The organism is Mesorhizobium sp. WSM4817 (assembly GCF_055811135.1).
Map to the genome: position 1 here is coordinate 164,775 of NZ_JBVVQQ010000006.1, position 56,063 is coordinate 220,837.

Genomic DNA, 56,063 nt, shown 5'->3' on the forward strand with positions numbered 1-56,063 from the left:
CCGAGGTCGATCCGATCTGCGCATTGCAGGCGGCAATGGACGGCTTCGAAGTCGTCACCCTCGAAGATGCCGCCCCGACCGCCGACATCATCATCACCACCACCGGCAACAAGGATGTCGTCACCATCGACCATATGCGGGCGATGAAGGACATGGTGATCGTCGGCAATATCGGCCACTTCGACAACGAGATCCAGGTGGCGTCGCTGCGCAATCTGAAGTGGACCAACATCAAGCCGCAGGTCGACATGATCACCTTCCCGGACGGCAAGCGGATGATCCTTTTGTCGGAAGGCCGCCTGCTCAATCTCGGCAACGCCACCGGCCACCCGAGCTTCGTTATGTCGGCGTCCTTCACAAACCAGGTGCTGGCCCAGATCGAGCTGTACAGCAAGCCCGGCCAGTATCAGAACCAGGTCTATGTCCTGCCGAAGCATCTCGATGAAAAGGTCGCGCGCCTGCATCTCGACAAGCTCGGCGCCCGGCTTACCGAACTGTCCGGCGAACAGGCCGCCTATATCGGCGTGACCCCGCAGGGACCGTTCAAGCCGGAACACTACCGCTATTAACCACAGCGGAAATTACCACTAGATATTGAGGCCGGGCGATTGACTTTCGCCCGGCTTTATTTTTGCGCTGATTGATTCTTCACGCCGATTCGCGCAAGCGCTATGGTGCTGATTCGCGGGCCCGGGGACGAGGGCCGAGGCCCGCATCAGGGCGGTCTTGCATTCAGGCGGCGAAGAGGACCAGGACATGCCGGGGGATTACCCGCCTTGCGCGGGACAGGCCGTTTCCGGCGGCCACAACGATATGGCGACCACGGGTTCCGCTGCCAGAGGCGGAAGCCTCTTATGGCGCGCTGGCGCCCGCGTCGGAAAATTGCTTGCTTCTTCCGCGCTCGCCGGCCCGCTGCTTGGCCTTTCGGCACACGCTGGACCGGCTGCTGCATCCCACGCGGCTGCGCCCAAAGCCGGGCTGTCGGTCAGCACGGTCGAGGTCATGCAACTCGCCATGTTTGTCGGCGTCATGGGCGCGGCACTTGTCTCGGCCATTTTCCTGATCCGCGAACGGGCGCGCACCTCGGCCCAGAATGGCGAACTCAGAGCCCGCCTGGCCGACGTCAACGCTGCGCTGCAGCGCTCCGAGGCGCTGCTCAACCTGCGCGGCCAGCGTGTCGTCGTGTGGGCATCGGAAAACAAAAAGCCCGAGCTCGTCGGGACATTGCCGGTTGAAAGCGGGGCTCCGGAAGACCGTGCCGCCTTCCTCGCCTTTGGCCGTTGGCTGATGCCGCGCTCGGCGGCGGCGCTCGAGAATGCCGTGGCGGGACTGCGGGAAAAGGCGAAGCCGTTCGATCTCGTCATCGAATCGCAGGCGGGGGCGCCGCTCGAAGTGCACGGCCGCAAGAGCGCAGCACACGTGCTCGTCCGCTTCGTCTCGCTTTCTGAAACGCAGCGAAGCGAGGCCAGGCTAAGAATTGAGAACCAGCGCCTTGCCGCCGACTATGACACCATGCTCGGTCTTTTCAACGCACTCAGCATGCCAGCCTGGCTGCGCTCGGCGGACGGGCGGCTGAAATGGGTCAACCGCGCCTATGCCAGGGCGGTCGAGGCGGAAAACGCCGAAGCTGCGGTTCGCGACGCGAAGGAGTTCCTGGGCGGCCAGGCGCGCGATGCAATCGCTGCGCAGCACAAGTCGCATCCCGTCTTCGAGCAGGCGCTTTCCACCGTGATCGAAGGCGACCGCCGCATGTTCGCCGTGACCGACTTCGCCGGCGCGGACGGCTCGGCGGGTCTCGCCTACGACACCAGCGCCATCGAAACGATCCGTAGCGAATATGAGCGGACCGTGCGCAGCCATGCCGACACGCTCGACCAGCTCAACACCGCCGTGGCGATTTTCGATACCGACGAAAAACTGCGGTTTTTCAACCAGGCGTTTCAGAAACTATGGGGTCTCGACAGCGGCTTCCTGCACAGCGCTCCGGACAACGCCTTGTTGCTCGACCGGCTGCGCAGCGAAGGCAAGATCGCCGAGCAGCCCGAATGGCGGCGCTGGAAGGAAAGCCTGCTTGGCGCCTATCGCGCGGTCGAGTCGCAGGAACATTGGTGGCATTTGCCGGACGGCAAGACCATCCGCGTCGTCGCCAATCCGCAGCCCAAAGGTGGCGTCACCTGGGTGTTCGAGAACCTGACCGAGAAGATGGACCTTGAAAGCCGCTACCAGACCGCGGTGCGGGTCCAGGGCGAAACGCTCGACAATCTTGCCGAAGGCGTAGCCGTGTTCGGCCCCGACGGCAGGCTCAGATTGTCGAACCCGGCATTCGCAGCACTTTGGGGGCTCGACGCCGACGCCGCCAAGCCCAACGTTCACGTCTCCACGATCCGTGATCTGTGCGACCGGCGGGCCGCCGACAGCCCCTGGCGCGGGTTCGTTGCCGCCGTCACCGGTTTCGACGACGAGCGCCGCGACCGCCACGGCCAGACTGAGCTGAACAACGGCACCGTGCTGCGCTACGCGATGATCCCGCTGCCCAACGGTCAGGTGATGATGACCTTCGTCGACGTCACCGACAGCGTCAATGTCGAGCGGGCGCTGAAGGACAAGAATGAGGCACTGGAAAAATCCGACCAGCTCAAGAACGAGTTTGTGCAGCATGTCTCCTACGAGCTGCGCTCGCCGCTGACCAACATCATCGGCTTCACCGAGCTGCTTTCGCTGCCCTCGACCGGGCCATTGAACCAGAAGCAGAGCGAATATGTCGAGCATGTCAGCTCGTCTTCCTCGGTCCTGCTCACCATCGTCAACGACATCCTCGACCTGGCGACCGTGGATGCCGGCATCATGGAACTCGATATCTCCGAAGTTCACGTCGACCGGACCATCGCTGCCGCTGCCGAGCTTGTTGCCGACCGGCTGGAGGAGCATGCGATCAGGCTCAAGATCGATGCGGCCACTGCGCCAAAGACGTTCCACGGCGACGAAATCCGCATCCGCCAGATCCTCTACAACCTGCTGAGCAATGCCGCGAACTACGCACCGGAGGCGAGCACCATCACGCTCGCCTGCCGCTCGCTTGCCGAAGGCGTGGAATTCTCCGTTCACGACGATGGTCCCGGCATGCCGCCGGACCTGCTCGATTCCGTGTTCCGCCGTTTCGAACCGCGCACCAATGGCGGCCGCCGGCGCGGCCCCGGCCTCGGCCTGTCGATCGTCAAGAGCTTTGTCGAGCTGCATGGCGGCAGTGTCCGCATCGAAACCGGCAAGGACATGGGCACCACCGTCATTTGTGCCGTTCCCGACACGCCGTCCGGCATCCGCGCGGCGGCCGAGTAGCGCGTTCGATGGCAGGCATGGTGCTGGAGCGTTTTCTCGCCGACGAGGCTGCGACCGCAAGGCTGGGCGAGGATCTGGCCATGTCGCTGCGCCCCGGCGACGTGCTGGCTCTCAGAGGCGATCTCGGCGCCGGCAAGTCGAGTTTGGCGCGGGCGCTGATCAGGGCAATGACCGACGATGCCGGTCTCGACGTGCCGAGCCCGACCTTCACGCTCGTCCAGAGCTATGAGGCGCGTGTCCCCGTCCATCATTTCGACCTCTATCGCCTGTCCGCGGCGTCCGAACTGGACGAACTGGGTTTCGACGAGGCGCTGGCGCAAGGCGCTGCCCTGGTCGAATGGCCGGAGCGGGCAGAGGCCTATTTGCCAAAGACTTCGGTGCTGATCGAACTCGTCCATCAGGACGACGGACGCCTGGCGAGATTGTCGGGACAAGGCGTTGCCTTCGAGCGCGCGGCGCGCTCGCTGGCCATGCGCAATTTTCTTGAAAGAGCCGGCTGGGGTGAAGCGCAGAGACGCTATTTTATCGGCGACGCCTCGGCCCGCTCCTATGAGGTCGTCTCGCTGGCCGGCCTGCCGCCGCGCGTGTTGATGAACTCGCCGCGGCTGGTGCTCGGGCCGCCGGTCCGCGACGGCAAGCCCTATGCGGTGATCGCCCACACCGCACAATCCGTCGCGGCCTTCGTCGCCATCGATCGGGCATTGCGGGCCGGCGGCGTCTGCGCCCCGGAAATCCACGCGCAGGACCTGGACCAGGGCTTTCTTCTCATGGAGCATCTCGGCTCGGAGGGATTTCTCGGCCAGCACGGTCAGCCGCTGGCGGAGCGCTACGCGGCGGCGGCCGAACTGCTTGCGATGATGCACGGCAAGACGTGGCCCGATCGCATCGAGGCCGCGCCCGGCGTCTTTCACGACGTGCCGCCTTTCGACCGCGACGCCATGATGATCGAAGCCGAATTGCTGCTCGACTGGTATGTGCCGGCGATCACAGGCGGCCCGGCAAGCGATGCCTTGCGCGCCGGCTATACCAAGCAATGGAACGCGGCTCTCGACCGGCTGGAGGGGCGCGAATACACGCTCATGCTGCGCGACTTTCATTCGCCCAACATCATCTGGCGCGGCAATCGTTCCGGTCACGATCGCCTTGGCATCGTCGATGTCCAGGACGCGCTGATCGGCCCCTCGGCCTATGATCTCGCCTCGCTCGCCATGGATGCCCGGGTTACAATCTCGCCTGAGATCGAGCGACGGACGCTCGATGCCTATATCGCTGCGCGCCATAAGGCTGGCGCTTTTAACGAAGACGAATTCGTCGAGGCCTATGCGATCATGGCGGCGCAGCGCAATTCGAAGATCCTCGGCATTTTCGTCCGGCTCGAAAAGCGCGACGGCAAGCCCTATTATCTGAAACACCTGCCGCGCATCCGCGATTATCTTCGGCGGGCGCTGGCGCATCCGGCACTGGCCGGCCTGCGGGATTTCTACACCGCCCACGGGCTGCTGGAGGAGCGGCCGCTGTGACGACACGCCCCAAAACCGCAATGGTGCTTGCCGCCGGGCTGGGAAAGCGCATGCGGCCAATCACCGACACAATGCCGAAACCGCTGGTCAGAATATCAGGCAAGACGTTGCTCGACTGGAGCCTGGACAGCCTGGCCCGTGCCGGCGTCGACAAGGCCATCGTCAACGTCCATTACTTTCCCGAGCAGATCGTCGCCCACGTCGCCGCGCGCCGCGCGCCGCGCGTCGTCATTTCCGACGAAAGCCAAAGACTGCTCGATTCCGCCGGCGGTATCGTCCATGCTTTGCCGGAACTGGGAGGGGCTCCCTTTTACATCGTCAACGCCGACACCTTCTGGATCGACAGCAGCGTGCCCAACCTTGCCCGCCTCGCCCTTGCATGGGACGCGGCGAAAATGGATATTCTGCTGATGCTCGCGGATTCCCAGTCAGCAACCGGACACAGCGGCGGCACCGATTTCCTGATGGCGCCTGACGGCGCCTTGCGGCGTTCGAAAGGCGACCCGACAGGCCTGATCTATGCCGGCGCGGCGATCGTCCATCCCAGGCTTTTCAAGGATGCGCCGGCCGGCCCACACTCGCTCAACGCCTATTTCGATGCGGCCATCGCAGCCGGCCGGCTGTACGGCATGGTGATGCACGGCCATTGGATCACCGTTGGCACGCCCGACGCCATTCCGCTTGCGGAAGCGGTCGTTGCCACCGCTCTTGCTGAGTCGCCCGGCACTCTTACCGAGTTGACCAGCGCTCTCACCGAGTTGAAATGAGCGGCTCCCGCCGCGTTTTCTCGATCCCGCCCGGAGCGCCGTTTCTGCCGACGCTGGCCGAGGCCCTGCTGTCAGGGCGCCTCGTTTCCGGTTTCCGCTTCGACGGCGACCCGCTGGCGCTGGCCGACGCCACCATCTACGTGCCGACGCGCCGCGCCGCGCGGGCGCTGCGCGGCGTCTTCGTCGACTGTCTGGGTGGCCGCTCGGCGATACTGCCGGTCATCCGCCCGCTCGGCGAGTTCGACGAGGACGAGGCCGCGTTCGAGGCCGACGCATCGGCCGCCATCGACCTCGCGCCGCCGATCGCCGCGATCGAGCGCCTGCTGCTGCTGGCGCCGCTGGTGCGCGCCTGGAAACGCCGCCTGCCGGCGCATGTCGCGGCACTTTTCGACGAGGAGATCGTTGTGCCGGCGTCGGCCGCCGATGCCATCTGGCTGGCGCGCGACCTGGCCCGGCTGATGGACGAGATCGAGACGGAAGGCACGGACTGGACCAGGCTCGCCGATCTGGTGACCGGCAACCTCGCCGGCTGGTGGCAAGTGACGCTCGACTTCCTGAGCATCGTCACCGAAAACTGGCCGAATCTCCTCGAAGAACGCAATCGCTCCAACCCGGCTGCGCATCGCAATGCGCTGATAAGGCTGGAAGCAGCGCGGCTGAAGCGCAATCCGCCGACCGGGCCGGTGATCGCCGCCGGCTCCACCGGGTCCATTCCCGCCACCGCTGAATTGCTTGCGGTGATCGCCGGCCTGCCCAGCGGCGCGGTCGTGCTGCCCGGCCTCGACCTGATGCTGGATGAGCCGTCATTCCAGGCAATTGCGGTGCCCGGCGCGCGGCCGGCCTTGCTTGGCCACCCGCAATACGGCCTGGCAAAACTGATCGGCAAGATTGGCGTGCTGCGCGGCGATGTCGAGGAGATCGCCGTTGCCGAAAGGCCGCTCGCGCTGCGCGCCGCACTTGTCGGCGAGGCGCTGCGGCCGGCGGAGACCACCGAACTGTGGGTCGAGACGCGCGCCCGCTTTACGGCCGGCGATATCACCGAGGCCTTCGCCGACGTGACGCTGCTCGAAGCCGCCGGCGAGCGCGACGAAGCGGTGGCGATCGCCGTCGCGCTGAAACGCGCCGTCGAACAGCCCGGCCAGCGCGCCGCGCTCGTCACCGGCGACCGCGCCCTGGCGCGGCGCGTCTCGGTCGAGCTGTTGCGCTTTGGTGTCGTTGCCGACGATTCGGGCGGCACACCGCTCATCAACACGCCAGCCGCCGGCCTGCTCAGACTGGCGCTTCAGGCGGCGTTCCGCCCCGGCGATCCCGTGGCCCTGCTGTCGCTGCTCAAGCACCCGCTGCTTGGCCTCGGTCTGGAACGCACAAGCGTCCGTCGCGCGGTGGAGATCGTCGAACTGGTGGCGCTGCGCGGCGGCACCGGCCGCCCCGACGCCGCCTCGCTGCCGGAGCTCTTCGAGGCCCGGCTCCTCGAATTCGACGATCGCGGCAATCGCCGCCCGCCCTTCTGGCGATCGCGGCTTTCGGTCAGGCGCATCGAAGAAGCCCGAGACCTGCTGATCCGGTTAACCGCCGCGCTTGCGCCGCTTGTTGCCTATCGCGACGAGGAGAATGCCGATCTTGCCACGCTTGTGCGGGCCAGCGTCGTCGCGCTCGAAAGTCTCGGCCGCGCCGCGGATGGCAATCTGAGCGAACTCTATGCCGGCGATGCCGGTGAAAAGCTCGCTGAGCTCTTGCGCGGGCTGGTCGCTGCCTCGGCGTCGTTCTCCTTCGGAGCCGACGAATGGCCCGATGTGATGGAGGCGCTGATCGCACCCGAGACGGTCAAGCCGGCACAAGGCACCGGCAGGAACATCGCCATCTGGGGTGCGCTGGAAGCCCGGTTGCAGAACGTCGACACGCTGGTCGTCGGCGGGCTCAACGAAGGCGTGTGGCCGCGCAAGCCGGAAAGCGACCGCTTCATGTCCCGGCTGATGAAGACCGGCATCGACCTCGAGCCGCCCGAGCGGCGCATCGGCCTGGCCGCCCATGATTTCCAGATGGCGATGGGGGCGAAGAAAGTGGTGCTGGCGCGCTCCGCCCGCTCCGGCGACGCACCGGCGGTGCCGTCGCGCTGGCTGCAGCGCCTCCTGACCTTCATAGGCAAGGACCATGCGGCGGTGCTTCGCCGGCGTGGTGATGAATTCCTGTCCTGGGCCCGTGCGCTCGATGCCGGCGAACGAAGAGACTTCGCGCCGCGGCCGCAGCCGAAGCCACCGCTGGATGTGCGGCCGCAACATTTCTCGGTCACCGAGATCGAAACGCTGCGCCGCGACCCTTACGCGATCTATGCCAGGAGGATCCTCCGCCTGATGCCGCTCGACCCGGTCATCCGCGACCCGGGTGCTGCCGAACGCGGCACGCTGTTTCACGCCATCCTGCATCTCTTTTCGCGGACCGTGGCCGATCCGCTTGTGCCGGAGGCGCTGGACGGTCTCATTGCCGCCGGCCGCGAATGCTTTGCCGAGGCGGCCCTTCCTCCCGATGTCGAGGCGGTGTGGTGGCCGCGCTTCGAAAAGCTCGCCGCCGGCATCATCGAATGGGAGCGCGGCCGCGCCTTCGCCGTGACAATGCGGCATGCCGAGGAGCACGCCGAGAAAACAGGCGTCGGCCAGTCCGGCGTGACGCTGTCCGGCTATGCCGATCGTGTCGATCTCCTGGCCGGCGGCATGGCCGACATCCTGGATTACAAGACCGGCTCTTCGCCGTCGAAGGCGCAGGCCCATACGCTGCTTTCGCCGCAACTTGCGCTCGAGGGCGCGCTGCTCAGGCGCGGCGCCTTCAAGGGGCTAGGCGCGCGCGAGCCGTCGCAGTTGGCCTTCATCAGGCTGAAGCCGAATGGCGAGGTGTTCGAGGAATCCATCCTCGAATACAACCGCAAGCCGCGAACCGCCGCAGACCTCGCCGAGGAAGCCTGGGCGCGGCTCGAAAAACTGCTGATCCACTATGCCAACCCGGCGACCGGATACCTGTCGCGGGCGTTGCCGTTCCGCGAGGGCGAGACCGACGGCGACTACGACCATCTCGCCCGCGTGCTCGAATGGTCTGCCGGCGGCGACGCCGACGACGAGGGAGGGGAGGCATGAAGAAGGCCTATCCCATCCCGACCGATACCGCCGTCAGCCAGGCAAGCGCCTCAGATCCGCAAAATTCCGCCTGGGTGTCGGCCAACGCCGGATCGGGCAAGACCCATGTGCTGGCCCAGCGTGTCATCCGTCTTCTGCTGCGTGGCACCGATCCGTCGAAGATCCTGTGCCTGACCTACACCCGCGCCGCCGCCGCCAACATGTCGAACAGGGTGTTTTCGACATTGTCGGAATGGACGGCGCTTGGCGACGCAGAACTGGCGACAAGGATAGAGGCGCTGGACGGTCGCCAGCCCAATCGCGAAGCCATGCGCCGCGCCCGCCGCCTGTTCGCCGAGGCGCTGGAGACGCCCGGCGGGCTGAAGATCCAGACCATCCACGCCTTCTGCGAATCGGTGCTGCACCAGTTCCCGCTGGAAGCCAACATACCGGCCCATTTCGAAATGCTCGATCCGCAGATGGAGGCGTCGCTCTTCGCCGCCGCCCGCCGCGACATGATCTCGGGCACGGCGGCCGGCGATGCGGAGCTGGCCGAGGCTTTCGCCACCATTCTGGAACGCGGCGGCGAACACGGGCTTGACGCCTTGCTGGCCGAGATCGTGCGCAAGCGCGAAGGTCTGCGCGCCTTCATCAGCGCGGCTGGCGGCGATGGTTTTCAGGCGCTGTTCGACGAGTTCAGGTTTCCCGCCGGCCAGACCGCCGATGGCCTGGCGGCGTCCGTCTGGCCGCTGCCGGGCTTCCTGCCGGACTATTTCATCACCTTCGCCCGTGCTGCAGAAGCCGCCGATGCCCGCACCGTACTCAACAACCTTCTGCCCTATGCGCGCCTTGCCTTCGCCGAGGATGATCCGGTTCGCCGGCTGCATCTGCTGGCAAAAGCCTTCCTGCGAGGCGATGGCGAGCCTTATGAGCCGGCAATGTTCAAGAAGGCGTTGCTCGACCGGCTGCCGGATCTTGCCGAGCGCTATCTGTCAGCGGTCGATGCCATTCTCGAAATCTCCGACCGATTGGCCTTGTTCAGGATGCTGGAGGGCACACGTGCGGCGCTGACCATCGCCGACTGGCTGATCGCCCGCTACGAGCACTTGAAGCGCGCCCGCGGCTTCCTCGATTTCAACGACCTCATCACCCGAACGGTCAATCTCCTGGCGCGGCCCGACGCCGGCCCCTGGGTGCAATACAAGCTCGACCAGGGCATCGACCATATCCTGCTCGACGAGGCGCAGGACACCAGTCCCGACCAGTGGGAGGTGGTGAAGCGACTGGCCGAGGAATTCTTTGCCGGGCTCGGCGCACGCGACAATGTTCACCGCACGGTGTTCGCTGTCGGCGACGAAAAACAGTCGATCTATTCCTTTCAAGGAGCGGCGCCCGACTCCTTCGCCGACTCAAGGCTGCTGTTTTCCGCAAAAGTGCGCGACGCCAAAGCCGCCTTCGCCGATCTCAAGCTGACCTGGTCGTTCCGCTCGACCGAAGACGTGCTTGCGGCGGTGGACCGTGTCTTTGCCGACCCGCTCGTGCGGCGCGGCATCAGCCACGATCCCGACCCGCTGACCCACAAGGCGATCCGCAGCGATGCGCCGGGCTATGTCGAGGTCTGGCCGTCGATCGGCGCCGACGTCGTCGACGAACCCGACGACTGGACGCAAGCCGTCGACCACGCCCATGCGCCGGCGGTGCGTATTGCCGAAAACGTGGCGGCAACCATTGCCGGCTGGATCGGCGCCGGCGAGATCATTGAAGGCCGCGGCAAGAAGCTTCGGCCCGGCGACGTGCTGGTGCTGGTGCGCAAGCGCGATCGTTTCGTCCATGCGCTGACGCGCGCACTGAAGCGCCGCGACATCCCGGTCGCCGGTGCCGACCGCCTCAGCCTGCCCGGTCATATCGCGGTCAAGGACCTGATCGCGCTCGGCCACTTTCTTGTCCAGCCTGAGGACGATCTGTCGCTTGCCGCCGTGCTGCGCAGCCCGATTTTCGGTGTTTCGGAAGAGACGCTTTTCGCGCTCGCCGGCGAGCGGCCGTCCGGCCTCTCGTTGATCGCTTCGCTCAGGCAGCAAGCCGGCGAAAGCGCCGCCTTGGCCGCAATCGCTGCCCAGCTCGACACATGGTCCGATGAAGCCGCATTCAGGCCGGTGTTCGAATTCTATGCCGGGGCTCTCGCCCGCGACGGCTTGCGCAAGAAAATGGTCGCGCGGCTCGGGCCGGAAGCCGGCGACATCCTCGACGAATTCCTGAGCTTCTGCCTGGCCGAGGAGCGGACCGGCCTGCCGGGGCTGGAATCCTTCCTGTCGACGCTGGAGAATGCCGGCCCCGAGATCAAGCGCGAAATGGACCAGACCCGCGACGAGGTTCGCGTCATGACCGTGCATGCCGCCAAGGGCCTCGAGGCGCCCGTCGTGTTCCTGGCCGATGGTGGCTCGGCGCCGTTCAGCGATCAGCATCTGCCGCGACTGATGCCGTTCGATGGCTCGGGCCAACACTGGGACGGCAAGGGCTATCTCTGGCGTTCGGCCGGCGATGTCGCCAATGGCTTTTCGCGGGCCGCTTCGGTCCGCGCGCGCGAGCTGGCCGACGACGAATACCGCCGGCTGCTCTATGTCGGCATGACCCGCGCCGAGGACCGGCTGATCGTCTGCGGCTATCACGGCAAGCGGGTGCCGAATGCCGGCACCTGGCACTCGATCGTCAGCCGCGCGCTGGTCGGCGCGCCCGAAAGCATCGAGCGGCAGCATCCCGCCACCGGCGAGACCGTGCATCGCTTTCACGTGACAAAATTGCCGCCGGTCGCACAGGCGGCCGCCGAAGCGGCGCGGCAGGCGCAACAGTTCGAGCCGTTGCCGAAGAACCTGTTCCAGCCCTTGCCGCCCTTCGAGGATCTGCCGCGGCCGCTGTCGCCGTCCGGCGCCTCGGCGCTGATCGATGAGGCCAGGCAAGCCGTAGTCGACACCGGCTCGCCGGTGCTGGACACCGAGGCAGAACCTGGCTTTGCGGTGATGCGGGGCCTGGCGCTGCACAAATTGCTGCAGATGCTGCCCGGCATCGCCGAGACCGAACGCCGCGATGCCGCGGAGCGCTACCTCAAGCGCGCTGGCGCGCAATGGCCTGAAACCGAGCGCGACAAGGCCTTGGCTTCAGTGGCGGCGATCCTTGCCGACAGCCGCTTCGATCAGCTGTTTGCGCCGAACTCACGCGCTGAGGTCGCGGTCATGGGCAGCCTGGAGGTCAAGGGCAAGCTGCGCTCGATCTCCGGCAAGATCGACCGGCTGGCGATCACATCAGGCAAGGTGTCGATAGTCGACTACAAGACCAACCGGCCGGCGCCTGCAGCGCTGGCGGACGTTCCACCGGCCTATGTCCTGCAGCTCGCGCTCTATCGCTCGCTGCTCCAGCCGCTTTATCCCGGGCATGAGGTCTCGGCGGCGCTGCTGTTCACTGAAGCGCCGCGATTGATCGAGCTGCCGCCGGCGGCGATGGACGACGCCCTTGCCCGACTCACGGGAGCGTGACACAACAGCTGCTTGAAGAAGGGCGCGATCACCACCACATTTGGTGCGACAATAACTCTCGAAAGGATTTTCGCATGGCCACCGTCAAGGTCGACAAGAGCAATTTCCAGACCGATGTGCTTGACGCCAAGGAACCGGTCGTCGTCGATTTCTGGGCGGAATGGTGCGGCCCGTGCAAGATGATCGCGCCGGCGCTGGAAGACATCGCCATCGAACTCGGCGGCAAGGTCAAGATCGCCAAGCTCAACATCGACGAGAATCCCGAGCTGGCCGCGCAGTTCGGCGTGCGCTCGATCCCGACGCTGATGATCTTCAAGGGCGGCGAAATGGCCGACATGAAGGTCGGCGCCGCGCCGAAGACGGCGCTGTCGCACTGGATCAACGGCAATCTCGCCTGATCCGGCGGAAATCCGGAGACAAGCCCGGCCCTCGCGCCGGGCTTTTTGCTGCGTCATCTAATGTACTGCGCGTCCCCCTGGACGCGCGAAGGACGCTGCTGCACTTGATCTGACCGAAGATCGGATCGGGATTTTCTGGGTCATGCGGCTGGTCCGCCGTGGCACTCGCCACTTGCCGGCCCATGTTCTTGTCTGACTTAAAGCAGGAGAACGACATGACCGGATCCGCCAAGGCCACCGTCTTCATCGACAATGAGCGCGTCATCGTCACCGAATACCGCTTCGCGCCGGGCGACAATACCGGCTGGCACCGCCATGGCCATGATTATGTCGTCGTGCCGCTGATGGACGGCAAGCTCAAGCTCCTGACCAAGGACGGCGAATCCTTCGCCGAAATGAAGAAGGGGGCGCCCTATTTCCGCAAGGAGGGCGTGGAGCATGACGTCATCAATGCCAATGAGGGCGAGTATGCCTTCATCGAGATTGAGCTGAAGTAGTCCCCACCGAGGCCGTCTCCGCCATAGGCGTGAGGCGATCACCAATCCGCGATGCGATCGCCTCCGACGAACTGCGCACTTTTCTCTGTGTATTCAAACAGTTCTATCTTCACGTTGTTAGGATCGCGAATCCAGGCCTGGTAGGTATCATCGCATGCGTGTTTCTTTGACGTGACTTCAACGCCTTTCGCTCTTACGTCGGCGATCGCGGCGTCAAGGTTTTCCACTTCAAGGCAGAAGTGGTTGATCTGGTTCAGGTCGCTATAGCTGGCCCCGTCTTTCTGGAACACCTCGACGTGGCTGCGGCTGCCGCAATTGAGGTAGAAACCGAAAATCTTGCCGTCGCGCAGGAAGTTGAACTGGGTGTCCATGCAGAGGACGTCCCGATAGAAGCTTCGCGTCACTTCGAGATCATCTGCGAAGATGCAAACGTGAGCGAGCTGCTTTACCTTGATCATGGCTGGCTCCTCGCGGTGATCTGACGAAGTCCGGCGTCATCGTGCCCTGGTGAACACGCGCCTCAAACCGGCGGCGTGCCGTTTTCGGCCAGCACCGCGCCGGCCAGATAGAGCGAGCCGCTGATCAGGATGCGCGGCGGCGGTCCGTCCCACGTGTCGCGTAGCAGCATCAGCGCATTGGCGACGGAGCTCACCGGTTCGGCCGACAGGCCGGCCTCGACGGCGCGGATCGCCAGTTCGTCATTCGGCACACTGGCCTCGCTGAGGCTCACCGGCACCGTGTAGACATGCCGCACCAGGCCCTTAAAGGCGCGGAAATAGCCGCTCTGGTCCTTGGTGTTGATCATGCCGCAAATCAAGAACAGCGGCCGCGGGTTTTTTTCCTCCTGCTCGGCCAATGCCTCGGCGACGACCACGCCGGCGCCGGGATTGTGGCCGCCGTCGAGCCAGATGTCGGCGCCCTTTGGCGCCAGTTCCGTCAGCGTGCCTTGCGGCAATTTCTGCATCCGCCCCGGCCAGGTGACATTGGCCATCGCCTTGTCGGCGACGCGATGGCTGATCTCGAAACCTGCCGACTTGACCGCCGCAATCGCCGCCGCCGCATTGGCGAACTGGTGGCGCCCTGGCAGGCGCGGTGGCGACAGGTCCATCAGCCCGTCTTCGTCCTGATAGACCATCCGGCCGTTTTCCTCGAAGGCGAGGAAATCCTGGCCATAGACGAAGGCGGGACAGTCGAGCCGCTCGGCGGTTTCGATAAGCACCTGAAGCGCCGTTTCGCTTTCCTGCGCGCCAATGACCACCGGGCAACCGCTCTTGATGATGCCGGCCTTTTCGGCTGCGATCAGTTCGACACGGTCGCCGAGAAAGGATTCGTGGTCGAGCGAGACCGGCATGATCACCGACACCGCCGGCTCGGTGATGACATTGGTGGCATCAAAGCGGCCGCCAAGGCCGACCTCGATGATGACGGCATCTGCCGGATGTTCGGAAAACAGCAGGAAGGTGACGGCGGTGAGGATCTCGAAGACGGTGATCTTCTGGCCTTCATTGGCCTTGGCGACGCGGGCGATGGCATCGGCGAAGACCTCGTCCTCGACCAGCCTGCCGCCGCCGTCGGCGGCCAGCCGGTAGCGCTCATGCCAGTTCACCAGATGTGGCGATGTGTGGACATGGACGCGGTGGCCGGCCGCTTCGAGCAGCGCCCGCGAAAACGCGGCGCAGGAGCCCTTGCCGTTGGTGCCGGCGATGTGGATGACCGGCGGCAGATGGTCCTGCGGATTGCCAAGCCGCTCCAGCAGCCGCGAAATACGGTCGAGCGAAAGATCAAAGCCCTTCGGATGAAGCGACATCAGGCTTTCGATTTCGCGGTCGGCGGCAAGCGTGCTCATGGGAGAATCCTAGCGCATGACCCCGAAAAATCGAAATCGATTTTCGGAAAGGAATCATGCGTGAATCAAGATGCTACAGCGCCACAGATGGCGCGCAATCGCGGTTCGCGACGACGGATGTCGCGTCAGGCTTGCGGGCGTGCTTCCGCCGGGACCGCCACCGGCGGCAGGATTTCCGGTTCCAGCGGCTTTTCTTCTTCCGGCAGCTTGAGCAGCATTTTCAGGAGCCGTGCGATCGTCTGGCGCATCTCCAGCCGCGACACCACCATGTCGACCATGCCGTGCTCCATCAGATACTCGGAGCGCTGGAAGCCGTCGGGCAGCTTTTCCCTGATCGTCTGCTCGATGACGCGCGGCCCGGCAAAGCCGATCAGCGCGCCGGGCTCGGCGATGTGCACGTCGCCCAGCATGGCGTAGGAGGCAGTGACGCCGCCGGTAGTCGGATTGGTCAGAACGACGATATAGGGAAGACCGGCTTCCTTCAGCCGATCGACGCCGATCGTGGTTCTCGGCAATTGCATGAGCGACAGGATGCCCTCCTGCATGCGGGCGCCGCCGGAGGCCGCGAACAGGATCAGCGGCCGCTTGCGTTGCACTGCGACCTCGAAGCCACGAACGATGGCGTCGCCGGCGGCCATGCCAAGCGAGCCGCCCATGAAGGCGAAGTCCTGCACGGTCACCACCACCGGCAGGCCTTCGACGGTGCCCAGCGCATTGATGATCGCGTCCTCCAGCCCGGTCTTGGCCTTGGCGTCCTTCAGCCGGTCGGTGTAGCGCTTCTCGTCGCGGAATTTCAGCGGATCCTGCACCACCTTGGGGTTTTCGAGCATCTCGTACTTGCCGTCGTCCATGAAGAATCTCAGCCGCTCCCTGGCCGAGATCTTCATGTGATGGCCGGAGGACGGGATGACGAACTGGTTCTGCTCCAGATCCTTGTGGAAGACCATCTCGCCGGTCTCCGGATCCTTGATCCAGAGGTTTTCAGGCATGTCGGTGCGCCGGCCGAGCATCGAATTGATCTTCGGTCGAACGTAGTTGGTGATCCAGTTCATCGCTTCGGCTCCTGTCCTGACGAAGAGTTAGACCATGATCCCGAAAAGTGGAAACCGGTTTTCGGTGGAGATCATGGTCAACCAGAAGATCAAGACTATTCGGCGGCAGCAAGGCGGGCCGCGCGCACGCCTTGCGAAAGCCCGCTGACCAGCGTGGCGACCGCCTCGGCCGGGTCGGCGGTCTTTTCGCCCTTCGGCCCCAGAACATTGGCGACCGCATTGACGATCGCAGTGCCGACGACGACGCCGTCGGCCGACGCTCCGATGATGCGCGCCTGCTCGGCGGTCTTGACGCCGAAGCCGACGCAGACCGGCAGGTCGGTATGGCCCTTGATGCGCCCGACCGCCGCCGCCACCTTGCCGGTGTCGGCAAGTGCTGAGCCGGTGATGCCGGTCATCGACACGTAATAGACGAAGCCGGAGGTGTTCTGCAGCACCTTGGGCAGGCGCTTGTCGTCGGTGGTCGGCGTCGCCAGCCGGATGAAATTGATGCCGGCCCTCAGCGCTGGAATGCAAAGCTCCTCATCCATTTCCGGCGGCAGGTCGACGACGATCAGCCCGTCTATGCCGCTGGCCAGCGCATCCCCGAGGAAGCGGTCGACGCCGTGGATGTAGATCGGATTGTAGTAGCCCATCAAAACGATCGGCGTTTCATTGTCGGTGGCACGAAATTCCGAAGCCATCTTCAGCGTCTTGACCAGCGTCTGCCCGCCTTTCAGCGCGCGCAGGCCGGCCGCCTGGATCGCCGGGCCGTCGGCCATCGGATCGGAAAACGGCATGCCGAGCTCGATGATGTCGCTGCCGGCGCCGGGCAGCGCCTTCATGATCGACAGGGAGGTGTCGTAGTCCGGGTCGCCGCCCATGAAATAGGTGACGAGTGCCGGGCGCCCTTCGGCCTTCAGTTTGGCCATACGGCGGTCGATGCGGGTGGTCATGATCAGATCTCCATGCCCAGCATATTGGCCACCGTATGCACGTCCTTGTCGCCGCGGCCGGACAGGTTGACGATGACGATCTGGTCCTTGTCCATGGCGGGCACGATCTTCACCGCATGCGCGATGGCATGGGCGGATTCGAGCGCCGGAATGATGCCTTCGACGCGTGTCGTCAACTGAAACGCCTCCAGCGCCTCGTCGTCGAGAACAGGCACATAGTCGACGCGGCCACTGTCGCGCAGCCAGGAATGCTCCGGCCCGACGCCGGGATAGTCGAGGCCGGCCGAAATCGAATGCCCGTCCATGATCTGCCCGTCGGCGTTCTGCAGGAGATAGGTGCGGTTGCCGTGCAGCACGCCGGGCGCGCCGGCGTTCATTGAGGCGCAATGCTCGATGCCGTCGAGGCCGCGGCCACCGGCCTCGATGCCGATGATCTTTACGCTGCGGTCGTCGAGGAACGGGTGAAAAAGGCCGATGGCGTTGGAGCCGCCGCCGACGGCGGCGATGATGGTGTCCGGCAGCCGGCCTTCCTGCTCGAGGATCTGGGCGCGCGCCTCGATGCCGATCACCGACTGGAAGTCGCGCACCAGCTCCGGATAGGGGTGCGGGCCGGCGGCGGTGCCGATCAGGTAGTAGGTGTCCTCGACATTGGTCACCCAATCCCGAAGAGCTTCGTTCATGGCGTCCTTCAACGTGCCGTGGCCGGCAGTCACCGGCCGCACCTCGGCGCCGAGCAGCTTCATGCGGAAGACGTTCGGGCTTTGCCGGGCGACGTCGGTGGCGCCCATATAGACGACGCACGGAAAGCCGAAACGCGCCGCCACGGTGGCCGACGCCACGCCGTGCTGGCCGGCGCCGGTCTCGGCGATGATGCGCTTCTTGCCCATGCGCTTGGCCAGCAGGATCTGGCCGAGGCAGTTGTTGATCTTGTGCGAGCCGGTGTGGTTCAGATCCTCGCGCTTGAAATAGACCTTTGCGCCGCCCCCAACGCCTTTCGCCGCGGAAGCCTCGCGAAGATGCCTGGTCAGACCTTCGGCGAAATAAAGCTTCGACGGCCGCCCGGCATAGTGGGTCGAAAGGTCAGTCAGTTCGGCCTTGAAATCCGCATCGTCCTTGACCTCGTTCCAGTGCCGTTCAAGGTCGAGGATCAGCGGCATCAACGTTTCGGCAACGAAACGACCGCCGAAGATGCCGAACATGCCCTGCTCATCGGGTCCGGTGCGGAAGGAATTGGGTATCGCCGGCTTGTTCATCGCCGATCTCCTAGCTTGTGGTTTGAAGCACGGTCAGGCGGCGCGGTTGGCGTGTGCTGCCCTGACGGCCCGGAAAAACTGTTCGATCAGCGCCGGATCCTTGACGCCCGGCGCGCTTTCCACGCCCGAGGAAATGTCTAGTCCGGGCGGGTTGGCAAGCCGAAAGGCATCGCCGATGTTGGCGGCGTTGAGCCCACCGGAAAGCATGTAATCGACGCCTGCGTCAAGGCCGGCCAGAACGCGCCAGTCGAAGGCAACGCCGTTGCCGCCCGGCAGTTGCGAACCCTTCGGCGGCTTGGCGTCGAACAGGAAACGGTCGGCAATGCCGACGAACGGTCTTGTCCGCTCCAGGTCGGCAGCCTCGCTGACCGGCAGCGCCTTCATCACCGGCAGGCCATAGCGGGCCTTGATCTCGGCCACCCGCTCCGGCGTTTCCGAGCCATGCAGCTGCAGCATGTTGGGCTGCATTTTTTCGACGATTTCATCCAGAAACGCATCGCCGGCGTCGACTGTCACGGCAACCGCCCTGGCCTTGCCGATTGCCGCTTCGCGCAAGCGGCCGGCTTCCGCCGGCTCGACATAGCGCGGGCTTTTGGCAAAGAAAATAAAGCCGACATGACTGGCGCCGCCGGCCAATGCCGCGGCCAATGCCTTGTCGGTCTTCAGTCCGCATATCTTGATGTCGAGCGCCATGACGCGGGGATTGGCACGAAACGGCAAAAGAGTCGAGAAAAAGCGCATGTTTGCCACCGGCGCGGAACGCGCTACCTTCCTAAGACAAGAGAGCGGAACGGGCTACTTACTAAAGATAATACCGACGGGAGCAAACAAGCATGGCAGACGATACCGTCGCCCAACTCAGGCAAAAAGTCGCGCAGGCTCGCGAGGTCATCGCCCATCTGATGGACAAGGCCGCCTTCAACGGCGCCGAGGCACACCGCGCGCTCGACTATTTCGGCAGCAACGCCTTCAAGAAGGACTTCCTGCCATGGCCGCGCCATACCGACGAGGGGCTGCGCCCAGAGGAGTTGAACGCGGCGAATGATGATTGACCGGGCGATCTATTCGAACATGATCGCTTGTAGCGCGCCGCCATTGCGCTTGAGCCAGTCCTTGCAGCGCTCGGTGTCGGGGCAGAGCTGCTCGCACAGCTTCCAGAATTTCGGGCCGTGGTTCATCTCCTTGAGATGCGCCACCTCATGCGCGACGAGATAGTTTATGACCGGTCGCGGCGCCATCATGATGCGCCAGGAGAACGACAGGTTGCCGTCCGACGTGCATGACCCCCAGCGGCTCGACGTGTCCTTGAAGCGGATTGCCTTGGCGCGCTTGCCGATCGTCCCAGTGTGCCTGACCACCAACCGCTCGATCTCGCGCTTGGCCTCGCGCTTGAGGAAATCGGCGATGCGGCGCGGCAGGTGCACGCGCTCGCCATGCACGATCATCAGCGGACCGCGTTCGTCGCACGACAGCGTGACGGTACCGCGTTTCGAGGGCTCATGAACGATGCGATGCGGCACGCCGCGCACCGGAATTTTGATACCGGGCCGCACCTGCGGCCGGTTGGGCACTTTGGCCAGCCGCTGCTCCAGCCAGTCCTGATGGCGGTCAAGGAATTTTTCCACCTCGCCTCGCCGCAGGCCCGGTGGCACGGTGATGCGTAGGCCCCGGCCACCGGAATCGATGCGCAGCGTCAATCGCCGCGCCCGGTCGCTCTCGACGATCTTGAGCGGCAGCGTGCGGCCGGCAACACAATGCTCCCGCTCCACGACGGGGGCGGGCCTGGGTTTGGTCAGGTTGCGGAAGAAGCCGAATGACATGGCCAGGACGATACGTGATTCGAGGAAAACGAATAGAACAAAAAAGAAACGGCGCCGCTGACGCGACGCCGTTTTTGATTATTATTTATGTCGAGGCAAGTGCCTTACTCGTCAAGCAGGCCTGGCGTGGATTTGCCACCGCCGGTTGTGGGCCCGCCGGTTGTGGGCGACGTCGACTTGTTGCGGTTCGCCATGAAGCGGTCGAACTCTTCCTGGTCCTTGGCGCGACGCAATTCCCTGGCGTATTCGTCGAACTCGCTCAGCATCTCGTCGAGCTTGCGGCGCTCTTCATTGAGCCGCTCGAGTTCTTTTTCGCGCCAGTCGTCGAAAGCGACGTTGCCGGTGCGGGCAGAGCCGTGGCCCCAGCGCGCCGCTTTGTCGGAACCGCGGCGGCAGCCGGCGAAGATGCCGTCGGTCGCGCGGTTGACGTCGCGCTTGAAGCCGTCAAGCCGGTCGCCCCAAATGATGTAGGCGAGCATGGCGAGGCCGAGCGGCCAGAACACCATAAAACCGATCACCATCAGAGCGATGGTCGCCGGCGTCCAGGCCGGACGGATCAATGCAGATGTGTTCATTTTCTCCCAATCCTTCAGTTGGAGACAGCCAATCCCGGCTGCGTGGAATCGAAATGGGATGAGAAAAACGGCGATTCAAGACAGTGTCGGCCAAAACCGGACAAGCGTTTGAAATGATTATCGCTTTTTGAGCGTTTCAAGGAAAAGGACGACCAGGCCCGCAATCAGGCCCCAGAACGCCGCACCGACGCCGAATAGCGTCAGCCCCGAGGCGGTGACGGCAAAGGTGACGGTAGCGGCCATGCGTTCGCCGTCTTCCTTCAAGGCGATCGACAGCGCGTTGGCGAGCGGCGCCATCAGCGCCAGTCCGGCGACAAGCACGATCAGGCTCTGCGGCAGCACGGCAAAGATCGCCACCAGCGAGGCGCCGAAAATGGCGAAGACGAGGTAGGCAAGCGCGTAGAAGGGACCGGTCTTCCAGCGCTCGCCCGGATCGGGATGCACGTCGGGGCCGGTGCAGATCGCCGCCGAGATCGCCGCCAGGTTGGTGGTCGAGGCCCCGAATGGCGCCGACAGCAACGAAAGCAGGCCGGTGACGCCGATCAGCGGGCCGGGTTCCGGGTGGTAGCCCGCCGCCCTCAGCACGGCGAGGCCGGACAGGTTCTGCGAGGCCATGGTGACGAGATAAAGCGGCAGCGCCAGGCCGATGATCGCTGTGACGGTGAACTGCGGCGCAATCAGCGTCAATGTCGAAAGTTCCGGGGTCGGCAGACCACCGACCCGGCCGGTGAGGAACGCGGCAGCGCCGCCGCCGATCAGCACCGCCAGCACCGAGAGCGCCGGATTGAACAGGCGGATGACAAAGAAGGCGGCGATCAGCGGCAGGATCAGCCACGGGTCGACGGGAATCGCCTTCACCGCATTGACGGCGAAGGTGACGACGATGCCGGCGAGCATCCCCGACGCGACCGAGGCCGGTATCCTGGCGATCAGCTTGGTCAAGGGCCTGAACAGGCCGGTGGCAATCAGCAAAATCCCGGTGACGATGAAGGCGCCGACGGCCTCGTTGATCGAAAAGCCACTCGATGCCGCGATCAGCGCCACCCCCGGCGTCGACCATGCGGCGATGACCGGCATCCTGGTGCGCCACGACAGCCACAGGCTCTCGATCGCCATCGCGAGGCAGATCGCCGTCACCCAGCTCGCGGTTTCGACTTGCGTCGCGCCGACTGCCTTGGCGGCGGCGATGACGATGGCCAACGTGCCGCCGAAGCCGACAATCGCTGCAACGAAGGCGGATACCGGAATGGAAATGCGCATGTCCTAGCCTGCCTGCCGCACGATGGCATTGACCGCCCGCACCAGCATGTCGAGATCCTGAGGCCGCGACAGGCGATGGTCGCCGTCGGGGATCAGCGACAGCGTGACGTCGTCGGCCGGCAGCAGGCCGACCAGTTTCAGCGCATGGCTCGGCGGCACGTCGGCATCGGCCAGCCCTTGCAATATGTGGACGGGGCAGTGGGTGTCGATCGGCCCGGTCAGCACCCGGTTGTTGCGGCCGTCCTCGATCAGCGCTCGGGTGTAGATGTAAGGCTCGGCCGAATAGTCCGACGGCTCCTCGAAAAAACCTTTCTTGGCAAGATCGCGCTTCTGCGCTTTGGTCAGCGCCGGCTCGACCAACTCGGCGGTGAAATCCGGCGCCGGCGCTAGAAGCACCAGACCGGCGATGCGGTTCTCGCCTGGCGTGTGCAATTCCTGGCGCAATTCCTGGACCATGCGCAGCGCGATCCATGCGCCCATCGAGGAGCCGACCAGGATTTGCCTGCCTTGCGTGAAATGATTGAAGACGGCGAGACTTTGCGAAAGCCAGTTCGAGACGGTGCCGTCCGCAAAGGCGCCGCCCGATTCGCCGTGACCGGAATAGTCGTGGCGTAGGAAAGCCCGGCCTTGCCCGCTCGCCCATTCCGCCAGCTTCTCGGCCTTGGTGCCCAGCATGTCCGACTTGTAGCCGCCGAGCCAGACAATGCCTGGCTCGGCACCCGCAGCGCGCCTGACAGCGATGCTGGTTCCGTCGACGTCGAGAAAAACCGGTGCGGTCATTGCTCACTCCTCACGCAGGTCTTTTGACACAGCGGACGGTTCAACGAAAAGTGCTCGGCAACTTTCTTCGTTTGGTGCAGGCAGAAGTCAGGGAACAGGTGATTTCCTGTGAGCGCTATGCTATTGACTCCGGCCGCGCGCTCACCACATTGGCGCGTTCGCAATTCTGAATTGAAAACCCCGAACGAAACGGCTCAAGGAGACCACGACCATTCGCAGACCTTTCAAAGCAACGGCGCCCACCAAGGAGGGCCCGCGCTCCAACCGTGACATCCGGGTTCCCCGGGTCCAGCTTATCGACGCCGAAGGCCACAACCATGGCGATGTCTCCATCAACGACGCATTGCTGCTCGCCGAAGAGGCTGGGCTCGATCTGGTCGAGATATCGCCCAACGCAGTGCCGCCCGTCGTAAAAATTCTCGATCTCGGCAAGCTGAAATACGCCAACCAGAAGAAGGCGGCCGAGGCGCGCAAGAACCAGAAGGTCATCGAGATCAAAGAGATCAAGATGCGCCCGAACATCGACAGCCATGACTACGAGACCAAGATGAAAGCGGTCCGGCGGTTTTTCGAGGAAGGTGACAAGGTCAAGCTGACATTGCGCTTTCGCGGCCGCGAGATGGCGCATATGGAACTCGGCATGCAGCTTTTGAACAAGGTTCGCGAGGAAGTTGCACCGATCGCAAAAGTCGAAGCCGAACCGAAGCTCGAAGGCCGCCAGATGATGATGGTGCTGGCGCCCCGCTAAGCGATTCCGCTAAAGCGGTCCCGTCAAAGCAAAGGCCGCTTCGGCGGCCTTTTGTTTGTTTTTGTCTTCGCCATGATTTCTCCGCAAGTTGCATCGACAAGGATTCCGGTTGCCGGTCCTCGCGGCGAAAGGATTGTCCATGGCCGCTGCGGCACGTTCCCCGATTGAAAGATCGTTCGACGAAATGGGCCGCTATCAGCGGCGCCGGCGCGTCCTGCTGGCGCTGCTGATCGGTGCTTTTTGCGCTTTGCTGATCTTCGGCGGCTCCACGCACGATGAACTAGGCCACGAACGCATAGAGGGGCAGTACGGCATCGCCCTGATACTGATCGGGATCGGCGGCCGGCTCTGGTCGATCCTCTATATCGGCGGCCGCAAGTCGGCCGAACTGGTTGCTACCGGCCCATATTCGGTAATGCGCAACCCGCTGTATTTTTTCTCCACCATAGGGGCCGCCGGCATCGGCGCCCAGACCGGCAGCGTGATCGTCTCGGTGGCGTCGGCGGTTTTGTGCGCGGCCGCGTTCTACATCGTCACGCTGCGCGAGGAACGGCATTTGACGACCGTGCTCGGGGCGCCGTACAAGGACTACATCGCACGGGTGCCGCGGTTTTTTCCCAATCCCCGGCTTTATCGCGACCAGGCCGAGGTCACCTTCACACCGCGCATTTTTAATCACACGCTGCGCGACGGCTTGATGTTCGTGGCTTCCGTACCGTTTTTCGAACTCATCGAGTCCGGACAGGAAAGCGGCGTAATTCCCGTCCTCTTCTGGCTGTATTGAGCTGCGGATGCCGCGATCGCCGGCAAGTTCCTCGACGATTGGATTCCCGACATGCTCAATGAAGTTAAATCTGCGCAGGCCGAACAAGCGCAGGCCAGGCGTGCGCTGGGCAGGTATCAGCACGCGCGCAGGATGGTGCTTGCCGCCCTCGTGGTCGTCATGTTCGCAGCGCTGCTGTTTGGCCAGTCTGCTTTTCCTCCCGAAAGCGTGCCGCACGAAACGATCGAAATGGTCGGCGTCCTGCTGATCTTTCTCGGCATTGTCGGGCGCTTGTGGTCGACGCTCTATATCGGCGGACGCAAATCCTCCGAGGTGGTTACCGGCGGACCCTATTCGATCACCCGCAATCCGCTCTATGTCTTCTCCTCGATAGCTGCCGCCGGCGTCGGCGCGCAGATGGGCTCGATCACTGCGGCGATCGGCTTCGCGGTGATTTGCGCCGCCGCTTTTCATGTCGTCATCCTGCGCGAAGAGACGTTCCTGAAGGAGGCCTTCGGAACGCCATTCCAGGCCTATATGGCGCGAGTGCCGCGCTTTTTCCCGAAGCTTTCGCTGTATCAGGAAGGCAACACCGGCAGCTTCAAGCCGCGTCTGCTGCGGACGACGCTGCTGGACGGGCTGGTGTTCCTCGTCGCCATGCCGTTTTTCGAATCGATCGACGCCGCCCAGCAATCGGGCATACTGCCGGTGCTGTTCCGTTTCCCATAGGCCCATTGTGTGTCGGCGCAGGGTGTTGCACGCCGGCCCGCTTTGACGTATAGCACCGCCGTTCCCAAAAACCGCCCGGCAGGGCATGCCGTGGCGGTTTCATTTGCTTTTCGGGCTTTGGTCGGCCTGAAGCGAACAAAAAGCGCGATGATGCGCACATAAACGGAGTAGCAAAATGCCCAAGATGAAGACCAAGTCAGCCGCCAAGAAGCGGTTCAAGATCACAGGTACGGGTAAAGTCCTGTCGGCTGCGGCCGGCAAGCGTCACGGCATGATCAAGCGTTCCAACAAGTTCATTCGAAATGCCCGCGGCACGATGGTTCTGGCTGAACCGGATGGCAAGAAGGTCATCAAGAATTTTCTGCCGAACGGCCTCTAAGGCATTCGGTCCGGACAAGTTTTAAGGAGATCATGACATGGCACGCGTAAAAAGAGGCGTCACCTCGCACGCCAAGCACAAAAAGGTCCTGAAAGCCGCCAAGGGTTTCTACGGCCGCCGCAAGAACACCATTCGCATCGCCAAGCAGGCGGTGGAAAAGTCGCTGCAGTATGCCTACCGCGACCGCAAGAACCGTAAGCGTTCGTTCCGCGCTCTGTGGATCCAGCGCATCAATGCCGCGACCCACGAGCATGGCCTGACCTATGGCCGGTTCATCGACGGTCTCAACAAGGCCGGCATCGAGATCGACCGCAAGGTCCTGTCGGACATGGCCATCCACGAGCCGCAGGCATTTGCCGCCCTTGTGGCCAAGGCCAAGGTCGCGCTCGAGTACCTCAAGAACACCACGCCGAACGCTTTTGAAAGCGCTGTAGCCTAACCAGCGCCTTCCCAAGCACATCGACACTTGATTTGGGAAACCCGCGCTGGCAGGGCTGGCGCGGGTTTTTCTTTGCCTTCAATCGAGTCTGAAACATGAGTGACATGGAAACTCTCGAAAATTCTCTGATGAGCGACATTTCGTCGGCCGCCGACGAGCAGGCGATCGAAGCCGTGCGTGTTTCAGCGCTCGGCAAGAAGGGCTCGGTCTCCGAAATGCTGAAGACGCTCGGCTCGATGAGCGCAGAAGAGCGCCAGATAAAAGGCCCGGCGATCAACGGTCTCAAGAACCGCATCACCGAGGCGCTTACCGCGCGCCGCGCCGAACTCAAGGACGCAGCGATCGCGGCACGGCTCGCGGCGGAAAAGGTCGACGTCACACTGCCGGTGCGGCAATCGCCGGCCGAGCGCGGCCGCATCCATCCGATCAGCCAGGTCAGCGACGAGATTGCCGCGATCTTCGGCGACCTCGGCTTTGCCATCGCCGAAGGTCCCGATATCGAGACCGATTACTACAATTTCACCGCGCTGAACTTCCCGGAAGGCCATCCGGCGCGCGAGATGCATGACACTTTCTTTTTCCAACCGGACGAGAAGGGCGAGCGCAAGCTTTTGCGCACCCACACCTCGCCGGTGCAGATCCGCACCATGGAGGTGCAGAAGCCGCCGATCCGAATCGTCATTCCCGGAAAAACCTACCGCCAGGATTCCGATGCCACGCACTCGCCGATGTTCCATCAGGTCGAGGGGCTGGTGATCGACAGATCAGCCAACGTCGCCAACATGAAATGGGTGCTGGAGGAGTTCTGCAAGGCCTTCTTCGAGGTACGCCAAGTCAAGATGCGCTTCCGGCCGAGCTTCTTCCCGTTCACCGAACCCAGCATGGAGGTCGACATCCAGTGCGATCGTTCGCGGCCGGGCGAGGTGCGCTTCGGCGAAGGCTCCGACTGGATGGAGATCCTCGGCTGCGGCATGGTCCACCCCAATGTGCTGAGATATGGCGGGCTCGATCCCGACGAATATCAGGGCTTTGCCTGGGGCATGGGCATCGATCGCATCGCCATGCTGAAATACGGCATGCCGGACCTGCGCGCCTTCTTCGACGCCGATGTGCGCTGGCTGTCGCATTACGGCTTCCGGCCGCTCGACATGCCGACGCTGTTCGCAGGCTTGAGCACATGACAGCGGCCCACACCGGCGGCTGCCGCTGCGGCGCCGTGCGGTTCGAGGCTTCGGCCGAACCGCACCATGTCAGCTATTGCCATTGCGGCGATTGCCGGCGGGCCAGCGGCGCGCCGGTATCGGCCTTCGTCGGCTTCATCACCGAGCAGGTCGCCTTCACGGGCAAGGCGCTGAAGATGTTCGAGAACGGGCCGGTGACGCGCTCCTTTTGCGGCATCTGCGGCTCGCCGATCGCCTATGTCGATGAGCGGCTGGCCGACCACATCTATTTCATGCTCGGCGCCATGGACATGCCGGCCTATTTCAAGCCGACGCACCACGCCCATGTGCGCGAGCAGCTTCCCTTCGTGCACATGCCGGATGACTTGCCGAGACATCTGAAGACCAGCGTGCCCAGACCAGACGGAACACAGTCATGAAATTCACCCTCTCCTGGCTCAAGGACCACCTCGAGACCGACGCCTCGCTCAACGAGATCGTCGAGCGGCTGACCTCGATCGGCCTCGAAGTCGAGCATGTCGACGACAGATCGAGCCTAAAACCCTTCGTCATCGCCAAGGTGCTGGCGGCGGTGCAGCACCCCGATGCCGATCGGTTGCGCGTGCTGACGGTCGATACCGGCGACGGCAAGGCACCCGTGCAGGTTGTGTGCGGAGCGCCGAACGCCCGCGCGGGCCTGATCGGCGCCTTTGCAGCGCCCGGCACCTATGTTCCGGGCATCGACGTGACGCTGACGGTGGGCAAGATCAGGGGTGTCGAAAGCCACGGCATGATGTGCTCCGAGCGCGAGCTCGAGCTTTCCGAAGAGCATGACGGCATCATCGATCTGCCGGCCGATGCGCCGGTCGGCACCAGCTTCGCCGCCTATGCCCATCTCGACGATCCGGTCATAGAGATCAATTTGACGCCGAACCGTCCGGACGCGACCAGCGTCTACGGCATTGCCCGCGATCTGGCGGCGAGCGGGCTCGGCCGCCTCGTCGGCGGCGCGATCATGCCGCATGCCGGCAGCGGCATGTGCCCGGTGAAGGTGACGATCGAAGCCCCGGAGCTCTGCCCCGGCTTCGCCCTGAGATTGGTGAAAGGCGTGAACAACGGACCGTCGCCGAAATGGCTGCAGCAGCGGCTGATCGCCATTGGGCTTCGGCCGATCAGCGCGCTGGTCGATATCACCAATTTCGTCACCTTCGATCGCGGCCGGCCGCTGCATGTGTTCGACGCGAACAAGGTCGCCGGCAACCTTACCGTGCGCCGGGCGCGTGACGGTGAAAAGGTGCTGGCGCTTGACGGCCGCGAATACACGCTGACGCCTGACATGTGCGTGATAGCAGACCAGGACGGCGTCGAATCGATCGCCGGCATCATGGGCGGCGAACATTCCGGCTGCGACGAGAACACCACCGACGTGCTGATCGAATCGGCGCTGTGGGATCCGATCACCACGGCCCGCACCGGCCGCACGCTCGGCATCATCAGCGATGCGCGCTACCGCTTCGAGCGCGGCGTCGACCCGGAATTCATGGTGCCCGGCGTGGAGTTGGCGACCAAGCTGGTGCTGGACTTCTGCGGCGGCACGCCGACCGAAACCGAAGTCGTCGGCTATGCCGGTCACGCGCCGAAGATCGTTTCCTTCCCGCTGTCGGAAGTGAGGCGGCTGACCGGCACAGAGGTGCCCATGGAGGAGAGCCTCGCCATTCTTTCGCGCCTCGGCTTCAAGCCGGAAGGCGCGGGCGATGTCGTCGATGTGGCGGTGCCGTCCTGGCGGCCGGATGTCGACGGCAAGGCCGATCTGGTCGAGGAGGTCATGCGCATCCATGGCGTCGACAACATCGCGCCGCAGCCGCTCGGCGCGCACGATGCCGTCAACGCCAAGATCCTGACTGTCCTGCAGGTCCGCACCCGCGCCGCCAAGCGGGCGCTGGCGGTGCGCGGCATGATGGAGGCGGTCACCTGGTCGTTCATTCCGGCAAAACATGCCGAACTGTTCGGCGGCGGCCAGACCGCACTCAGGCTCGCCAATCCGATCGCTGCCGACATGTCCGACATGCGGCCGTCGCTGCTGCCGGGCCTGATCGCCGCCGCGCAGCGCAATGCCGACAAGGGCATCGGCGATGTAGCGCTGTTCGAAGTGTCCGGCACCTACGAGGGTGACGCGGCCGACCAGCAGCGGCGCGTCGCCGCCGGCGTGCGGCGCGGCACGGCCAAGCTCGAAGGCTCCAGCCGCCACTGGGCCGGCAATGCCGATCCGGTCGGCGTGTTCGACGCCAAGGCCGACGCGATCGCAGCACTTGAAGCCTGCGGTGCGCCGGTCGAGCGGCTGCAGATCGAGGCCGGCGGCCCGGCCTGGTATCATCCCGGCCGCTCCGGCACGATCAAGCTCGGGCCCAAGGTCATTTTGGGCACGTTCGGCGAGTTCCACCCGAAGACGCTGGAGGAACTCGACGTCTCCGGGCCGCTCTGCGGCTTCGAGGTTTTCATCGATGCCGTGCCCGAGCCGAAGGCCAAGCCGACGCGGACAAAACCGAGACTGGAACTGTCCGCCTTCCAGGCGGTCAAGCGCGATTTCGCCTTCGTTGTCGACAAGGCGGTCGAAGCCGGCACGCTGACCCGCGCAGCCCTTGCCGCCGACAGGAAGCTGATCACCAACGTCTCGGTCTTCGATGTTTTCGAAGGGGCGTCACTCGGCGCAGCCAAGAAATCGATCGCCATTGAAGTGTCGATCCAGCCGGTCGAAAGGACGCTGACCGACGAGGATTTCGAGGCGCTGGCCAAGCGCATCGTCGAGAATGTGCAAAAGCAGACCGGTGGCGTGCTCAGAGCCTGACGCTGCGAGCACATGGCGATCACTGTCGTGCCGTGGTGAGCCGAGTATTCTCCGCAGAAGTTGGCGGGACAGCGCCCTCTCTGTCCTGTCGGACATCTCCTCCGATAGGGGTGAGAATGGCTGTTTCGCCGTCCCGCCATCTTACGGCGTTGGCAGTTGGCGAAAGTGGGAGAGATCCAATCTCCCCACTTGAGGGGGAGATGTCCGGCAGGACAGAGGGGGGTGTCTCGCGCCCACGTCTCGCAATTGTTGCGCGGGGCTCGAAAAAGGCGCATCGAAACGCCCCGTTTCGATTACTCCGTAGATCACCGTTCATCCATTGACCAGCGCCAGCATTTCTTCGGTGTAGCGCTTGCCGACGACCTTCTCCGGCGACAGGGCGTCGCCAATGGCCGCCACCTCCGCCTGGCTCAGCGCAATCTGTGCTGCTGCCGCATTCTGCTCGAGATGGCGGATTTTTCGCGCACCGGGGATCGGCACGATGAAATCGCCCTGATGCAGCACCCAGGCGAGCGCCAGCTGCGCCGGCGTCACGCCCTTGTCCGCCGCCATTGTCTCCAGCGTGGCGACAACGGCCGCATTGGCGGCCATGGCGTCGGCCTGGAAGCGCGGTAGTCCACGCCGCCAGTCATCGGCACCGAGCACCTCTGGCTTGGCGATCGTTCCGGTCAGCAGGCCGCGGCCGAGCGGGCTGTAGGGGACAAAGCCGATGCCGAGTTCGCGGCAGACGGCGAACACCTCTTCCTCCGGATCGCGGCTCCACAGCGAATATTCGCTCTGCACGGCTGATATCGGATGCACCGCATGCGCCCGGCGAATGGTCGCGGCACTCGCCTCCGACAGGCCGAGCGCGCGCACCTTGCCCTCGCGCACCAGCTCGGCCATGGCGCCGACCGTATCCTCGATCGGCACATTGGGATCGACGCGATGCTGGTAGTACAGGTCGATCACCTCGGTGCCCAGCCGCTTCAATGACGCTTCGGCCACCGCCTTGACGTGTTCGGGGCGGCTGTCGACACCCGCCATGCGCTCGACGCCGTTGCCTTCTTCAAGGATTTTGAAACCGAATTTCGTCGCGATCGTCACCTGGTCACGCACCGGCTTCAGCGCCTTGCCGAGCAGGATCTCATTCTCGTACGGGCCATAGACCTCGGCCGTGTCGAAGAAATTGACGCCGATATCGACGGCGCGGCGCAGTGTGGCGATCGCGTCCACCTCCGGCTGGCCGCCATAGCCGAAGCTCATCCCCATGCAGCCGAGGCCGACCGGATAGACGTCAAGTTCATTTCCAAGCTTGCGGGTTTGCATCACGCGTCTCCTTGTTGTGATGCGACAGAGATAGCGCCTTGCACCGCGTTCTATAATCGGCTCTTACTCGCACGGGCTGTTCTAAAAAATAGATCAATGAACCGAACGCATCTCTCCCAACTTGCGGTGCTGGCAACCGTCGCCCAGTGCGGCAGCTTTCGCGGTGCGGCCAAGGAGCTCGGCATAGCGCCCTCCGCAGTCAGCCATGCGGTTTCCAGCCTGGAGGCGCGTCTTGGCGTGCGGCTCCTGGCGCGCAGCACGCGCAGCGTCGCCCCGACCGAGGAAGGCGCGCAGCTGCTCGAGCGGCTGAGGCCGGCGCTGTCGGAAATCGATCTGGCGCTGGAATCGGCTGTCGAGGCGCGCGACCGGCCGGCTGGCAATCTCCGGCTGACCGTGCCGCGCACCGCCGCCCACCTGGCGCTGACGCCGCGGCTCGGTGCCTTTGCATCGGCCTATCCCGACATCGTGCTGGAGATCGTCATCGAAGACCGCTTCACCGATGTGGTCGAAGGCGGCTTCGACGCCGGCGTCCGGCTCGGCGAGAGCCTGCAACGCGACATGATCGCTGTGCGCATCGGTCCAAACCTTCGCGGCGCCGTCGTCGGCGCGCCATCCTATTTCGCGACCATGCCCAGGCCGCGCCATCCACACGATCTCGTCGGTCACCGTTGCATCCGCTTCCGTTTCTCCAGCGGCATCCTCTACCGCTGGGAATTCGAGAAGGACGGCGAGGAGATCGAGCTGGCGGTGCAAGGGCCGCTGATCCTCGACGAGGACCATCTGATCGCCAATGCGGCGGCCGACGGCGCTGGGCTTGCCTTCCTGTTCGAGGACTATGTCCGCGAGGCGTTGGCCACCGGCCGGCTCATTCGCGTGCTGGAAGACTGGTGCCCGCCCTTCGACGGTTTCTTCGCCTACTACCCGAGCCGCCGCCAGATGCGGCCGGCGCTGCGAGCCTTTGTCGATTTCTTCAAGATAGAAAGCCGGCTTGTAGGAGCGTCGTCGGCTTCGACATGACACATACAGGTAGAAAGGGATAGCCTTTGCAGGACCTGGTTTCCTCGCCCGCCTTTGCGGGGACGAGGAACCCAAGCTCTGCGGAGAGCAGCGCCGGCATCCGAACAAGCCGCAGACGATCGCCTTGCTCGCTGCCATGCTTCGCATTGGCTTTTTTGCCGATTTCAGGCAAACCTCCACGCCTGCAATTTGAAGAGGGAGAAGCCTGATGTTCCGATGGGGTGTTTTGTCGACGGCCAAGATCGGCCGCGAGCATCTTTTGCCTGCAATGGTCGAGGCGGAGAATGGCGTGCTGTCGGCGATCGCCAGCCGCGACCTGTCGAAAGCCCGTGCCCTGGCCGATCGGTTCGGCGCCCCCCATGCCTTCGGCTCCTATGACGAGCTGCTCGCATCCAGGGATGTCGACGGCGTCTACATCCCGCTGCCGACCGCCCAGCATGTCGAATGGACCGCCAAGGCGATCGAGGCCGGCAAGCATGTTTTGGTCGAAAAGCCGCTGGCGCTCGACGCCAGGGACATTCCGCCGCTGATCAAGCTGCGCGACGCCAAAAACGTGCTGGTCTGCGAAGCCTTCATGGTCGTCTACCACCCGCAATGGGTCAAGGTGCGCGAGCTGATCGCCAACGGCGCCATCGGCCGGCTGCGCCATGTCCAGGGCGCGTTCTCCTACTACAATGTCGATCCCAATAACATGCGCAACCAGCTCGACCTCGGTGGCGGCGCGCTGCCCGACATCGGCGTCTACCCGACGGTGTCGACGCGCTTTTCGACGGGCAAGGAGCCGCTGCGCGTCCAGGCGACGATCGAGCGCGACAAGACATTCGGCACCGACATCTACTCCTCGATCCGCGCCGATTTCGGCGACTTTGAATTGTCGTTCTATCTGTCGACGCAGATGGCGGCGCGGCAGGTGATGGTGTTCCACGGCGAGAAGGGCTTCATCGAGGTGCTTTCGCCGTTCAACGCCGGCATCTACGACCACCATCGCATCGAGCTGCACAACCAGAACCACAGCGAGGCGCAAGTGTTCCGCTTCCCCGGCATGCAGCAATACCGGCTGGAGGTCGAGGCCTTCGCGCGGGCGGCACAGGGCGGCACCGACCGCGTCTTCACGCTGGAAGAGTCCGTGCTCAACCAGAAGGTCATCGACGCCATCTTCCGCGCCGGCGAGAAGGAAGGCTGGGAGACGGTCTGACAATCGTCAGCCGGGGGAGGAGAGCCGGGGGAGAAAGTGGCTGACGATGCGGATGTGATCATTGTCGGCGCCGGCCTTGCCGGGCTCGTCGCGGCGGCCGAGCTGGCCGAGGCCGGCAAGAAGACCATCGTTGTCGACCAGGAGCCTGAACAGTCGCTCGGCGGCCAGGCGTTCTGGTCGCTTGGCGGCATCTTCCTCGTCGATTCGCCCGAGCAGCGGCGCATGCGCATCCGCGATTCGCATGATCTGGCGCTCGAGGACTGGCTTGGCACCGCCGCCTTCGACCGTGCGGAAGATTTTTGGCCGCGCCGCTGGGCCGAGGCCTATGTCGGCTTCGCCGTCGGCGAGAAGCGCTCCTGGCTGACGCAGCGCGGCATGAAGTTCTTCCCAATCGTCGGCTGGGCCGAGCGCGGCGGCGGCAACGCCGTCGGCCACGGCAATTCGGTGCCGCGCTTTCACGTCACCTGGGGCACCGGGCCGGGCGTGCTCGACCCGTTCGTACGGCGCGTGCGCGAGGCCGAGAATAGCGGGCTGATCCGATTCAAATTCCGCCACCGGGTCAACGAACTGACGCAGACAGGCGCCGCCGTGAATGGCGTGCGCGGCGACATGCTTGAGCCGAGCGATGTCGAGCGCGGCCGCAGGAGTTCGCGCGATATCGCCGGCGATTTCGAGCTCAAGGCGCAAGCGGTCATCGTCGCCTCCGGCGGCATCGGCGGCAATCCCGAGCTTGTCCGCAAAAACTGGCCGCAGCGGCTCGGCACGCCGCCCAAGTGCATGATCTCTGGCGTTCCCGACCATGTCGACGGCCGCATGCTGGCGATCACCGAACAGGCCGGCGGCAGCATCATCAACCGCGACCGCATGTGGCACTATGTCGAAGGCATCAGGAACTGGGCGCCGCTCTGGACCGACCATGCAATCCGCATCCTGCCCGGCCCGTCGTCGCTGTGGCTCGACGCCCGCGGCAAGCGCCTGCCGGTGCCGCTCTATCCCGGCTTCGACACGCTGGGCACGCTCAGCCACATCATGAGCACCGGCTTCGATTATTCCTGGTTCATCCTGACCAAAAAGATCATCCAGAAGGAGTTCGCGCTGTCGGGCTCCGAGCAGAACCCCGACCTCACCGGAAAAAGCTGGCGCCAAGTGCTTGGCCGCGCCACATCGGGCGTTCCCGGTCCGGTAAAGGCGTTCATGGAGAAGGGCGAGGATTTCATCGTCGAGCCTGATTTGCCGGCGCTGGTCGCCCGCATGAACGCGCTTGTCGGCGGCGAGCCGCTGCTCGAACTGGCGCAGGTCAAGCACGAAATCCGCGCCCGTGACCGGCAGCTCGACAATCCGTTCTCCAAGGATATGCAGATCACCGCTTTGCGCGGCGCCCGAGCCTATCTCGGCGACCGGCTGATCCGCACGGCCAAGCCGCACAAGATGCTCGACCCTGCCAATGGGCCGCTGATCGCGGTCAGGCTCAACATCCTGACCCGCAAGACGCTGGGCGGTTTGCAGACCGATCTCGACAGCCGCGTCCTGGGTACCGATGGCCAACCGGTCGAAGGATTGTACGCGGTTGGCGAAGCCGCCGGTTTCGGCGGCGGCGGCATGCATGGCTATGCGGCGCTGGAAGGGACGTTTCTTGGCGGCTGCATTTTTTCAGGCCGCAGCGCCGGCCGGGCGGCGTCGCGGGCAGTGGGGTAGGACCCTCACCAGATCCATTCGCCGCGTCCCAGAGCCGATACCGCGTCAACGATCCGGGTAAAGCTCGAGCGCGCACGACCGACCGTGTGCCGGCCTCTGAGATAGCCATGCACCAGCCCCGGCTCTTCGAACCAGTAGGCGTGACCCTCCTCCGCGACGAGGCGGTCGCGATAGGCCTCGCCGTCTGACGACAGCGGGTCGCATTGGGCGGTGATCAGCACAGTCGGCGGCAGATTGGCAAAATCGGCATCGGCCAGCGGCGACAGCGTGAGATCGCCGGTGCGGTCTTCGCCGCCGGTCCTGATATTCGTGTAGAAATCGAGGTCGCGGACCGTCAGCATCGGCGCCTCGGCATGGGTCACGTAAGAGCTTTGCGAGCGGTCGCCGCCAAGGCCGGGATAGATCAGCACCTGGCCGATCGGCCTTCGTGCATGGCCGCGCGTCGCATGGCTGACCGCGGCGGCAAGATTGCCGCCGGCGCTGTCGCCGCAAAGCAGGATCGGGCGCTTGTAGGTCGTCGCCGCCCATTCGAAGGCGCTGATGGCATCGTCGAAGCCGGCCGGATGCAGATGTTCCGGCGCCAGCCGGTAATCGACCGAAACCAGCTCATAGCCGGTGCGGCTGCAAAGCTCGGCGCAGAGGTCGTCATGGCTGTCGAGCCCGCCGAGGATATAACCGCCGCCATGGAAATAAAGCACCATCGCCGCCGCTTCCGGCGCGGGTGTGCGGTAGATGCGGATCGGGATGGGATGCGAAGGCGTGGCAATGGCGGTGGTCTCCGCCGTAACGTTGTCTGGGTGGCCGGCAGAGAATTCACGGCACATGCGGTCGTAGATGTCGCGCTGCTGATCGATCGTGTAGTCGATCGCATCAGGCGGATAGTAGGAATTGGTCCGCTCGATGAAGGCCCAGGTCTCGGCGTCGATCAGTTTTTTGTAGTCGGTCATGGACGCTGACCGGATCGCAACGAATTCGCCTGGACACCCCCCTCTGGCCTGCCCTGTTTGACAGAATTTGGCATCTCCCCCTCAAGGGGGGAGATTGGCAGCTTCGGCCTTGCAGCCCATCTTGCAACGTTGGAGATTGGCGAAAATCGAAGCGACATCCGATCTCCCCCCTTGAGGGGGAGATGGCCGGCAGGCCAGAGGGGGGTGTGACGGAGTGCCGTCATTTCAACAATACCTTCACTTCCCCTTCCACACTGGGTCGCGCTTTTCGGCAAAGGCGCGAAAACCCTCGAGATTGTCCTCCGAGCCGTACAGTGCGTCAACCGTCGGCAATTGGCGGCGCGTCACCCGGTTCATCGCGTCCTGGAAGGTGAGTGCTTCGGCGACCCGCGCCGTCTCCTTGATCGCGGCAAAGACCAGCGGCGGACCGCCGGCGAGCAGTCGTGCGATCTCCCAGACGCGATCCTCGAGCTTCTCCTTGGGCAGAACCTCGTTGACCAGACCCCAGCGATGCGCTTCGGCGACATCCATCCAGCGGCCGGTGAACAAAAGGTCCATGGCGACATGATAGGGAATGCGCTTCGGCAGCTTGATCGTCGCTGCATCGGCCAGCGTGCCGGCGCGAATTTCCGGCAGCGCAAAGGAGGAGTGATCCGACGCGTAGATGAGGTCGCAGGACAGCGCCAGCTCGAAGCCGCCGCCGACCGCCATGCCGTTGACGCAGGCGATGACCGGCTTGTTGAAATCGCGCAGCTCCTGCAGCCCGCCGAACCCGCCGACGCCATAGTCGCCGTCGACAGCATCGCCGCCGGCCGCGGCTTTCAGGTCCCAGCCGGCGCAGAAGAACTTGTCGCCGGCGGTCTTGACGATGGCGACCCGCAGATCCGGATCGTCGCGGAACGCCTTGAAGGTCTCGCCCATCAGCCGCGAGGTGTTGAGGTCGATAGCGTTGGCCTTGGGCCGATCGAGCGTGACTTCGAGGATCGTGCCCTCGCGGCGGGTGGTGATGACGTCAGACATTCTAGTTTTCTCCAAGCACCAGCAGCGCGTCGGCGATCCAGGCGCCTTTGCCTTGCGCGCAGACGATCAGCGGGTTGATGTCGAGCTCCTCGATCTCGCCGGCATTTTTCTGCACGAAGGCGGCGATGCCTGATATCGCCTCGATGGCCGCCGCGAGATCGGCCTTGGGCCGGCCGCGATAGCCTTCGAGCAGCGGGAACAATTTGAGCCGGCGCAATGCCGCCTCGATGTCGTCGCGGGTCGCCGGCAGCATCAGCGTGACGCTGTCGCGCAGCAGCTCGACCAGCACACCGCCGGTGCCCAGCGTCATCACCGCGCCGAACATCGGGTCACGGGTGAAGCCGACGAGCAGTTCGGCGACGCCGTCGCGCACCATGCGCTCGACATAGAGGCCGGTGCCGAGCGCATCGAGATCATGGGCGGCCGTGCTGACGGATTCGGCGTCCCTGAGGTTGAGCCGAACCGCGTCAAGCTCGGATTTGTGGGTGACGCCCAAAGCCTTCAGCGCAACCGGAAAACCGAGCGCCATCGATGAGATGACCGCCTCGACCGCATTGCCGGCGCGTTCACCCCTCGGCACGGGGAGCCCGGCCTCGATCAGCCGCGCTTTCGCCTCGGCCTCATCAGGCGTGACATGCTCGCCGGCCGGCGCCCCGGAAGCGGAGGTGTCGATCGGCTGCGCCTGCGGCTCGCGCCAGGCCCAGCCGATGAAGGCGGCCGCCTGGGCGGCGTCCATGGCTTCGGAAATGCCGAACAACGGCACCATGCCGCGTCCCATCAGCCCGGCGGTGTATTCCTCGGGCAGGTTCTCCGGCAGCGAGGACACGATCGCGCCCTGCGCCTTGTTGGTCTTCAGCGCCGATTCGAAGGCGCGCAGCGTCGTCCACCAGTCGGTGTCGGAGCAGCGGTCGGGGCGCGGGAAATCGAGCACCAGCATGTTGAGGTCGAAGCCGCCCGACACCATGGCGGTGAAGGTGGCGGTCATCGCCGGCTCGTTGTTCCAGATGAAGGTGTGGTAGTCGAGCGGGTTGGCCACCGCAACCAGCGGCCCGAGCGTCGATTTGACGTGGGCGCGGTGGGTGTCGGTCAGCGCCGGGAAATTCACCCAGCGGCCTTCGGCGCTGTCGGCCATGACAGACGCCTCGCCGCCCGAACAGCTCATCGACGACAGCCGGTAGCCGGGCAGGGGACCGGTGACGTGCAGCAGCTTCAGCGCCTCGATGAAGGCCGGGATGGAATCGACGCGGGCGATGCCGAGCCGCTTCAGGAAGGCGCCCGAGGCAGCGTCCGAGCCGGCCAGCGACGCGGTATGCGACACCGTTGCTAGCCGCGCCTGCTCGGAGCGGCCAACCTTCATGGCGATGATCGGTTTCTTCAGCTCTCGCGCCCGCGCGGCCAGCCTTTCGAAGCCGGCTACCGAATCGAACGCCTCGATATGCAGGCCGAGCGAAGTGACCCGATCGTCCTCGATCAGGCCGAGCGCCATTTCCGAAAGGCCAGTCTGTGCCTGGTTGCCGGCGGTCATCAGAAAGGCGATCGGCAGGCCGCGCTTCTGCATCGTCATGTTGATGGCGATGTTCGACGACTGGGTGATGATGGCGACCCCGCGGCCACCCTCTGCCAGCCTGATGCCGCCATGCTGGTCGGGCCATAAAAGCGCGCCGTCGGCACAATTGATCAGGCCGTAGCAGTTCGGCCCGATGATCGGCATCTGGCCCGCCGCAGCGACCAGTTCCGCCTGCAATCGCTCGCCATGCTCGTCATAAGCCTCGGTCTCGAGAAAGCCGGCGGCAAAGCAGACGGCGCCGCCGGCACCGCGCTCGGCCAGCGCCTTGACCACCTCGATGGTCAAATGCCGGTTGACGCCAACAAAGGCGGCGTCCGGGGCGCCGGGTAGATCAGCCACCGAACGGTAGGACTTGCGGCCGGCGACTTCGTCCTTGGTCGGGTGCACCGGCCAGATCTCGCCGGCAAAGCCCATCTTGATCGACTGCGCGACGACGGCGGCGGCCTGTGCGCCACCGAACACGGCGATCGTTCGCGGGCGCAAGAGGCGCTCAAGTTTGTGCATTTATCAGCCCCCGAACGGGCGCAGCAGCGCCCGTGAAATGATGTGGCGCTGGATTTCCGACGTGCCTTCCCAGATGCGCTCGACGCGGGCGTCGCGCCAGATGCGTTCCAGCGGCAGATCGTCCATCAGCCCCATGCCGCCATGGATCTGGATCGCCTCGTCGGCGACGAAGGCAAGCATTTCGGTGGCCTTCAGCTTGGCCATGGCCATGTCCTGATCGGTGACGGTGCCCTGATCGTACTTCCAGCCGGCTTCGAACACCATCAGGTCGGCCGCTTTCAGTTCTGTCGCCATATCGGCAAGCTTGAATGAAACGCCTTGGAACTTGCCGATCTGCTGGCCGAACTGCTGGCGCTGCGCGGCGTATTCGATCGCATGGCCAAGCGCCCGCTCGGCCCGGCCGAGACAGGTCGCGCCGACCTGCAGGCGGGTCGCGCCAAGCCACGAATTGGCGACGTCGAAACCCTTGTGGACCTCGCCCAGAACCTGGGCTCCGGGTAGCCGGCAATCGTCGAATTCGAGGATGGCGTTGGTGTAACCGCGGTGCGAGACGTTGCGGTAGCCGTCACGCACCGTAAAACCCTTGGTGCCCTTGTCGACGAAGAAGGCGGTGATCTTCTTGCGTTTTCCACGCGGCGTCTCCTCTTCGCCCGAAGCCATAAAGACGATGGCGAAATCGGCAAGATCGGCATGGCTGATGAAGTGTTTGGTGCCGTTCAGCACCCAGTCGTCGCCGTCCTGAACCGCGGTCGCCTTCATGCCGCGCAGATCGGAGCCGGCACCCGGCTCGGTCATCGCCAGGCAATCCCATTTCTCGCCGCGAATGCAGGGATAGAGATACTTTTCGCGCTGCTCCGGCGTGCCGGCCAAGAGGATGTTGGATGGCCGCGCCACGCAGGTCCAGTGCAGTGCGTAATTGGCGCGGCCGAGTTCCTTCTCGTAAAGCAGCCAGGTCACCGTATCGAGGCCGGCGCCACCGACCTCCGCAGGCATGTTGGCGGCATAGAGCCCGGCTTCGATCGCCTTGGCCTTGATCTCCTCGATCAGCTCGCGGCGCAGCACGCCGGTGCGCTCGACCTCGCGCTCATGCGGGTAAAGCTCGTTCTCGACGAAGGCGCGCGTCGTCTCGACGATCAGTTTCTGTTCCTCGGAGAGGCCAAAATCCATGGTCTCAGCCTTTCTTCTTTTTCTTCGGCTTTTCGGCCTTGGCCTTCTCGGCCGCCTTGGAGGCGGTGGGCTTCTTCGCCGCAAGCTTGGCGAGCTGCTTGGTATAGTCCTTGTGCAAAGCGCCGGCGCCCCAGCCCCTGCCTTTGTTCTGCTTCGAGAGCGCATCCATGATGGCGACCAGATTGTCGTCGCGGATCTTTTCGAGCTCGCGGATCGACAGGCCATCCGCCTGATCGTCCGACTGCGTGGCGATCAGGTCGACCAGTTCGTCGTTGAACTCCGGCACATCCATCAGCTTGGTCCACGGCCATTTCAGGCACGGCCCGAACTGCGCCATGAAATGGCGCATGCCGGCCTCGCCGCCGGCGACGCGGTAGACCTGGAACATGCCCATCTGCGCCCAGCGCAGGCCGAAGCCATAGCGCATGATGTCGTCGAGTTCCTCGACCGTGCAGATGCCGTCCTTGATCAGCCACAGCGCCTCGCGCCATGCCGCCTCCAGCAGGCGGTCGCCGACGAACGCCTCGATCTCCTTGCGGATCACCACCGGTTTCATGCCGATCGAGGCGTACATCTCCTTGGCGACCTCGATCGCCTCGGGAAAGGTCTGCTCGCCGCCGACGATCTCGACCAGCGGAAGCAAATAGACCGGGTTGAATGGATGGCCGACGACCAGCCGTTCCGGATGCTTCTTCATCGCCACCTGCATGTCGGTCGGCTTGATGCCGGAGGTCGAGGAGCCGACGATGGCATTGGCCGGCGCATAGAGGTCGATCTCGGCCAGCACGCGGTGTTTCAGGTCGAGCCGTTCCGGCACGCTTTCCTGGATGAAATCGGCATCGGCGACGGCGTCGGCAATGGTCTTGGCAAAGGTCAATTTGCCTTCTTTTGGCAGGCCGTCGGGCAGCATCTGCTTGTAGGCGCGGCGCGCGCCTTTCATCACTTCGCCGACCTTGCGCGCGGCTTCGGGGTCGGGATCGAAAATCGACACGTCGATGCCGTTCAAGAGCAGTCGCGCCACCCAGCCGGCGCCGATGACGCCGCCGCCGATTACAGCTGCCTTGGTGATGATGCTCATGCGGAGGCTCCGGTTCTTGTCCTGGCTTTTTCCAGGTCGATGAGAGGCACGCGCTCGCCGGCGCGGATCACGGTGGGGTCATAGGCCCTGCGCGCAAACACCTCGAGCACGAAGGGCCGGAAGAAGTCGATCGGCAACGTCTCGTAGTCGGGGTCGAAGCTCGACTGGTCCCAGCGCTCACAGAACTGGTCGCAATCGTCGAAATAAAGGTGGCCGGCGAAACGGTCGCGCGCATGCGGATTGCCGCCGAGATGGTGGGCGTAATAGAGGCGCTGGAAGTCGCCGTGCTTTTCCACAACCCAGGTGCACTGCTCGCGCACGAAAGGTTTTAGGACCGAAGCTGCATATTCGTCGTGATTGTACGGTGCGTAGACGTCGCCGATGTCGTGCAGCAGGGCGCAGACGATCCAGTCGGTGTCGGCGCCGTCGCGCCATGCGCGCGTCGCCGCCTGCAGCGAATGGCCGAGCCGGGTGATCTTGTAGCCGGACAGGCCTTCGTCGAGTTGGACAAGCGCGTCAAGCAGCCGTTCGCCGGTCTTCGCCGCATAGTCGATCTCGTGCTCGGTGAGGAACGCGTAATCGTCGCGGTCGCCATCCTTCATTGCGGTGAATTTCACGGTCTTCATCGGCGGCTCCTCCCTACCGATTGCTTGTTCAAAGCGGTGCGCGCTTCGTCAAATTGAGCTTCTTGCGCACTTCATCGGGGCCGATGACCCTTGCGCCCATGTTCGACACGATGCTGACCGCCCGCTCGACCAGCTGCGCATTGGTTGCCAGCACGCCCTTGTCGAGCCAGAGATTGTCCTCGAGCCCGACGCGGACATTGCCGCCGGCCAGCACCGCGGCGGCGGCATAGGCCATCTGGTTGCGGCCGATGGAGAACGCCGACCAGGTCCAACCTGACGGCACATTGTTGACCATCGCCATAAAAGTGTTGAGATCGTCCGGCGCGCCCCATGGCACGCCCATGCACAATTGCACGAGAGCATCCGGGTCCAGCACCTTTTCCTCTACCAGTTGCTTGGCAAACCACAGATGGCCGGTGTCGAAGGCCTCGATCTCCGGCTTGACGCCAAGCGCCGTCATCATGCCGCCCATGGCGCGCAGCATGCCTGGCGTGTTGGTCATGACATAGTCGGCCTCGGCGAAATTCATGGTGCCGCAGTCGAGCGTGCATATCTCCGGCAGGCACTGGCGCACATGTTCCACGCGGTTGGTGGCGCCGCCCATATCGGTGGCTTTCTCGTTCAGCGGCAGCGGGTTTTCCGGCGAGCCGAACACCATGTCGCCGCCCATGCCGGCGGTCAGGTTCAGCACCACGTCGACGTCTGCCGCACGGATGCGCTCGGTCACTTCGCGATAAAGCTGCACGTCGCGGCGCGGCCTGCCGGTTTCGGGGTCGCGCACATGGCAGTGGACGATCGCCGCACCCGCCTTTGCCGCGTCGATGGCCGAATCCGCGATCTGCTTGGGCGAGCGCGGCACATGCGGGCTGCGGTCTTGCGAGCTGCCGGACCCGGTTATGGCACAGGTAATGAAGACCTCACGGTTCATCGCAAGCGGCATCGACTTTTCTCCCAATCAGCACAGATGGTCCCGATCAAACATGGACCCAATCGAACAGATGGCAACAATGCCTGACTTGCCGGAAACTGTTTTGCATTTTACGAAGTGCGTGTGATGAAAAACGAAAAGTCGTCGATCTTTCGCGCCGAACGGTTGCCGCTCAAGGTGACGCTGCTGGTGTTTTCCGGGTCGTCGATCATGTGCGTGGCCTCGGCCGTCGATCCGCTGCGCGCCGCCAACCGTATTGCCGGCGAGACGCTGTTCGATTTTAGGCTGGTTTCGGTGACCGGCGAAGCGCCGGTCACCACATGCGGCCTGCCGGTTGCGGTCAGCGGCCGCTTCGATGCGGCGGATACGACGGATGTGCTTGTCGTCGTCGCCGGTTTCGGCACGCAGAACTATGCCACGTCGGCCCTGCTTGCCGGCCTGCGCCGAGCGGGGCGCGCCGCACGCGCCTGCGGCGGCGTCGAAGCCGGTACCTGGCTGGTCGCCCGCGCCGGTCTGCTGGAAGGGCGCAGCGCCACCACCCATTGGGAGGACATGGAGGATTTCTCCTCGGCCTTTCCCGAGGTCGACGTTCGCCCCGACCGCTATGTCATCGACGGGCCGGTCTTCACCTCCGGTGGCGCTTCGCCGACCTTCGACCTGATGCTGCATCTAATCCGCACGCGGCTCGGCATGGCGGTCGCGCTCGATGTGGCAAGCGTCTTCATCTACGACCAGGCACGCGCCGCGACCGACGCGCAGCCTTTGGTCTCGCTCGGCCGCCTCGACGGCTACGATCCGCAGCTTGCGCAAGCCATCCGGTTGATGGAAGCCCACGTCGACCAGCCCTTGACCATCGCCGCGGTGGCAAAGCGTGCCGGGGTGACGGCACGTACGCTGGAAAGCATCTTTCGCAAGTCGATCGGCGAGACGCCGGGCGCCTATTATCTCAGGCTGCGGCTGGGTGCAGCGCGCCGGCTGGTGGTCGACACGCGCGTGGCCATGGCCGATATTGCCGGGCGAACGGGGTTCTCGTCCGCCGCGGCATTTTCCAGGGCGTTCTCAAGAGCTTTCGGCGAAGCGCCGGTCAGGCTGCGCAGGAGATAGTCGGGATCAGGCAGCGTCCTGGCGGTCGCTTTTGCCGTCGATCTGCGAGCGCATCTGTCTCGCAAGGTGGGTCTCGAAGCGGCTGGCGACCGCGCGGTCCCATTCGTTTGCACCGCGCGCGCCATCCTTCGGATGCGGCAGCGCCATCAGCCGGTCGATGATCGATCCCTCGCCAGATGAGAGCAGGGCGTCGATTTCGCGTTCGTGCTGCATATCGGTTCGCCTCCTTCTTTCTGTTCCCGCCACGAACCACATATACAAGATTCGTGACGGCTGTTTGAAGGCAAGAGCGAGGCGATTGAGGGGCGGTGCGAGGCAAAACCTTGTCGTCGGTTCCGCCCTCGCGCAAAGCTGTTCCGGGCCGGCGGATCGGTCAACAGACCCGCCGGTGCGGCACCTCAGACGTATCGGTTGACGATATTCTCGAGCAGTTCCTGGCGGCCGGATTTCGGCTGCGGCTCGATCTTCTTCTTGACGACGCGCTCGGTGATCTCCTCCAGCGTCCGCTTGCCGGCAAGCATCGCCTTGGCCTCGGCCGAGTTCCAGCCGGCATAGCGCTCGGCCAACGGTCCCGACAGCGCCTTGTCCCCGACCATGCGAGCGGCGGCCTTGAGGCCGCGTGCACAGCAATCCATGCCGCCGATATGGCCAATCAGCAGATCCTGCGGATCGAGCGACTGTCGCCGAAGCTTGGCGTCGAAATTGGTGCCGCCGGTCTTGAAGCCACCGGCCTGCAGGACCTGATAATAGGCCAATGCCATCTCCGGCACGTTGTTGGGGAACTGGTCGGTGTCCCAGCCCGACTGGTAGTCGTTGCGGTTCATGTCGATCGAGCCGAAGATGCCGAGCGCATTGGCCAGCGCCAGTTCATGCTCGAAGGAATGGCCGGCCAGGATCGCATGGCCCTGCTCGATGTTGAGTTTGACCTCCTTCTCCAGCCCGAAGCGCTTCAGGAAGCCGTAGACCGTGGCGACGTCATAGTCGTACTGGTGCTTTGTCGGCTCCTGCGGCTTCGGCTCGATCAGGATGGTGCCCTTGAAGCCGATCCGGTGCTTGTAGTCGACGACCAGGTTGAGGAAGCGGCCGGCCTGTTCCTGTTCGCGGGCAAGGTCGGTGTTGAGCAGCGTCTCATAGCCCTCGCGGCCGCCCCACAGCACATAATTCTCGCCCTTCAGCCGCTTGGTGACGTCGATGCAGTGTTTGACCGTCGCTGCCGCATAGGCAAAGACGTCCGGGTCGGGATTGGTGGCGGCTCCCGCCATGAAGCGGCGATTGGAGAACAGGTTGGCCGTGCCCCAAAGCAGCTTGACCCCGGTCTTCTTCATCTTCGCCGCAAAATAGTCTGATATCTCGTCGAGCCGCGCGGCACTTTCAGAAAAATCTTTTCCCTCCGGCCGCACATCGGCATCGTGGAAGCAGAAATAGGGAACACCCAGCAGCGAAAACATGTCGAAGGCGACATCGGCCTTGAGCTTGGCCAATTCCATCGTGTCGGTGCCACCGGCCTCGGCGAACCACGGCCGCTCGAAGGTCTGGCCGCCGAACGGATCGCCGCCTGGCCAGGCGAAGGAATGCCAGTAGGCGACGGCAAAGCGCAAATGGTCTTCCAGCCGCTTGCCGGCGACAACCTCATCGGGATTGTAGAACCGGTAGGCCAGCGGATTGGTCGAATCCGGCCCCTCGTATTTGATCTTCTGGATGTCGCCGAAAAAGCCGCTGGTCATGTCTGTCTGTCCTCTCGCAGGGTTCGGTCCTGATTACCTCAGGCGTAATTGGTTTCGCGCTGGCGCTGGATGAAAAGGGTCATGTCAAAGCCAATCAACCACGGAGAAGACCATGACCGACCTCAACACGATCGCCGAAAACTACATCGCCGCCTGGAACGAGAGCGATGCCGCGCGCCGGCAAGCCTTGCTCAAGGCGGCCTTCACCGATGACGTCAGCTACCGCGATCCGATCATGCAGGGAGACGGCCACAATGGCCTCGCCGCACTGATCGATGGTGTCCAAAAACGATTTGCCGGCTTCCGGTTCTCGCTGAAGGGCAAGCCGGACGGGTTTGGCGACACGATCCGCTTCTCGTGGAATCTCGGGCCGGAAGGCACCGATTCCGTCATCGAAGGCACCGACATCGGCGTCATCGAGAATGGCCGCCTGAAAAGCGTCACCGGCTTTCTCGACAAGGTCCCGGCACAGTGAGGTGATCTCGGGCCGCGGCGTGGGTGGGAAACCACTCACGCCGTGGCCGCCTTGATAGCCGGGTAAAGCAAGCGGTAGCGCTGATAGGCATCCGCATAGGCGTTGCTTAGCGCGGCGACCGGCTCGATTGTGGCATCGGTGGCCGGCGCCGTGCACACTCTGAGCGGATCGGCGCCCGTCGCCGCGATCAGGCCAAGCCTCGCTGCACCGAAGGCGGCGCCGAAATCGCCGTCGGCGGGAATGTCGACGGGCTGGCCGAGCGCGGTGGCGATTGCCTTTAGCCAGTAGTGCGAGCGCGAGCCGCCGCCGATCGCCGTCACCCGCGTCAGCGTCGTGCCGGCTTTGGCCAGGGCTTCGAGACTGTCGCGGAAGGCGAAAGCCACGCCCTCCAGCACGGCCTGGGTCAACACGGCGCGGCTCGATTCATGCGCAAGCCCGGTAAACGAGCCGCGAATGGCCGCATCATTGTGCGGGGTGCGCTCGCCCGAGAGATAGGGCAGGAAGGACACGCCGGTCGGCGCCTTCAGCGTATCGCCGAGCTCGGCGGTCAGCTCGCCGGCGCCTTTGCCTGAAATCTCGGACAGCCAGTTGAGCGAATCGGTTGCCGACAGGATGACGCCCATCTGGTGCCAGGTGTCGGGCAACGCGTGGCAGAATGTGTGCACCGCGCTTTCCGGGTTGGGCAGATAGGACGCATTGGCGGCAAACAGCACGCCTGACGTGCCAAGCGAGACAAAGGCCTGGCCGGCGGCGACCGTGCCCATGCCGCAAGCCGACGCCGCATTGTCGCCGGCGCCACCAGCGATCGGGATGCCCGCCTGCATCCCCCATTTCGAGGCCAGTTCGCTGCGCAACGCGCCAGCCTTCTCAGTGCCTTCGACCAGTGACGGCATCTGCTTCTCGTCGAGCGACGTGGCGGAAAGCAGGTCGGATGACCAGCCTCGCTTGCCGACATCGAGCCAGGACGTGCCGGCCGAGTCCGACATCTCCGAAATATGCTCGCCGGTGAGCCAGAGCCGCAGAAAATCCTTTGGCAGCAAGACCTTTGCCAGTTTGGCGAAAATATCCGGCTCATTGTTTCTCACCCAGACCAGCTTTGGCGCGGTGAAACCGGGAAACACGATGTTGCCGGTCAGCTCGCGAAAGCGCGGGTCGGCGTCGAGCTTGGCGGCCTCGGCATGGCTGCGCGTGTCGTTCCACAGGATGCAGGGGCGCAGCACCTGGTCGCCGGCATCGAGCAATGTAGCGCCATGCATCTGGCCGGAGAGGCCGATTCCTTTGACGGCGGCGAGCTGTTCTGGATGAGAAACCTTGAGCTCGGCGATCGCTCCCTCGCAGGCGCGGATCCACTCGGCGGGGTTCTGCTCCGACCAGCCGGGGTGCGGCCGAGACACGTCGAGTGACGCGTGGCCGGAGCCGATGATGCTCTGCCCGGCATCGATCAACAGCGCCTTGACGCCCGACGTGCCCAGATCGAGGCCGAGATACATGGTGTCCTCCCATTGTCATTAATTTTTTCGGATCTCGAAAAAATCTGACTTGGCAGTTTTTAAGACAAGATCCGCCTCCGGTCAATTCTCCGACAAATCGGCAGCCCGCCGCGAAAGCAGCGCCGACAGCGGGCTGTCGGGCCGCGCCAGCGCGCGTTCCGCGGCAAGTGCCCTTGCCAATGCACGGTCGCCCGACCGCAGCGCTGCCTCGATCAGCGTCAGGTCGACGACGTCGCGTTGTGCATGACTGCCGCCGAAGCGGTGGGCGATCGCCCGGATGGGCCGGATCAGGCGGACCGTCTCGGCATAATTGCCTTCGCCGAACGCCTTGATGGCGAGCGTCACGGGATGGCCGACATCCCGGGTAAAGGCGGCGTTGTGGTCGTTGGCGTGCATGGCCTCGTGCTGCGCCTCGAGCAAGGTGCGAGCCGGCGTCTCTTGGCCGGCGCCGACGAGGGCCATCATTGCGTGGGCATCGTTGAAGGCATAGTTGCCGGCGCTGGCCTTCGCCCAGTTGGCGGCGAGCGCCGCCCAGCGGCCGCCGACATCGACGCCGCCGAGATGCAGCCGCCACAGGATCGCCGAAGCATCGACCATGTTGAGCGCCAGCGTCGAGCGTTCGCCGTAGATTGGGCCGTCATAGAGCGCCAACGCCTCGTCGGTTTCGCCGAGATCGTAGTGGAACAGCGCCAGATGCCACCAATTATGCACTTTCAGGAAGCTTTCACGCGTCCACGCGTCGGGGTTGGCGCGCATCCAAGCGATGCCGTCCCTTTGCCGGCTCTGCATTTCCATGACATGGGCGACGGCGTGCTGCGCCCAGCCGTCGCGCGGCTCGATGTCGACTGCCATGCGGCCAAGCTTTTCGGCGCGCGCATAGTCGCCCATTTCCTCCAGCCCGAAGGCCTGCATGCCGAGTACGGCGTGGTAGCCCGGCATGCCGCTCTGCCACGACGGCAGCGCGCGGCCGATGCGGTCGCGCAGCATGCGGGCATTGCCGGTGAAGAAATCGATCTGGTGCCCGGTCTGCAGCGCCAGCGCATCGAGCGGAAACTCGATGGCGATATTCTCGAGCAGACGAGCGGCTTCATGCCAGCATCCTGCGGCAAGATGGCCAAGTGCTGCGACATGCGCCTGCTCGCGCGGCGTGGCGGCAAGCGGCAGTGCCGCCTCGTGGCATGTCCTGGCCACGGCTGCCGCCTCGCGCTCGGTGGCGAGGCCGAAGAGATAGCCCTTGAACACATGCGCCATGACGAAGCCGGGATCCTCGGCGATGGCGCGATCGACCGAGCCGACCGGATCGCCGATGAAGCATTGCAGTTCGCGCACGGCCTGGCTGTAAGACGAGAACCCGGCCTCAGTCGCGCCCGAAAACGTCAGCCCGAATGCGTCCCTGACTGCCACGTCATGTCCTCAATTGCCCGAGCGCATCGCCACTGTGGCGATACCGGCGCCGACCAGCAGCGTGCCGCCGGTGCGATTGAAGATGCGGATCGCCTTCGGGTTGCGAACGACGTTGCGTGCCCTTGCGGCGATCAGCGCGTAACCGAAGGCATTGGCGAAGGCGAGCGCCAGGAAAGTCGTCTCGAAGATCAGCATCTGCGTCCAGAAATCGGCATGCCGGTCGAGGAACTGCGGCAGGAAGGCGACGAAGAAGGTGATGCTTTTCGGATTGAGCGCGGTGACCAGCCAGGCATGCGCCGTCATCTTGGCCGAGGACACCGCATCCAGGCGCGGCTCGGCCTTGAGCGTGCCACCGGCGCGAAACAGCTTTATGCCGAGATAGATCAGATAGCCGGCGCCGACCACCTTCAGCACCGTGAACACGGTGGCCGACGCCGCCAGCAGCGCGCCGATGCCAAGCATCGACAGCGTCATCGCGGTAAAATCGCCAAACGCCACGCCAACCGCCATCGGCAGCGCGGTGCGCCAGCCCTGGCCGAGCGCATAGGACACGACCAGAAGGATGGTCGGGCCGGGAATTACAAGAAGGATCGTCGAGGCGGCGGCAAAGGCAGCCCAGTTTTCGAAGGACATGCTCGTCTCCTTGAGCTCAAAGAAAAGGATAAATCCTTGGGCTCGCGAAGATGTAAAGGGCAAAAATCGAAAATGCCCCTAGGTTAACATCGGCAACGGTTCTTCACGCTTTTTCAACCATGATTGGTGAAAATGCACTCTATCCGGCCGGACCGTGTTTCCCGCCGACAGCGTAGGGTTTGGGTAGATGCGTGAGTTGCCGCAAGGTCTGACGCCGCCGCACAATGGCGACGAAATCGAAATTTCCGAAATCCAGCTTTCCCGCCGCGCAATGTTGTCCGGCGCCGGTGCGCTGGCGCTGCTCGGCGTCGCCGGCTGCAGCCAGACGCTCGACCTGTCGGCGCTGCAACTCGACGCCGTCACCACCGGCGCGATCACCCCTGTCCGCCCGAGCATCAGCGTCGACAAGAACATCACCAGCCCTGGTGTGATGTATGCCTCCGTCACCGACGGCGGCTTCACGCTGCCGGAAGTGCCCTACCTCAAGGTCAAGCCGGAGTTCCGCCGCCAGATCGTCGTCGACCCGACCGGCGAGCAGCCCGGCACCATCGTCGTCCATTCGCAGGAGCGGCTGCTCTACCTGGTGCAGCCCGGCGGTGACGCGATTCGTTACGGCGTCGGCATCGGCAAGGATGGCTTCCGCTGGTCCGGCCGCGCCAACATCCAGTACGGCAAGGAATGGCCGACCTGGAGGCCGCCGGCCGAGATGATCGCCCGCAAGCCGGAACTGGTGAAATGGCAGGCCGGGCAGCCCGGCAGCCTCGACAACCCGCTCGGCGCGCGTGCGCTGTACATCTACCAGAGCGGCCAGGACACCGGCTACCGCATCCACGGTTCGCCCGAATGGTGGAGCATCGGCCAGGCGATGTCGTCGGGCTGCGTTCGCCTGATCAACCAGGACATCATCGACCTCTACAGCCGCGTCTCCAGGAAGAACCCGGTCGTCGTCGTCTGACCCTCCCGGTCATCGTCTGAACTCGAGGCGGCTGACGCGGCCGCTCGACTCTCCCGTTGCGCGATCTCGCAAGACAGGCGAATGTGCCCTGCAAAGTCACTGCTCGGGAGACGTGAAGCATGTCCGGAACTTTTGTCATCGCACAAGGCGGCGGCCCGACCGCCGTCATCAACCAGACGGTGGTGGGCGCCACACTCGAGATCCGCAGGCGGTATCCCGGCGCCAAGGTGTTGGGCTCCATCCATGGGGTGCGCGGCATCCGCGACGGCAACTATGTCGATCTTTCGGCTATCCCTGAGGACCGGTTGCGGTTGATTGCTGCGACGCCGAGCGCCGCGCTTGGCTCGACCCGCGACAAGCCGGACGAGGCCTATTGCGAGATCATCCTCAACGGCCTGAACAAGGCGGGCGCCGATGCCTTCATCTATATAGGCGGCAACGACACATCCGGCACGCAGCAGATCCTGACCGACGCCGCCGGCGGCAAGATGGCTTTCGTCCATGCGCCGAAAACCATCGACAATGATCTCGAGGAGAACGACCACACGCCGGGCTTCATTTCGGCAGCCGAGTTCGTCGCCGGCGCCTTTCTCTCGGTCGACCTCGATTTCCGTGCTCTGCCGGGCATCTATGTCGGTATCGTCATGGGCCGGCACGCCGGTTTCCTCACCGCCGCCGCCGCCGCATGGCAGCTTGATCCCGACAGCGGCCCGCACCTCGTTTATGTGCCGGAGCGACCGTTCTCGGCTTCAGCCTTTATCGACGACGTGCGCGCCACGCTCGATCGCCACAAGCGCTGCATCGTCGCAGTCTCCGAAGGCGTTAGCACAGCCGACGGCAAGGCGCTGGTCGAAAGTCTTGTCCCGCCAGACAAACTGGAGCGCGATGCGCATGGCAACGTCAAGCTGTCGGGCAGCGACCTGCCGGCCGCCCTCGAGCGCGCGCTGGCCGAAGGATTGCCGGGCAAGCGGGCACGCGTCGATGCGCTCGGCTACATGCCGCGCGGCTATGTCGGGGCCATCAACGCCGTCGATGCGCAGGAAGCCTTCGATGCCGGCGTCTTTGCGGTCGCTGTCGCCGAACAGGGCGGCGGCTCGGTGGCACTGCAATATGACGGCGAGAAAACCGTGCTGAACAAGGTGCCGCTGAAAAACGTTGCCGGCAAGACCCGTCACATGCCCGACGATTTCATGCTGCCGGATGCCAACCAGCTCTCCGACGCAGGAATGGCCTATCTGAAGCGGCTGGTTCCCGAAAAGTACAAGGTCGGAAAGCCGTTCGTCTGAGCCGGCTCGCTTCTGATGCCGGAATCTTCGTGATGCGGGACTGGTTCAGCAAGACCGTCATCGACGCCGATACGACGATGCTGACCGAGCCGTTCGTGCATGATTTCGTGCGCGCCAACATCTGGCATCTGCGCGGCCGCGACGTCGACCTGCTTGTCGACACCGGCATGGGGATTCGCCCGCTGGCGCCGGAGATCGACACGCCTGATGGCAAGCCGCTGCTCGTCGTCGCCACCCATATCCACCTCGACCATGTCGGCTCGCTGCACGAATTCCCGCTGCGAGCCGGGCCCAGGATGAGTGCTGCGCAATTCGACAGCATGGATGACGCCGTCACCTACGCCCACATGTTTCATGATCTCGACGGCGCCGTCTCGAAGCTGCCGGCACCGGGCTGGAGAGCGGCCGAATACAGAATCCAGCCGGCGCCGCTGACGCGGACGCTTGACGAGGGCGATCTGGTCGACCTTGGCGACCGGCAATTCCGGGTGCTGCATCTGCCCGGCCATTCGCCGGATTCGATCGCGCTGTTCGATGAGGCCGACGGCCTGTTCTTCGCCGGCGACGCCATCTACGACGCCTTGCTGATCGACGACCTGCCGGATTCCGACCGATCAGCCTATCGCCGAACCATGCAGCGGCTGCTCGATCTGCCTGTCAGCATCGGCCATGGTGGCCATGGACCAAATTTCGACGCCAAACGGATGCGCGAGATCGCCACCGGTTATCTCAGGCGAACAGACGGCGCATAAGCCAAGAATCTGGTTGCCCGCCAGAGTATCTTTGACAACATTGGTGAAGGCCGACAGGCGGCCTGATGCAAACGGATTGTCTCGATGGTCACCCGGGGCTTCTCTTCAGGACGAAAGCCCCCGACGGATGCGGATGCGCGTATCCCGCCGGGGCAGTATCTCGAGCAAGGGTTTCCGGTGCTGTCGGCCGGGCCGACGCCGCCTGTGCGCACCGAGGACTGGTCGTTCACGCTCAAGCACGGACCGCGGCCGATCAAGACGTGGAACTGGACAGAGTTCAACGCGCTGCCTTTGACCAAGATGACGCGCGACATCCATTGTGTCACCGCGTGGACCAAGTTCGACACGGCGTGGCAGGGTGTGCTGGTCGACGATATTCTGGCGGATGCCGGCATCGAGCCACCGACCGCCTTCACGCTGGCGCTGTCCTTCGACGGCTATACAACCAACGTGCCGACGCAGGATCTCACTGCCGGCAAGGCAATGGTGGCGCTGCTTTACGAAGGCAAGCCGATCACGCCGGCCCATGGCGGCCCGGCGCGGCTGCTGGTTCCGCATCTCTATTTCTGGAAGTCGGCCAAATGGCTGAACGGCCTGCAGTTCACCGAGCGCGACGAGCCCGGCTTCTGGGAGCTGCGCGGCTATCACATCTATGGCGACCCGTGGCGCGAGCAGCGCTATACGGGCGATCCATGAGCGACGCGCCGGCGGCGCAGTCGCCCTGGCAGACGGTGACCATGGCCCGCATCGAAAAGCGCACGCCCCGCGTCACCAGCTTTTTCCTCCAGCCGTCGCGGCCCTTCGCCTATCGTGCCGGGCAGCATGTCGATGTCAGGCTGACGGCGCCGGACGGCTATCAGGCGCGCCGCTCCTACTCAATCGCCTCGGCGCCGGAAGCCGGCGAGACGATCGAGCTGGCGATCGAAAGGCTCGATGATGGCGAGATCTCGCCCTTCTTCCACGATATCGCGGCGGTTGGCGACGAGGTCGAGTTGCGCGGACCGCTCGGTGGCCATTTCGTCTGGTCCGACAGCGACGGCGGCCCGCTTCTGCTGGTCGGCGGCGGGTCCGGCGTGGTACCGCTGATGGCGATGATCCGCCATCGCGCCGCGCGCAGATCGGCGGTGCCCGTGGCATTGGTATTTTCCGCACGGGCCTGGGACGAGGTGATCTTTCGCGACGAGCTGATCGACTTCCACGATCGCCGGGACGGCTTCGATCTGGTGTTGGCGCTGACCCGCGAGGCCGCCCGGCGCCCGTCAGACTATTCGCGGCGGGTCGATGCCGCGATGATGGAGCAATCGATGCTGCGGCTGCCCGCGCCGCCAAGGTTCGCCTTTGTCTGCGGCTCGAATGCGTTCGTGTCGGCCGCCGCCCAGGCGCTGATCGATGCCGGTGTGCCGGCAAGCCTCATCCGCACCGAACGCTACGGGGTTTAATGCATGTCACGCAAAAGTGTGCAGCGGTTTTGCGATGACGACATGCATAAAAACAATAACTTAAAGCGCGTCGCATGAATCCATTCAGCCGCGACGCGCTTTAAGCTCCCCGCCGGTCAGGCGTCGATCTCGATCGCCGTCAGCGGCTTCGAACAGCAGGCAAGGATGAAGCCGTCGTCGATCTCGTGATCGAGGATGCCGCCATTGTGGCTCATCTCGACCGTGCCCGAGACCTTTTTCACCTTGCAGGTTCCGCACAGGCCGAACTCGCAGGCTGCGGGGATGCGTACGCCCGAAGCGCGCGCCGTCTGCAGCACGGTCTGGCCGGCAACGCATTCGGCATCAATATCCGAAAGCGAAAAGCGGATCGGCGTTGCGGCCTCGGCAGGTACCTCGATCCCGCCCTCTGCTGGCCCACCTTTTGCCGGCCCACCCTCTGCCGGCGAACCGAACGGGGCCGGAATTTCCTCCACCGCCGGGGCCGCAAAGCTCTCCTGATGATAGTTGGCCATGTCGAAGCCGGCCGCCTCCAGCATCTGCCGCACGGCGCGCATGAACGGGTCGGGGCCGCAGCAGAAAATTTCGCGCTCGCGAAAATCGGGCGCCAGCAGCGGCAGCCGTATCGCGTCGATCCGGCCCATATGGCCGAACCAGCCCTCACGGCTGGACCGCTCCTCGATCATGAAGCCGAGCGTCAGGCCCGGCATGCGGCTGCCGAGCAGCTCGAGCTCCTTGCGGAAGATGATCTCCTCGGGCTTTCGCGCGCAGTTGACGAAGCCGACATCTGTCCATGGCGCGCAGTCGTTCAGCCAGCGCAGCATCGACATCATCGGCGTCACGCCTGAGCCGGCCGAAATGAACAGATACTTGGCCGCTGGATGGCTGTGCAGCGAAAAGTCGCCCGCCGGCCCATAGGCCTTCACGTGAACGCCGGGCTTCAAATTGTCGAACATCCAGCGGGTGCCGAGGCTGCCGGCCTGCGCTTTCACCGTCACCGCGATCGAGAACGGCCTCGACGGCGAGGACGACAGCGTATAGGTCCGCATCATCAGGCCCTCGGTGGTCGGCAGTTCCAGCGTCACGAACTGCCCCGGTCTGTAGCGGAACCAGGTCTGGTTGTCAGAGCGGAAGGTGAAGGTCTTCACGTCAGGCGCCTCGTCGCTGACGCCGATGACTTCCAGCACCTGGAGCCTGTCGTTCCAGGGCGCCATCTCGTCGAGATGGCGGTAGAGGCCAAGGTCCGTCATCGCATTCATCCCCTTGACCTCGCTCAGGCGACGCTGCGCAGCGCCGGCCGCCCGGCCTCGGCAAGGCGCGGCCCGATGAAGGAGGCGTACCATTCGACGAACTGGATGACGCCGCCCTCATGCAGTTCCGAATAGGGGCCGGGCTCATAGGCCGGCGACAGGATGCCGAAGGCGTTTTCCTCGACAATGCGACGGTCCTGGTCGTTGGTCTCGGTCCAGACATGGGTGAGTTCGGCGAGGTCGTAATCGACGCCTTCGACCGCGTCCTTGTGGACAAGCCATTTGGTGGTGACGGCCGTTTCCGTGACACTGATCGGCAGCACGCGGAAGGTGACGGCATGATCGCCGAGGATATGGTTCCAACTCGTCGGATAGTGATAGAGCAGCAGCGAGCCGATACGGTCGGTCGAAACGCTGTCGGAAAGTTTCTTCTTCACCGCGCGTCTTCCCGTCATCGTGTAGCTGACGGCGTCGCGCAGCAGCGGCGCGCGGGTGGCGCGATACTGCCCGGCCGGATCGATGCGGAACTTGCTCGGCAAGCCCGCCGCCTCGCATTTCGCCCAGTGCGCGAGCATCTCTGGATCGCTGTCGGCGCCCTGCACGCCGGTCACGGTCGGCGCTTCCGGGAATGTCTTGCAGAGTTCCGGATGGTTGCCGGCGCAATGGTAGCACTCGCGGTTGTTCTCCCAGACGAGCTTCCAGTTGCCCTTCTCGACGATGGTCGATTCGAAGGCGATTTTTGCCTCGCGCAGCCGGTGCGGCAGGAGGT

Annotated in this window: 52 protein-coding genes (2 of these 52 cut by a window edge); 27 read left to right on the top strand and 25 right to left on the bottom strand. The window is 64.2% G+C overall.

The features are described 5' to 3' along the window. The 8 genes from ahcY to AC0L2K_RS11310 form a co-directional block, all read left to right on the top strand. Positions 1 to 569, top strand: the end of a protein-coding gene (gene ahcY, locus AC0L2K_RS11275) for an adenosylhomocysteinase (protein WP_128168861.1). It extends 832 nt beyond the left edge of the window; the window shows 569 of its 1,401 coding nt (coding positions 833-1,401); its start codon lies beyond the left edge, outside the window; the stop codon is at positions 567 to 569. A 187-nt stretch (positions 570 to 756) separates the two neighbouring features. Then, the gene (locus AC0L2K_RS11280; protein ID WP_473531377.1) at positions 757 to 3,336 is read left to right on the top strand and encodes a sensor histidine kinase; all 2,580 of its coding nucleotides are present in this window, start codon (positions 757 to 759) and stop codon (positions 3,334 to 3,336) included. Between the two features lie 8 nt (positions 3,337 to 3,344). Continuing rightward, positions 3,345 to 4,856 carry a tRNA (adenosine(37)-N6)-threonylcarbamoyltransferase complex ATPase subunit type 1 TsaE gene (gene tsaE, locus AC0L2K_RS11285; RefSeq protein WP_128168862.1) on the top strand — a complete coding sequence of 504 codons (1,512 nt, stop codon included), beginning with the start codon at positions 3,345 to 3,347 and terminating at the stop codon, positions 4,854 to 4,856. After that, complete coding sequence (locus AC0L2K_RS11290) at positions 4,853 to 5,623, top strand: nucleotidyltransferase family protein (protein ID WP_023796900.1); 771 nt, start codon at positions 4,853 to 4,855, stop codon at positions 5,621 to 5,623. The genes tsaE and AC0L2K_RS11290 overlap by 4 nt, the downstream gene beginning before the upstream one ends. After that, positions 5,620 to 8,748 carry a double-strand break repair protein AddB gene (gene addB, locus AC0L2K_RS11295; RefSeq protein ID WP_287226613.1) on the top strand — a complete coding sequence of 1,043 codons (3,129 nt, stop codon included), beginning with the start codon at positions 5,620 to 5,622 and terminating at the stop codon, positions 8,746 to 8,748. The genes AC0L2K_RS11290 and addB overlap by 4 nt, the downstream gene beginning before the upstream one ends. Then, complete coding sequence (addA, locus tag AC0L2K_RS11300) at positions 8,745 to 12,254, top strand: double-strand break repair helicase AddA (RefSeq protein WP_473531378.1); 3,510 nt, start codon at positions 8,745 to 8,747, stop codon at positions 12,252 to 12,254. The genes addB and addA overlap by 4 nt, the downstream gene beginning before the upstream one ends. 74 nt (positions 12,255 to 12,328) lie before the next feature. Beyond that, entirely contained in the window at positions 12,329 to 12,652 is a 324-nt protein-coding gene (trxA, locus tag AC0L2K_RS11305) for a thioredoxin (RefSeq protein WP_091592579.1), read from the top strand. Positions 12,653 to 12,867: 215 nt separating this feature from the next. Beyond that, positions 12,868 to 13,149, top strand: a complete 282-nt coding sequence (locus AC0L2K_RS11310; protein ID WP_023796896.1) for a cupin domain-containing protein — start codon at positions 12,868 to 12,870, stop codon at positions 13,147 to 13,149. Between the two features lie 38 nt (positions 13,150 to 13,187). Here AC0L2K_RS11310 and AC0L2K_RS11315 read toward each other — a convergent pair whose 3' ends face one another. From AC0L2K_RS11315 to AC0L2K_RS11340, 6 genes are all read right to left on the bottom strand, one after another. Beyond that, positions 13,188 to 13,607, bottom strand: a complete 420-nt coding sequence (locus AC0L2K_RS11315; RefSeq protein ID WP_287258167.1) for a VOC family protein — start codon at positions 13,605 to 13,607, stop codon at positions 13,188 to 13,190. A 62-nt stretch (positions 13,608 to 13,669) separates the two neighbouring features. Further along, complete coding sequence (locus AC0L2K_RS11320) at positions 13,670 to 14,995, bottom strand: bifunctional folylpolyglutamate synthase/dihydrofolate synthase (protein ID WP_287328157.1); 1,326 nt, start codon at positions 14,993 to 14,995, stop codon at positions 13,670 to 13,672. Positions 14,996 to 15,120: 125 nt separating this feature from the next. Next, entirely contained in the window at positions 15,121 to 16,047 is a 927-nt protein-coding gene (accD, locus tag AC0L2K_RS11325; RefSeq protein ID WP_023796893.1) for an acetyl-CoA carboxylase, carboxyltransferase subunit beta, read from the bottom strand. 95 nt (positions 16,048 to 16,142) lie between these two features. Continuing rightward, the gene (gene trpA, locus AC0L2K_RS11330; protein WP_023796892.1) at positions 16,143 to 16,982 is read right to left on the bottom strand and encodes a tryptophan synthase subunit alpha; all 840 of its coding nucleotides are present in this window, start codon (positions 16,980 to 16,982) and stop codon (positions 16,143 to 16,145) included. Positions 16,983 to 16,984: 2 nt separating this feature from the next. Further along, on the bottom strand, positions 16,985 to 18,235 hold the full coding sequence (gene trpB, locus AC0L2K_RS11335; protein ID WP_128168868.1) for a tryptophan synthase subunit beta: 1,251 nt from the start codon (positions 18,233 to 18,235) through the stop codon (positions 16,985 to 16,987). Positions 18,236 to 18,268: 33 nt separating this feature from the next. Further along, positions 18,269 to 18,928, bottom strand: a complete 660-nt coding sequence (locus AC0L2K_RS11340) for a phosphoribosylanthranilate isomerase (protein WP_128168877.1) — start codon at positions 18,926 to 18,928, stop codon at positions 18,269 to 18,271. Positions 18,929 to 19,068: 140 nt separating this feature from the next. On the opposite strand from AC0L2K_RS11340, the gene AC0L2K_RS11345 reads away from it, so the two are divergent. Further along, positions 19,069 to 19,287: a hypothetical protein gene (locus AC0L2K_RS11345; protein WP_023796889.1), complete on the top strand. Its 219-nt coding sequence runs from the start codon at positions 19,069 to 19,071 to the stop codon at positions 19,285 to 19,287. Between the two features lie 9 nt (positions 19,288 to 19,296). Here the strand turns inward: AC0L2K_RS11345 and AC0L2K_RS11350 are convergent, their stop codons facing one another. From AC0L2K_RS11350 to AC0L2K_RS11365, 4 genes are all read right to left on the bottom strand, one after another. Next, on the bottom strand, positions 19,297 to 20,055 hold the full coding sequence (locus AC0L2K_RS11350; RefSeq protein WP_027152023.1) for a M48 family metallopeptidase: 759 nt from the start codon (positions 20,053 to 20,055) through the stop codon (positions 19,297 to 19,299). A gap of 104 nt (positions 20,056 to 20,159) precedes the next feature. Further along, positions 20,160 to 20,630 carry a DUF2852 domain-containing protein gene (locus AC0L2K_RS11355; RefSeq protein ID WP_023796888.1) on the bottom strand — a complete coding sequence of 157 codons (471 nt, stop codon included), beginning with the start codon at positions 20,628 to 20,630 and terminating at the stop codon, positions 20,160 to 20,162. A 117-nt stretch (positions 20,631 to 20,747) separates the two neighbouring features. Continuing rightward, positions 20,748 to 21,890: a benzoate/H(+) symporter BenE family transporter gene (locus AC0L2K_RS11360; RefSeq protein ID WP_023796887.1), complete on the bottom strand. Its 1,143-nt coding sequence runs from the start codon at positions 21,888 to 21,890 to the stop codon at positions 20,748 to 20,750. A gap of 3 nt (positions 21,891 to 21,893) precedes the next feature. Then, positions 21,894 to 22,670, bottom strand: a complete 777-nt coding sequence (locus AC0L2K_RS11365; RefSeq protein ID WP_128170369.1) for an alpha/beta hydrolase — start codon at positions 22,668 to 22,670, stop codon at positions 21,894 to 21,896. A gap of 211 nt (positions 22,671 to 22,881) precedes the next feature. Here AC0L2K_RS11365 and infC point away from each other — a divergent pair, with 211 nt between their 5' ends. The 8 genes from infC (at position 22,882) to pheT (ending at position 29,733) form a co-directional block, all read left to right on the top strand. Further along, entirely contained in the window at positions 22,882 to 23,418 is a 537-nt protein-coding gene (infC, locus tag AC0L2K_RS11370; protein WP_077374810.1) for a translation initiation factor IF-3, read from the top strand. A gap of 139 nt (positions 23,419 to 23,557) precedes the next feature. Continuing rightward, positions 23,558 to 24,202 carry a methyltransferase family protein gene (locus AC0L2K_RS11375; RefSeq protein WP_023796884.1) on the top strand — a complete coding sequence of 215 codons (645 nt, stop codon included), beginning with the start codon at positions 23,558 to 23,560 and terminating at the stop codon, positions 24,200 to 24,202. A gap of 51 nt (positions 24,203 to 24,253) precedes the next feature. Beyond that, positions 24,254 to 24,910, top strand: a complete 657-nt coding sequence (locus AC0L2K_RS11380) for a methyltransferase family protein (RefSeq protein WP_287171451.1) — start codon at positions 24,254 to 24,256, stop codon at positions 24,908 to 24,910. 175 nt (positions 24,911 to 25,085) lie between these two features. Beyond that, positions 25,086 to 25,289, top strand: a complete 204-nt coding sequence (rpmI, locus tag AC0L2K_RS11385; protein WP_006201248.1) for a 50S ribosomal protein L35 — start codon at positions 25,086 to 25,088, stop codon at positions 25,287 to 25,289. Positions 25,290 to 25,326: 37 nt separating this feature from the next. Beyond that, positions 25,327 to 25,728 carry a 50S ribosomal protein L20 gene (gene rplT, locus AC0L2K_RS11390; RefSeq protein WP_023796882.1) on the top strand — a complete coding sequence of 134 codons (402 nt, stop codon included), beginning with the start codon at positions 25,327 to 25,329 and terminating at the stop codon, positions 25,726 to 25,728. Positions 25,729 to 25,823: 95 nt separating this feature from the next. Beyond that, positions 25,824 to 26,909, top strand: a complete 1,086-nt coding sequence (gene pheS / locus AC0L2K_RS11395; protein ID WP_128172859.1) for a phenylalanine--tRNA ligase subunit alpha — start codon at positions 25,824 to 25,826, stop codon at positions 26,907 to 26,909. After that, on the top strand, positions 26,906 to 27,328 hold the full coding sequence (locus AC0L2K_RS11400) for a GFA family protein (protein WP_027152017.1): 423 nt from the start codon (positions 26,906 to 26,908) through the stop codon (positions 27,326 to 27,328). The genes pheS and AC0L2K_RS11400 overlap by 4 nt, the downstream gene beginning before the upstream one ends. Further along, positions 27,325 to 29,733: a phenylalanine--tRNA ligase subunit beta gene (pheT, locus tag AC0L2K_RS11405; protein ID WP_128170370.1), complete on the top strand. Its 2,409-nt coding sequence runs from the start codon at positions 27,325 to 27,327 to the stop codon at positions 29,731 to 29,733. The genes AC0L2K_RS11400 and pheT overlap by 4 nt, the downstream gene beginning before the upstream one ends. 312 nt (positions 29,734 to 30,045) lie before the next feature. On the opposite strand, the gene AC0L2K_RS11410 is transcribed toward pheT, so the two are convergent. After that, positions 30,046 to 31,041 carry an aldo/keto reductase gene (locus AC0L2K_RS11410; RefSeq protein WP_473531379.1) on the bottom strand — a complete coding sequence of 332 codons (996 nt, stop codon included), beginning with the start codon at positions 31,039 to 31,041 and terminating at the stop codon, positions 30,046 to 30,048. 96 nt (positions 31,042 to 31,137) lie between these two features. On the opposite strand from AC0L2K_RS11410, the gene AC0L2K_RS11415 reads away from it, so the two are divergent. From AC0L2K_RS11415 to AC0L2K_RS11425, 3 genes are all read left to right on the top strand, one after another. Then, positions 31,138 to 32,058 (top strand): LysR family transcriptional regulator, encoded by a 921-nt coding sequence (locus AC0L2K_RS11415; RefSeq protein WP_023796877.1) that lies wholly within the window; start codon positions 31,138 to 31,140, stop codon positions 32,056 to 32,058. 208 nt (positions 32,059 to 32,266) lie between these two features. After that, on the top strand, positions 32,267 to 33,253 hold the full coding sequence (locus AC0L2K_RS11420) for a Gfo/Idh/MocA family protein (RefSeq protein ID WP_128172863.1): 987 nt from the start codon (positions 32,267 to 32,269) through the stop codon (positions 33,251 to 33,253). 36 nt (positions 33,254 to 33,289) lie between these two features. Beyond that, positions 33,290 to 34,948 (top strand): FAD-binding dehydrogenase, encoded by a 1,659-nt coding sequence (locus AC0L2K_RS11425; RefSeq protein WP_473531380.1) that lies wholly within the window; start codon positions 33,290 to 33,292, stop codon positions 34,946 to 34,948. Positions 34,949 to 34,953: 5 nt separating this feature from the next. On the opposite strand, the gene AC0L2K_RS11430 is transcribed toward AC0L2K_RS11425, so the two are convergent. From AC0L2K_RS11430 to bcoG, 7 genes are all read right to left on the bottom strand, one after another. Continuing rightward, positions 34,954 to 35,895 carry an alpha/beta hydrolase gene (locus tag AC0L2K_RS11430; protein WP_023796875.1) on the bottom strand — a complete coding sequence of 314 codons (942 nt, stop codon included), beginning with the start codon at positions 35,893 to 35,895 and terminating at the stop codon, positions 34,954 to 34,956. Positions 35,896 to 36,132: 237 nt separating this feature from the next. Further along, on the bottom strand, positions 36,133 to 36,915 hold the full coding sequence (locus AC0L2K_RS11435) for a carnitinyl-CoA dehydratase (RefSeq protein WP_023796874.1): 783 nt from the start codon (positions 36,913 to 36,915) through the stop codon (positions 36,133 to 36,135). 1 nt (position 36,916) lies between these two features. Next, entirely contained in the window at positions 36,917 to 38,986 is a 2,070-nt protein-coding gene (locus AC0L2K_RS11440; protein ID WP_473531381.1) for an acetate--CoA ligase family protein, read from the bottom strand. Positions 38,987 to 38,989: 3 nt separating this feature from the next. After that, entirely contained in the window at positions 38,990 to 40,153 is a 1,164-nt protein-coding gene (locus AC0L2K_RS11445; protein ID WP_023796872.1) for an acyl-CoA dehydrogenase family protein, read from the bottom strand. 4 nt (positions 40,154 to 40,157) lie between these two features. Continuing rightward, positions 40,158 to 41,231, bottom strand: coding sequence for a carnitine 3-dehydrogenase (locus tag AC0L2K_RS11450; protein WP_023796871.1), 1,074 nt, complete (start codon positions 41,229 to 41,231; stop codon positions 40,158 to 40,160). After that, positions 41,228 to 41,857 carry an HD domain-containing protein gene (locus AC0L2K_RS11455; protein WP_287226659.1) on the bottom strand — a complete coding sequence of 210 codons (630 nt, stop codon included), beginning with the start codon at positions 41,855 to 41,857 and terminating at the stop codon, positions 41,228 to 41,230. The genes AC0L2K_RS11450 and AC0L2K_RS11455 overlap by 4 nt, the downstream gene beginning before the upstream one ends. Before the next feature lie 28 nt (positions 41,858 to 41,885). After that, entirely contained in the window at positions 41,886 to 42,797 is a 912-nt protein-coding gene (gene bcoG / locus AC0L2K_RS11460) for a 3-dehydrocarnitine:acetyl-CoA trimethylamine transferase BcoG (RefSeq protein WP_023796869.1), read from the bottom strand. Between the two features lie 111 nt (positions 42,798 to 42,908). Between bcoG and AC0L2K_RS11465 the strand changes: the two genes are divergently transcribed. Beyond that, on the top strand, positions 42,909 to 43,889 hold the full coding sequence (locus tag AC0L2K_RS11465) for a GlxA family transcriptional regulator (RefSeq protein WP_473531382.1): 981 nt from the start codon (positions 42,909 to 42,911) through the stop codon (positions 43,887 to 43,889). Between the two features lie 6 nt (positions 43,890 to 43,895). Here the strand turns inward: AC0L2K_RS11465 and AC0L2K_RS11470 are convergent, their stop codons facing one another. Beyond that, complete coding sequence (locus tag AC0L2K_RS11470; protein ID WP_023796867.1) at positions 43,896 to 44,102, bottom strand: hypothetical protein; 207 nt, start codon at positions 44,100 to 44,102, stop codon at positions 43,896 to 43,898. A 185-nt stretch (positions 44,103 to 44,287) separates the two neighbouring features. Further along, complete coding sequence (gene xylA, locus AC0L2K_RS11475) at positions 44,288 to 45,613, bottom strand: xylose isomerase (protein ID WP_023796866.1); 1,326 nt, start codon at positions 45,611 to 45,613, stop codon at positions 44,288 to 44,290. 112 nt (positions 45,614 to 45,725) lie between these two features. Here xylA and AC0L2K_RS11480 point away from each other — a divergent pair, with 112 nt between their 5' ends. After that, positions 45,726 to 46,088, top strand: a complete 363-nt coding sequence (locus AC0L2K_RS11480; RefSeq protein ID WP_023796865.1) for a nuclear transport factor 2 family protein — start codon at positions 45,726 to 45,728, stop codon at positions 46,086 to 46,088. A 35-nt stretch (positions 46,089 to 46,123) separates the two neighbouring features. Here the strand turns inward: AC0L2K_RS11480 and xylB are convergent, their stop codons facing one another. The 3 genes from xylB to AC0L2K_RS11495 form a co-directional block, all read right to left on the bottom strand. Beyond that, entirely contained in the window at positions 46,124 to 47,578 is a 1,455-nt protein-coding gene (xylB, locus tag AC0L2K_RS11485; RefSeq protein WP_023796864.1) for a xylulokinase, read from the bottom strand. 81 nt (positions 47,579 to 47,659) lie between these two features. Then, on the bottom strand, positions 47,660 to 48,982 hold the full coding sequence (locus AC0L2K_RS11490) for a tetratricopeptide repeat protein (protein WP_473531383.1): 1,323 nt from the start codon (positions 48,980 to 48,982) through the stop codon (positions 47,660 to 47,662). A 9-nt stretch (positions 48,983 to 48,991) separates the two neighbouring features. Continuing rightward, on the bottom strand, positions 48,992 to 49,615 hold the full coding sequence (locus AC0L2K_RS11495) for a LysE family translocator (protein WP_023796862.1): 624 nt from the start codon (positions 49,613 to 49,615) through the stop codon (positions 48,992 to 48,994). A 187-nt stretch (positions 49,616 to 49,802) separates the two neighbouring features. Between AC0L2K_RS11495 and AC0L2K_RS11500 the strand changes: the two genes are divergently transcribed. The 5 genes from AC0L2K_RS11500 to AC0L2K_RS11520 all read left to right on the top strand — a co-directional run bounded on the left by AC0L2K_RS11500 (position 49,803) and on the right by AC0L2K_RS11520 (position 54,047). Continuing rightward, the gene (locus AC0L2K_RS11500) at positions 49,803 to 50,570 is read left to right on the top strand and encodes a L,D-transpeptidase (RefSeq protein ID WP_473531384.1); all 768 of its coding nucleotides are present in this window, start codon (positions 49,803 to 49,805) and stop codon (positions 50,568 to 50,570) included. A 119-nt stretch (positions 50,571 to 50,689) separates the two neighbouring features. After that, positions 50,690 to 51,856 (top strand): diphosphate--fructose-6-phosphate 1-phosphotransferase, encoded by a 1,167-nt coding sequence (locus AC0L2K_RS11505; RefSeq protein ID WP_287343598.1) that lies wholly within the window; start codon positions 50,690 to 50,692, stop codon positions 51,854 to 51,856. Between the two features lie 32 nt (positions 51,857 to 51,888). Continuing rightward, on the top strand, positions 51,889 to 52,608 hold the full coding sequence (locus tag AC0L2K_RS11510; RefSeq protein ID WP_473531385.1) for an MBL fold metallo-hydrolase: 720 nt from the start codon (positions 51,889 to 51,891) through the stop codon (positions 52,606 to 52,608). Positions 52,609 to 52,692: 84 nt separating this feature from the next. Next, on the top strand, positions 52,693 to 53,304 hold the full coding sequence (locus AC0L2K_RS11515; RefSeq protein WP_023796859.1) for a molybdopterin-dependent oxidoreductase: 612 nt from the start codon (positions 52,693 to 52,695) through the stop codon (positions 53,302 to 53,304). Beyond that, positions 53,301 to 54,047, top strand: coding sequence for an FAD-binding oxidoreductase (locus tag AC0L2K_RS11520; protein WP_023796858.1), 747 nt, complete (start codon positions 53,301 to 53,303; stop codon positions 54,045 to 54,047). Before AC0L2K_RS11515 ends, AC0L2K_RS11520 begins: the two co-directional genes overlap by 4 nt. 116 nt (positions 54,048 to 54,163) lie before the next feature. On the opposite strand, the gene AC0L2K_RS11525 is transcribed toward AC0L2K_RS11520, so the two are convergent. Next, positions 54,164 to 55,294, bottom strand: a complete 1,131-nt coding sequence (locus AC0L2K_RS11525; protein ID WP_023796857.1) for an FAD-binding oxidoreductase — start codon at positions 55,292 to 55,294, stop codon at positions 54,164 to 54,166. 23 nt (positions 55,295 to 55,317) lie between these two features. After that, positions 55,318 to 56,063, bottom strand: partial view of an aromatic ring-hydroxylating oxygenase subunit alpha gene (locus AC0L2K_RS11530; RefSeq protein ID WP_023796856.1) — the 3' portion only. Its footprint extends 502 nt past the window's final position; only the last 746 of its 1,248 coding nucleotides appear in the window; the start codon falls outside the window, past its right edge — the gene reads right to left on this strand; the stop codon is at positions 55,318 to 55,320.

What these genes read in the sequence shown, in the direction of transcription:
- AC0L2K_RS11420 (WP_128172863.1), top strand. Translation starts at nt 32,267, where the DNA reads ATGTTCCGATGGGGTGTTTTGTCGACGGCCAAGATCGGCCGCGAGCAT.
- AC0L2K_RS11340 (WP_128168877.1), bottom strand. Translation starts at nt 18,928, where the DNA reads ATGGCGCTCGACATCAAGATATGCGGACTGAAGACCGACAAGGCATTG.
- AC0L2K_RS11435 (WP_023796874.1), bottom strand. Translation starts at nt 36,915, where the DNA reads ATGTCTGACGTCATCACCACCCGCCGCGAGGGCACGATCCTCGAAGTC.
- AC0L2K_RS11415 (WP_023796877.1), top strand. Translation starts at nt 31,138, where the DNA reads ATGAACCGAACGCATCTCTCCCAACTTGCGGTGCTGGCAACCGTCGCC.
- rplT (WP_023796882.1), top strand. Translation starts at nt 25,327, where the DNA reads ATGGCACGCGTAAAAAGAGGCGTCACCTCGCACGCCAAGCACAAAAAG.
- xylB (WP_023796864.1), bottom strand. Translation starts at nt 47,578, where the DNA reads ATGTATCTCGGCCTCGATCTGGGCACGTCGGGCGTCAAGGCGCTGTTG.
- AC0L2K_RS11505 (WP_287343598.1), top strand. Translation starts at nt 50,690, where the DNA reads ATGTCCGGAACTTTTGTCATCGCACAAGGCGGCGGCCCGACCGCCGTC.
- AC0L2K_RS11410 (WP_473531379.1), bottom strand. Translation starts at nt 31,041, where the DNA reads ATGCAAACCCGCAAGCTTGGAAATGAACTTGACGTCTATCCGGTCGGC.
- AC0L2K_RS11400 (WP_027152017.1), top strand. Translation starts at nt 26,906, where the DNA reads ATGACAGCGGCCCACACCGGCGGCTGCCGCTGCGGCGCCGTGCGGTTC.
- AC0L2K_RS11520 (WP_023796858.1), top strand. Translation starts at nt 53,301, where the DNA reads ATGAGCGACGCGCCGGCGGCGCAGTCGCCCTGGCAGACGGTGACCATG.
- AC0L2K_RS11430 (WP_023796875.1), bottom strand. Translation starts at nt 35,895, where the DNA reads ATGACCGACTACAAAAAACTGATCGACGCCGAGACCTGGGCCTTCATC.
- pheS (WP_128172859.1), top strand. Translation starts at nt 25,824, where the DNA reads ATGAGTGACATGGAAACTCTCGAAAATTCTCTGATGAGCGACATTTCG.
- addB (WP_287226613.1), top strand. Translation starts at nt 5,620, where the DNA reads ATGAGCGGCTCCCGCCGCGTTTTCTCGATCCCGCCCGGAGCGCCGTTT.
- AC0L2K_RS11450 (WP_023796871.1), bottom strand. Translation starts at nt 41,231, where the DNA reads ATGAGCATCATCACCAAGGCAGCTGTAATCGGCGGCGGCGTCATCGGC.
- AC0L2K_RS11500 (WP_473531384.1), top strand. Translation starts at nt 49,803, where the DNA reads ATGCGTGAGTTGCCGCAAGGTCTGACGCCGCCGCACAATGGCGACGAA.
- AC0L2K_RS11380 (WP_287171451.1), top strand. Translation starts at nt 24,254, where the DNA reads ATGCTCAATGAAGTTAAATCTGCGCAGGCCGAACAAGCGCAGGCCAGG.
- AC0L2K_RS11455 (WP_287226659.1), bottom strand. Translation starts at nt 41,857, where the DNA reads ATGAAGACCGTGAAATTCACCGCAATGAAGGATGGCGACCGCGACGAT.
- AC0L2K_RS11320 (WP_287328157.1), bottom strand. Translation starts at nt 14,995, where the DNA reads ATGAGCACGCTTGCCGCCGACCGCGAAATCGAAAGCCTGATGTCGCTT.
- AC0L2K_RS11510 (WP_473531385.1), top strand. Translation starts at nt 51,889, where the DNA reads ATGCGGGACTGGTTCAGCAAGACCGTCATCGACGCCGATACGACGATG.
- AC0L2K_RS11355 (WP_023796888.1), bottom strand. Translation starts at nt 20,630, where the DNA reads ATGAACACATCTGCATTGATCCGTCCGGCCTGGACGCCGGCGACCATC.
- AC0L2K_RS11525 (WP_023796857.1), bottom strand. Translation starts at nt 55,294, where the DNA reads ATGACGGACCTTGGCCTCTACCGCCATCTCGACGAGATGGCGCCCTGG.
- AC0L2K_RS11470 (WP_023796867.1), bottom strand. Translation starts at nt 44,102, where the DNA reads ATGCAGCACGAACGCGAAATCGACGCCCTGCTCTCATCTGGCGAGGGA.
- AC0L2K_RS11350 (WP_027152023.1), bottom strand. Translation starts at nt 20,055, where the DNA reads ATGTCATTCGGCTTCTTCCGCAACCTGACCAAACCCAGGCCCGCCCCC.
- AC0L2K_RS11365 (WP_128170369.1), bottom strand. Translation starts at nt 22,670, where the DNA reads ATGACCGCACCGGTTTTTCTCGACGTCGACGGAACCAGCATCGCTGTC.
- trpA (WP_023796892.1), bottom strand. Translation starts at nt 16,982, where the DNA reads ATGACCACCCGCATCGACCGCCGTATGGCCAAACTGAAGGCCGAAGGG.
- rpmI (WP_006201248.1), top strand. Translation starts at nt 25,086, where the DNA reads ATGCCCAAGATGAAGACCAAGTCAGCCGCCAAGAAGCGGTTCAAGATC.
- trpB (WP_128168868.1), bottom strand. Translation starts at nt 18,235, where the DNA reads ATGAACAAGCCGGCGATACCCAATTCCTTCCGCACCGGACCCGATGAG.
- pheT (WP_128170370.1), top strand. Translation starts at nt 27,325, where the DNA reads ATGAAATTCACCCTCTCCTGGCTCAAGGACCACCTCGAGACCGACGCC.
- tsaE (WP_128168862.1), top strand. Translation starts at nt 3,345, where the DNA reads ATGGCAGGCATGGTGCTGGAGCGTTTTCTCGCCGACGAGGCTGCGACC.
- AC0L2K_RS11515 (WP_023796859.1), top strand. Translation starts at nt 52,693, where the DNA reads ATGGTCACCCGGGGCTTCTCTTCAGGACGAAAGCCCCCGACGGATGCG.
- AC0L2K_RS11495 (WP_023796862.1), bottom strand. Translation starts at nt 49,615, where the DNA reads ATGTCCTTCGAAAACTGGGCTGCCTTTGCCGCCGCCTCGACGATCCTT.
- AC0L2K_RS11360 (WP_023796887.1), bottom strand. Translation starts at nt 21,890, where the DNA reads ATGCGCATTTCCATTCCGGTATCCGCCTTCGTTGCAGCGATTGTCGGC.
- bcoG (WP_023796869.1), bottom strand. Translation starts at nt 42,797, where the DNA reads ATGCCGCTTGCGATGAACCGTGAGGTCTTCATTACCTGTGCCATAACC.
- AC0L2K_RS11310 (WP_023796896.1), top strand. Translation starts at nt 12,868, where the DNA reads ATGACCGGATCCGCCAAGGCCACCGTCTTCATCGACAATGAGCGCGTC.
- AC0L2K_RS11375 (WP_023796884.1), top strand. Translation starts at nt 23,558, where the DNA reads ATGGCCGCTGCGGCACGTTCCCCGATTGAAAGATCGTTCGACGAAATG.
- addA (WP_473531378.1), top strand. Translation starts at nt 8,745, where the DNA reads ATGAAGAAGGCCTATCCCATCCCGACCGATACCGCCGTCAGCCAGGCA.
- xylA (WP_023796866.1), bottom strand. Translation starts at nt 45,613, where the DNA reads ATGACCAGCGGCTTTTTCGGCGACATCCAGAAGATCAAATACGAGGGG.
- AC0L2K_RS11440 (WP_473531381.1), bottom strand. Translation starts at nt 38,986, where the DNA reads ATGCACAAACTTGAGCGCCTCTTGCGCCCGCGAACGATCGCCGTGTTC.
- trxA (WP_091592579.1), top strand. Translation starts at nt 12,329, where the DNA reads ATGGCCACCGTCAAGGTCGACAAGAGCAATTTCCAGACCGATGTGCTT.
- AC0L2K_RS11480 (WP_023796865.1), top strand. Translation starts at nt 45,726, where the DNA reads ATGACCGACCTCAACACGATCGCCGAAAACTACATCGCCGCCTGGAAC.
- AC0L2K_RS11445 (WP_023796872.1), bottom strand. Translation starts at nt 40,153, where the DNA reads ATGGATTTTGGCCTCTCCGAGGAACAGAAACTGATCGTCGAGACGACG.
- AC0L2K_RS11315 (WP_287258167.1), bottom strand. Translation starts at nt 13,607, where the DNA reads ATGATCAAGGTAAAGCAGCTCGCTCACGTTTGCATCTTCGCAGATGAT.
- AC0L2K_RS11345 (WP_023796889.1), top strand. Translation starts at nt 19,069, where the DNA reads ATGGCAGACGATACCGTCGCCCAACTCAGGCAAAAAGTCGCGCAGGCT.
- AC0L2K_RS11280 (WP_473531377.1), top strand. Translation starts at nt 757, where the DNA reads ATGCCGGGGGATTACCCGCCTTGCGCGGGACAGGCCGTTTCCGGCGGC.
- accD (WP_023796893.1), bottom strand. Translation starts at nt 16,047, where the DNA reads ATGAACTGGATCACCAACTACGTTCGACCGAAGATCAATTCGATGCTC.